Consider the following 57,671-nt stretch of genomic DNA (forward strand, 5'->3'; position numbering starts at 1 on the left):
AGCATCTGCAACCGGGTATTGGGCAGCGCCGCTTTCAACTGGCGCAGGCGCTCCCAGGGGTCTTCCTTGAGAAAACGCACGCAGGCGTCGAAGGTCGCGCCGCCCCAGACTTCCAGCGACCAGTAGCCGACGCGGTCGAGCTTCTCGCAGATCGGCAGCATATCCTCGGTGCGCATGCGGGTAGCCAGCAGCGACTGATGGGCGTCACGCAAGATGGTGTCGGTAACGGTGATTTTCTTCTGAGCAGTCATGGTTCGTTCCTCACAGTCCTGCGTGGGCGGCGATGGCGGCAGCGATGGCCAGGGCCAATTCGCCCGGCTTGCGTTTGATCGAGTAATTCAGCAGTTCCGGATGGTTGTCGACGAAGCTGGTGTTGAACTGCCCGCTGCGGAAATCCGGATTGGCGAGAATCTGCTGGTAATAGGTGGCAGTGGTCTTCACGCCCTGCACGCGCATGTCGTCCAGTGCGCGCGAACCGCGGGCCAGCGCCTCCTCCCAGGTCAGCGCCCAGACGATTAGCTTCAGGCACATGGAGTCGTAGTACGGCGGGATGGTGTAGCCGGTGTAGATCGCCGTATCGGTACGCACACCGGGGCCGCCGGGAGCGTAGTAACGGGTGATCTTGCCGAAGCAGGGCAGGAAATTGTTGCGAGGCTCCTCGGCGTTGATACGGAACTGCAGGGCGAAGCCGCGATACTGGATGTCTTCCTGCTTGACCGAAAGCGGTAGGCCCGAAGCGATACGGATCTGCTCGCGGACGATGTCGATACCGGTGATTTCCTCGGTGATGGTGTGCTCGACCTGCACGCGGGTGTTCATTTCCATGAAGTACACCTCGCCCTCGGCGAGCAGGAACTCCACGGTGCCGGCGTTCTCGTACCCCACCGCCCTGGCAGCACGTACCGCCAGGTCGCCGATATAGGCACGCTGCTCAGGAGTCAGCTGCGGGCTGGGGGCGATCTCGATGAGCTTCTGGTTACGGCGCTGGATCGAGCAATCGCGCTCGAACAGATGCACGGTGTTGCCGAAGGAATCGGCAAGGATCTGCGCCTCGATGTGCTTGGGCTCGACGATGCATTTCTCCAGAAACACGTCGGCCGAACCGAAGGCCTTGGTGGCCTCGGATATGACCCGCGGATAGGCCTGGGCCAATTCTTCGCGCGAGTTGCAGCGACGGATACCACGACCGCCACCGCCAGACGTCGCCTTGAGCATCACCGGATAGCCAATGCCGTCAGCCGCCGCCAGCGCTTCCTCAACATTCGCGACGTTGCCTTCGGTGCCTGGCGTGACCGGCACTCCAGCCTTGATCATGCTGCGCCGCGCTTCGGTCTTGTCGCCCATGCGGCGAATCACTTCGGCGCTCGGGCCGACGAAGCGGATGCCACGCTCGGCGCAGATTTCCGCCAGCTCGGCGTTTTCAGAGAGAAAGCCGTAGCCCGGATGCAGGGCGTCGCAGCCAGTTTCAACAGCAAGATTCACCAGCTTGCGCGGGTTCAGATAGCCCGCGAGCGGGTCCTCCCCGATGAAGTAGGCCTCGTCGGCGCGTTTGACGTGCAACGCATGGCGATCGGGCTCGGCGAACACCGCCACTGAGCGCACATTCATTTCAGCGCAGGCCCGCACGATGCGGACGGCTATTTCACCGCGGTTGGCGATCAGCAGCTTCTTGATCACGCTGTCATTCCCTCGGTCGATGAGCAGAAGGCCGCCATGAGGGGCCGCATATCGCCTGCACCAGTTGCAAGCCTCCAAACCCTACGCCGATGAGCACGATTACTGAAAATGAATAATAGTTTGACTGAGAATAAGTAGTTACTTATACCTGATCGCTATGGGCCAGCGGGCGGGGCGCAGAGCGCTTGCAAAGCACACGGCAATCACAAGATAAGGAGCGTCGAGTCGATGCGAAAAAGCATGATGCGCATCACCCTGCGCCAGTTGCAGGTTTTCCGCGCGGTTTGTGAAAGCCGCTCCTACAGCCGAGCAGCCGAAGAAATGGCCCTGACCCAGCCCGCCGTGAGCTTGCAGATTCGCCAGTTGGAGGAGCTGATCGGGCAGCCGCTGTTCGAATATCTGGGGAAAAAACTCTACCTGACCGCAGCGGCCGAAGCGTTGCAGCGCGCCAGCACGGACATCTTCGGGCGGCTCGACAGCCTGGATATGCAACTGTCCGACCTGCAGGGCTCGCTACAAGGTCAGCTCAATCTCGCAGTCGAGTCGAGCGCCAAGTACATCACGCCGCATCTGTTCGCCGCGTTCAAACGCAAGCATCCGGAGGTCAGCCTTGAACTGGTGGTGGTCAACCACGCGCAGGCGGTGAAGCGTCTGTCGATCAGCCGTGACGACCTGCTGATCATGTCGCAAGTGCCGACCGATATGGACTTGGAGTTCCTACCCTTTCTCGATAATCCGATCGTCGCAGTCGCGCCCGTGGACCATCCGTTATGCACAGCACCAGAGCTGAAGCTACAGGATCTCACCCGCTACCCTCTGCTGATCCGCGAACCCGGCTCAGGCACTCGCAAGGCCGCCGAGGATTATCTGCGGCAGAAACGTGCCCATTTCGCTCAGACGGTGCAGGTGGCATCGCTCGATGCGCTGCGTGAGAGCGTGGCGGCGGGACTTGGACTGGCGCTGATACCTCGCCACGCCGTGCATCTGGAGCTGGCGCACGGGTTGCTCCACGAGCTACCCGTACTGGAGTTGCCGCTCTATCGCAGCTGGTGCGTGGTTCACCCGCGCGGCAAGCGGCTGAGTCCCGTCGCCCAGGCGTTCTTCGCCTTCATCCGTGAAGAGCGTGCGCAGATCAGTGCGCTGGCTGCCCGCTTTGATGGCGCGCCGGCAGGCCGTCCAGCAGCGGGCTGATCATCAACAGGTCCGGATATTCCATCAACTGCGCATGCAGCTGGCGCTGTTCGTCGTAGCTCTCGATCGCGCGGCGGAAATGCATGCGACGCTCGTCCTGCACTTTGCGGCGGGCGCGGGCGTCAAGGTTGACGTAGGCATCACGTGGCTGAGACATGCTGTTCTCCCGGATAGTGAAGTACTGGGAGGCTCAGCATCGAAGTGTTGGGTGACGCTATGAGGTCAACAAGATGACGGAGTGATGACGGAGGACCGAGCGGTCACGTTGCGTCAATCCTCGTGGGTCTTCACCGATTTGGGCGACAGGCGCAGACTGCGAAGGCTGCGCTTCACGCTCTTGAGATGGTTGACCAGGCTAGGGCCGCGCGCCATGGCAACACCCATTGCCAGCACGTCGATCACCACCAGATGCGCAATACGCGAAGTCAGCGGCGTGTAGATCTCGGTGTCTTCCTGTACGTCGATGGCCAGATTAATGGTCGCCAACTCCGCCAGCGGCGTCTGGCTCGGGCAAAGGGTAATCAGCGTGGCGCCGGATTCGCGCACCACATTTGCCGTGATCAGCAAGTCCTTGGAACGGCCCGACTGGGAGATGCAGATCGCCACGTCGGTGGGCTTGAGCGTGACGGCGGACATCGCCTGCATATGGGGGTCGGAGTATGCCGCAGCGCTGAGCAGCAGGCGGAAGAACTTGTGCTGGGCATCGGTAGCTACTGCACCGGAGGCACCAAAACCATAGAACTCCACACGCTCGGCCACAGCCATGGCGGCGACCGCTCGCTCCAGCGCATCAGAATCGAGCTTCTCGCGCACTTCCATCAAGGTGTGCAGGGTGGTGTCGAAGATCTTCAGCGCGAAGTCAGTGACCGAATCATTTTCGCTGATCGCGAACTGGCCGAAGCTCGCCCCCGCGGCGAGACTCTGCGCCAGTTTCAGCTTGAGATCCTGAAAACCCAGGCAACCAATGGCGCGACAGAAACGCACGATGGTTGGCTCGCTGACGCCCACCACATGGGCCAGATCAGCCATCGAGCTGTGCATCACCGCTGCTGGGTCGAGGAGCACATGGTCGGCAACTTTCAGTTCCGACTTGCGTAGCGAACTTCTCGATTGGGCAATGTGTTGCAGCAGGTTCACGTGGCGGACTCGCTATGATCAAAACCTGGCAAGAATGGTCGAACGCTGCGGGTGCGCTCGCATCCGTCGTGCCGGCTGGGTTGTAGTGGACTTGTAGTTATACTACAAGCCTCGCAGTATCGCCCACCTACGTGCCGTTTAAAACGTAAGCGAGAAAGGCAAAACAAGGCAAAATCGGCCGAAGAAGCGGAATTACGTGCTTGTTCATCCGGCACGTGAATCGAGTCTGTCCACCTTATTGGAGTGACGCTGTGTCTATTTCCTGCGACATGCTGGTATTCGGCGGTACCGGCGATCTGGCACTACACAAACTCATCCCTGCGCTCTATTACCTGCACCGCGAGAAGCGGCTGCACGATGATGTCCGCATTCTTGCGATTGCCCGTCAGGACATCGACCTCGATGCGTACCTGACCCTGGCCGAGCGTCACATCCGCGCTCAGATAACGCCCTCGGACTTCGAGGCTGACATGTGGAAAGCGTTCAGCCAGCGCCTCGATTACTTCTCCATGGACGCCACCCAGCGCGGCGAGTTCGTCCGCCTTGCCCATCACCTGGGCCAGCCAGAAGGCCGCGTTCGTGTGCACTACCTGGCGACTGCGCCCAATCTGTTCGAGCCCATCGCGTCCAACCTCGAAAGTGCGGGACTTGCGGGAGAAGAAGCTCGCATCGTGCTGGAAAAGCCCATCGGCCATTCCCTGGAGTCGGCGCTCGAGATCAACGAGGCCATCGGCAACGTCTTCCCCGAATCACGCATCTATCGGATCGACCACTATCTGGGCAAGGAAACGGTGCAGAACCTCATGGCGCTGCGCTTTGCCAATGCCCTGTTCGAACCGATCTGGCGCAGTGGTCAGATCGATCACGTGCAGATCACGGTGGCCGAAACGCTGGGCGTTGAGGAGCGTGGCAGCTACTACGACCATGCTGGCGCCATGCGCGACATGCTGCAGAATCACCTGCTGCAGCTGCTGTGCCTTGTGGCGATGGAAGCGCCGGTACGTTTCGATGCCAAGTCCATCCGCGGCGAGAAGGTGAAGATTCTCGAAGCGCTCAAACCCATCACAGGTAACGATGTACAGGACAAGACCGTGCGTGGTCAGTACGTCGCCGGACAGATCGGCGGAAATGATGTCCAGGCCTACTACTTCGAAAAGGATGTCGATAACGACAGCGATACCGAAACCTTCGTCGCGGTGAAGGCCGAGATCGATAACTGGCGCTGGGCCGGCGTGCCCTTTTACCTGCGCACCGGCAAGCGTATGGCGAAGAAGCGTTCGGAAATCATCATCACCTTCAAGCAGGTGCCGCACATGCTCTTCACCAAGGGCGAGGTCAACCGCCTGGTGATCCGCCTGCAACCTGAAGAAAGCATCAGCCTGCAGTTGATGGCCAAGGCACCTGGCAAAGGCATGCAGCTGGAGCCGGTCGAGCTCGACTTGAACCTGGCCCACGCCTTCAGCAGCACACGGCGCTGGGAAGCCTATGAGCGTTTGTTGCTGGATGTGATCGAGGGTGATTCAACGCTGTTCATGCGCCGCGACGAAGTGGAGGCGGCCTGGAACTGGGTCGACCCCATCCTGCGCGGCTGGCAGAGCCATTACCGTAAACCGCGACCCTATCCGGCCGGAACGGACGGCCCGGATCAAGCTCATCAGCTGATCGAGCATCAGGGCCGCAAATGGTGGCGCTGAGCCATTTCTCAGGTTGATTTTCAACGGCCGGTATCCCGCTCCAGCCTCTGGGCTGGAGCGGATTAGTGCAACTAACGGCAACTACCGATATCGACCAACACGCAACTACCGCCTAACTTCGCGGCTTCACATGGAAATCTCATCGCCACAAAAATTTCACTCAGCATGACGAGGTCGTCATCTCCGCTGAACAAGTCATCCATATCTGGCCAAGATATCCGCAACACAACTCGTAAGTTCAGGCTGAGTATCTGCCCTCGATATCGCCCCATGTTCGCCCTAGTCCGCAGGCGTGAAAACCTGCGTATTTCCTTAGCATCAACGACCCACTGAAATCTCGATAAAATCCTTTTAATACAAGGGATTGTGTTGTCACAGCCACGCCATCTGACCAGACTCTCCTAACGCCCGCGTGACCAATGTTGAATGAGCTGATTCCTGGCTACCGATATGCACTGACTATCTGACCTGTATCCCGCCGAACGTCCGCTAGTTGTGGATTCGGATTTGAAAGTTCAACTTTCGCGATAAACGGCGAACTTCGAAGATATCAGTGGCGAACCAGCGCCCATGATCGGCAACTCGGGTTGAGATTAATTTTTTGATGTGTTTATTCTAGAAAAGGATTTCAATCAACAACCCCAAAGGATTTGTTTTGAGTGTTCCTACCGTAACGCTCCGTCGCCCAACCGACGGCGACGGTCATCCCCTCCATGAGCTGGTAGCACGTTGCCAACCTCTGGACATCAATTCGGTGTACTGCAACCTTCTGCAGTGCTCGGATTTCGCCGATACCTCCATCGCTGCCGTTAACGCAGACGACCAATTGGTAGGTTTCATTTCCGGATACTGCCCGCCTTCCCGCCCGGACACCTTGTTCGTCTGGCAGGTTGCGGTCGACGGCTCGATGCGCGGCCAGGGTCTGGCTTTGCGCATGCTGATGGCCCTTATCCAACGGGTCGCCACTGAGCAGGGCATCAGCTATCTGGAAACCACCATCTCGCCGGACAACGGGGCATCCCAGGCGCTGTTCAAGAAGGCTTTCGCCAAACTCGGAGCCGACTACAGCACCCGCACCCTGTTCGCTCGCGCCGAACATTTCGCCGGCAAGCACGAAGACGAAGTGCTCTACCGCGCCGGCCCGTTTGCCGCACCTAAATCAGAAGAAGAACTTGAGGAAAACGCATGAAAACTTTCGAACTGCACGAATCTGGCGTTCGCAGCTACTGCCGCTCCTTTCCAGTGGTCTTCAAGCAAGCCCGTGGCGCCGAACTGATTACCCGCGAAGGTAAGCATTACATCGACTTCCTCGCTGGCGCCGGCACGCTCAACTACGGCCATAACCATCCGGTGCTCAAGCAGGCGCTGCTCGATTACATCGAAGCTGACGGTATCACTCACGGTCTGGACATGTACTCCGAGGCGAAGGAGACCTTCCTGTCGACCTTCGACCGGCTGATCCTCAAGCCGCGCAACATGGACTACATCATGCAGTTCACCGGCCCGACCGGCACCAACGCGGTGGAAGCCGCGCTGAAGCTGGCGCGCAAGGTGACTGGCCGTAACAACGTCATCAGTTTCACCAACGGCTTTCACGGCTGCAGCATCGGTGCCCTGGCGGCGACCGGTAACAAGCACCATCGTGGCGCTGCCGGCGTCCCGCTGACCGATGTCAGCCGCATGCCTTACGCCAACTATTTCGGCGACAAGGTCAACACCATCGCGATGATGGACAAGCTGCTGACCGACCCGTCCAGCGGCATCGACAAGCCGGCTGCCGTGATCGTGGAAGTGGTCCAGGGCGAAGGCGGCCTCAACGCCGCCTCCGCCGAGTGGGTCCGCAAGCTGGAAAAACTCTGCCGCAAGCACGAGATGCTGTTGATCGTCGACGACATCCAGGCCGGCTGCGGCCGTACCGGCACCTTCTTCAGTTTCGAAGAGATGGGCATCAAGCCGGACATGATCACCCTGTCCAAGTCGCTGTCTGGCTACGGCTTGCCGTTTGCCATGGTGCTGCTGCGCAAGGAGCTGGACCAGTGGAAGCCGGGCGAGCACAACGGCACCTTCCGCGGCAATAACCACGCGTTCGTCACCGCGGCCGCTGCCATCGAGCACTTCTGGAAGGACAACGCATTCGCCGATAGCGTCAAGGCCAAGGGCAAGCGCATCGCCGACGGCATGAACAAGATCGTCCGCCGCTACGGCCCGGACTCTCTGTTCGTCAAAGGCCGCGGCATGATGATCGGCATCAGCTGCCCGGACGGAGACACCGCTGCGGCCATCTGCCGCCACGCATTCGAGAATGGTCTGGTCATCGAGACCAGCGGCGCCCATAGCGAAGTGGTCAAGTGTCTCTGCCCGCTGATCATAAGTGAAGAGCAGATCGACAAGGCCATGAGCATCCTGGACAAAGCGTTTGCCGCCGTGATGTCCGATCAGGCCGCCACCCAAGTTTCGTGAGGAGAGTTTGAGATGATCGTACGTACCCTGGCTGAATGCGAGCAGTCCAACCGCAAGATCACCACCGAGACCTGGGACAGCACGCGGATGCTGCTCAAGGACGACAAGATGGGCTTCTCGTTTCACATCACCACCATCTACGCCAACACCGAGACGCACATCCACTACCAGAACCATCTGGAGTCGGTGTACTGCATGAGCGGCAATGGTGAGATCGAAACCATCGCTGACGGCAAGATCTACAAGATCGAGCCGGGCACGCTGTACATCCTCGACAAGCACGACGAGCACCTGCTGCGCGGCGGCACCGAGGAAATGAAGCTGGCCTGCGTCTTCAATCCGCCGCTCAACGGCAAGGAAGTACACGACGAAAGCGGCGTTTATCCGCTGGAGGCTGAAACCGTCGTCTGAGGCGACAGAGTGGGACGAGCCCGCTCGTCTCACTGAACCGCAGGGCGGCCCGCATCGTCCTGCGACACCGATTCAAGGAGAAACTAACGTGAACCCCGTGCAAGCCGACCTGTACCCTTCGCGCCAGCACGACGAACCTAGCTGGCAAGAACGTCTGGATCCGGTTGTCTATCGCAATGACCTGACCAACGCCCCGATCGCACCGGACCAGCTCGAACGCTTCGAGCGTGATGGTTATCTGGTCATCCCCAACCTGTTCAGCGCCGAGGAAGTCGCGGTATTCCGCGAAGAGCTCGACCGCATGCGCCAGGACCCGGCCGTAGCCGAATCCGGCAAGACCATCAAGGAACCCGATAGCGGCGCGATCCGCTCGGTGTTCGCCATCCACCAGGACAACGAGCTGTTTGCCCGCGTCGCCTGCGACGAGCGCATTGCAGCTATCGCCAGCTTCATTCTGGGCGGCGACATCTATGTGCATCAGTCGCGAATGAACTTCAAACCCGGCTTTACCGGCAAGGAGTTCTACTGGCATTCGGATTTCGAGACCTGGCACATCGAAGATGGGCTGCCGCGCATGCGCACCCTGAGCTGCTCGATACTGCTGACCGACAACGAGCCGCACAACGGCCCGCTGATGCTGGTGCCGGGATCACACAAGCACTACATCCGCTGTGTGGGCGCAACCCCGGAGAACCACTACGAGAAATCACTGCGCAAGCAGGAGTTCGGCGTGCCAGACCATGACAGCCTGACCCGGCTAGCGGAACGCTATGGCATCGACACCGCCACCGGCCCGGCGGGCAGCGTGGTGTTCTTCGATTGCAACACGATGCACGGTTCGAACAGCAACATCACGCCCAGTGCGCGGAGCAACCTGTTCTACGTCTACAACCATGTAGATAATGCCGCGCAGGCCCCATTCTGTGGGCTTTCGCCACGCCCGGCCTTTGTTGCCGAACGCGAGAACTTCGAGCCGCTGCAGATCCAGCCACAACGATATCTCTGAAATTAGGTTAATCAGGCCCGCACGTGGGCCTGATCTTTGTTGGCGGCCAAAAGGCGGCCCAGGGATGAAAATTCACCCCCAAGACGGGAAGATGAATCGATGCATACCGTAGAAAAGATCGGCGGCACATCCATGAGCCGCTTCGATGAGCTGCTGAACAATATCTTTATCGGCGGACGCGAAGGCGACGCGCTCTACCAGCGCGTCTTCGTCGTGTCGGCCTACAGCGGCATGACCAATCTGCTGCTGGAACACAAGAAGACCGGCGAGCCCGGTGTCTACCAACGCTTTGCCGACGCCCGCAATGAGGGTGCCTGGCTCGACGCGCTGGAGACCGTCCGCCAGCGCATGGTCAACAAGAACATCGAGCTGTTCGCCAGCGACTTCGAGCTGCGCGCCGCCAACCAATTCATCAACTCGCGCATCGACGATGCCCGCGAGTGCATGAGCAGCCTGCAGCGCTTGTGCGCCTACGGCCACTTCCAGCTCGACGAGCACTTGATGAAAGTCCGCGAAATGCTCGCCTCCCTTGGCGAAGCGCACTCGGCATTCAACTCGGTACTGGCCCTCAAGCACCGTGGCGTCAACGCGAAGATGGTCGATCTCACCGGCTGGCACCGTGACGCGCCTCTGCCGTTCGAAGAGATGGTCCGCCACAGCTTCGAAGAGGTTGACCTCTCGCGCGAACTGGTGGTGGCCACCGGCTACACGCATTGCAGCGAAGGTCTGATGAACACCTTCGACCGCGGGTACAGCGAGATCACCTTCGCCCAGATCGCCGCCGCAACCGGCGCGCGCGAGGCAATCATCCACAAGGAATTCCACCTCTCCAGCGCCGACCCGAACCTCGTCGGGGCCGACAAGGTGGTGACCATAGGCCGCACCAACTATGACGTAGCGGATCAGCTGTCGAATCTCGGCATGGAGGCGATCCACCCCCGTGCGGCAAAGACGCTGCGCCGTGCCGGTATCGAATTGCGCATCAAGAATGCCTTCGAGCCCGATCATGCCGGTACGCTCATCAGCCAGGACTACAAGAGCGAACGACCCTGCGTGGAAATCATTGCCGGGCGCAAGGATGTCTTCGGCATAGAAGTGTTCGACCAAGACATGCTCGGCGACATCGGCTACGACATAGAGATCAGCAAGCTGCTCAAGCAGCTGCGCCTCTACGTGGTGAACAAGGACTCCGACGCCAACAGCATCACCTACTACGCCTCCGGCTCGCGCAAGCTGATCAACCGCGCCGCGCGGCTGATTGAGGAGAAGTACCCAGCGGCTGAAGTCACGGTGCACAACGTCGCCATCGTCTCGGCCATCGGCTCGGACCTCAAGGTCAAGGGCATACTCGCCAAGACCGTGGCCGCACTGGCCGGTGCCGGCATCAGCATCCAGGCCGTGCATCAGTCCATCCGCCAGGTGGAAATGCAGTGCGTGGTCAATGAAGAGGACTACGACGATGCGGTCGCGGCCCTGCACCGCGCGTTGATCGAGCCGGAAAATCACGGCGATGTGATCGCTGCGGCATAAGCCTGAGACTGCACCCTCGCACCGCCGGACCTAGCTCGCGCTAGGCCCGGCGGTCTGCTGTCTGCCACTCGTCAACCACAACGGGCTGCTTGCGCTGCCGGTACCAGGCCGAGAAGAACACCAGCGCCAGCAGCATCTCTGCAATATCGCCGCCGTAGAACATCAGCTGCGCCGCCCCCTCGATTTCTGCCAGGTCGTGCCCGGCATCCCTTGGAAACCCATAGGCGAACATCAGCTTGCCCAGCACCGTATGGGCGGCAATGGCAATGAAGAGCACGACCAAGCGAAGCCGCATGCCCGGCCGATGCGGCGCTGGGTCAGGGCCGGCGATAGACCAGCAGAACAGGTAGCCGGCCAGCACGAAATGCAGGTGCAGCCACAGGTGTATGCCCGGTTCGTGAAAACTCATCTGGTACAGCGGAGTGAGGTAGAGCAGGTAGAGCGCGCCGACGTTGAGCACAAGCGCTGTGACCGGGTGACTCAAGCAACGCACCGGCATGCTGGCCGCCACTGTCATGATGCGGCGCGCGGTGGTCACCGGCACGCTGCGTAGCAGCAAAGTGCCTGGCGCGCCGAGCATCAGCGCGATAGGCGCAAACATGCCGAGCAGCAGATGCTGAGCCATGTGCCCCCGCAGATCGATATGCCCCCACTCGACCACGGGCGGCGAAAAGGCGATGACCAGTAGCGCGCTGCCAAGGGTAAAGCTGGCGAGCCGCCAGCAATGCCAGACCTTGCGACGCTTGCGCTGCCACCGCACGGCAAGCACGTAGGCGAACCACAGGCTGAGGATCAGCATCACCAGCACGAAGGTGCCGGCCAATGTCAGCAGGCTCGCCTCATGGATCATTGGCTACCTCGCACGACGGTCTGCGTGTTGGCTTTGGCCCACTTCCACAGTGCAAAGCCGATCACCAATAGCAGGGCGCCGAATCCGTTCCAGGCCAGATCGTAGGGCAACAGGTTGTCGACATAACGCACCTGATGCAGGCGCAGGATCTTGTGGTCGACGATGCCATCGAACAGCTGAAATCCGCCCGCGCCGAGAAAAAAACCAGCCCAGGCGTGCAAACGCGACACGGCATTGCGGCGGGACAGCTGAGTGAACAGGTAGAAGCCGGCCGCCAGCATGAGCAGCTCGGCTGAATGCAGAAGCCCGTCGGACAGTAGGCCGATAGTGGGCGTGGAGCGGTCGAAGAAGTGATGCCAGGCGAGAATCTGATGGAAGACGATTTCATCGACCGCTGCCATCAGCCCGACCCCGAGAAAGAGCGTCGCGATCATGCTGCTTCTGGCATCGGTTGGAGTGGCGCTCACGAATACCTCCGCTTGCTGGGGGTTTGCAGGCGACACCCCTACCGGCCATCGCCATACACCTTATCTATAGGTGACTGGCGTGCCCCTCGGGAAGTTCGTCGAGGTCTTGATCTGGGCCGGCGAAAAGCGTCGGACGACTGATTAGAATCCGCACACTTTTTGTTGGTATCCAGAGCCACTGCACCATGACCCATTCGCGCACTGAACTGCTGTCCCCCGCCGGCACCCTGAAATCCATGCGTTACGCCTTTGCTTACGGGGCCGACGCGGTCTACGCCGGCCAGCCGCGCTACAGCCTGCGCGTGCGCAACAACGAGTTCGACCACGCCAACCTGCGCCTGGGCATCGACGAAGCCCACGCCCAAGGCAAGCAGTTCTACGTGGTGGTCAACATTGCGCCGCACAACGCCAAATTGCGTACGTTCATCAAGGATCTCGAGCCGGTAGTGGCGATGGGGCCGGACGCCCTGATCATGTCCGACCCAGGCCTGATCATGCTGGTGCGCCAGCACTTTCCCGAGATGACCATTCACCTGTCGGTGCAAGCCAATGCGGTGAACTGGGCGAGCGTCGAGTTCTGGCGTCAGCAGGGTCTGACCCGCGCCATTCTTTCGCGTGAACTGTCGCTGGAAGAAATCGCCGAGATCCGCGAACGGGTGCCGGGCATGGAGCTGGAAGTGTTTGTCCACGGCGCGCTGTGCATGGCCTATTCGGGGCGCTGCTTGCTGTCGGGCTACATCAACAAGCGCGATCCCAACCAGGGCTCCTGCACCAACGCCTGTCGCTGGGAATACAAGGCCCATGAGGGCAAGGAAAACGAGCTGGGCAACATCGTCCAGCAGTACCAGCCGATTCCGGTGCAGCAGCTCGGATCAGGCGGCACCCAGCCTACTCTTGGCGCCGGCGCGCCTACCGATCAGGTGTTCCTGCTCGAAGACAGCAGCCGCCCCGGCGAGCTGATGGAAGCCTTCGAAGACGAACACGGCACCTACATTATGAATTCCAAGGATCTGCGCGCCGTGCAGCATGTCGAGCGGCTGGTGAAGATGGGCGTGCATTCGCTGAAAATCGAGGGCCGCACCAAGTCCCACTATTACGTGGCGCGCACCGCGCAGGTCTATCGCAAAGCCATCGACGATGCCGTCGCTGGCCAGCCCTTCGACAAGTCACTGATGGACACCCTCGAATCCCTCGCGCATCGCGGCTACACCGAAGGCTTTCTGCGGCGGCACGTGCATGACGAGTACCAGAACTACGAGCGCGGTTTCTCGCTTTCGGATCGCCAGCAATTCGTCGGTGAAATGACCGGAGAGCGGCGCAACGGCCTGGCCGAGGTCATCGTCAAGAATCGCTTTGCCGTCGGCGATCGGCTGGAGCTGATGACGCCCCAGGGCAACCTCAACTTCCACCTGGACGCTCTGGAGAACAAGCGCGGCGAACGCACCGAGGTGGCTCCTGGCGACGGCCATGCACTCTACCTGCCAGTGCCGGAAACGGTCGACTTGCGCTACGCACTGGTAATGCGCGAGCTGGACGGCGGCACCACAACCCGCGGTTAGCCGCCAGTACGGCGCGCCGGCTCAAGACCCGCTCCGCCGCGAGGCGGGTTTCGCCGCGACCGACGTAGGGTGGCTTTAGCCCACCAGCAGTTGATGGCGAAAAGACAAGCGGTGGGCCGAAGCCCACCCTACAGGCCGCAAAAGGCCAGCCCGCACCCTCAGACCAAAAGCTTCACGAACTCGTCAACCGGCACAGGTCGGCTGATCAGGTAGCCCTGCATCTCGTCGCATCCATGGGCCTTGAGGAAATCCATCTGCGCCTGGGTCTCCACGCCCTCCGCCACCACTTTCAGCTCAAGGCTGTGAACCATCGCGATGATGGCGCGGACGATGGCCGAGTCTTCGCCGACCTGATCCAGTTCGGAGATGAAAGAGCGGTCGATCTTCACGAAATCCACCGGGAAGCGCTTGAGATAGCTGAGCGAGGAATAACCGGTGCCGAAATCGTCGATGGCGAGCTTCACGCCCAACGCGCGCAGTTGCCGACTGATATTGATTGCATTGTCGATGTCGTCCAGCAGCTGGCTTTCAGTCAGTTCCAGCTCGAGTCGATCGGCTGGCAAACCGGTTTCTTCCAGAACCTGGCGCACCAGGCTGACGAAGTTACCCTGCCGTAACTGCTTGACCGACAGGTTCACAGACACGCGAATCTCGGCCACCCCTTCGAGCTGCCACTGCCGCGCCTGCTTGCAGGCCTGGCGTAGCACGAACTCGCCCAGGGGAATGATCAGCCCGGTTTCCTCGGCCAGCGGGATGAAGAACCCCGGCGCGATCAGCCCTTTCTGTGGGTGACGCCACCGCACCAGCGCTTCGGCAGCATCCAGACGATCCTCGGCCACGTTCAGCCGCGGCTGATAGAAGACTTCCAGCTGGCCGTCCTCCAGCGCGCGACGCAGTTGATTTTCCATTTTGAGGTTGTCCAGGCTGGAAACCTGCAAGCGGTCGGTGAAGAACTGCAGGGTATTGCCGCCCAGGTGTTTGGCATGCTGCATTGCCATGTTCGCTTGTAACAGCAGCGTCGCGGCTTCCCGTGAGTTATCCGGCATCAGGCTGACGCCAATGGACGCACTGACAACCAGCTCCTGATCACCGATCAGGATGGGTTTTCTGAGTCGTGACAGCAGGTGGCTACCGCTATGCGCGAGGTTGGCGAGGCTGCCGTATCCCTCGAGCACGACCACGAACTCATCACCGGATAGCCGCGCGATTGTGTCGGCGTCCGACAGCGTCGTTGACAGCCGGCGGGAAACTTCGCGCAGCAGCTGGTCGGCGGCGTCATGGCCCAGGCTTTCGTTGAGGACCTTGAAACGGTCGAGATCGAGATAGAAGACCGCCAGCCCGCGGCTGCGACTGCGGCTGCGCTCACACGCCGCGTGCAGACGTTCTTTCAGCAGGGTGCGATTGGCAAGGCCGGTGAGCTCGTCGAAATGGGTGAGGTAGCGAAGGCGCTCTTCCACCTGCCGCCGGACGCTTAGGTCGGATACGAAAGCCACTACATTGCTGACGTTGCCCTGGCTGTCACGCACCACGCGCAGCTGGGCCCATTGCGGGTAAACCTCGCCGCTCTTGCGCGTTTCGATCAGTTCCCCTTCCCAACTGCCGTCGGTCACCAGGCGTGCACGGATGGCGGCATATTGCTGGCGGCTGTCCTCCGAACTGGCCAGGAGCGCGACGCTTTGGCCGATCAGCTCTTCGCGGGTATATCCGGACAATGTGCAGCACGCCTGATTGACGGCCAGAAGACGATACTCCGGGTCCATGATCGCCATCCCCTCGCCCGCCGCCTCGAACACCGTGGCAGCCAGCCGCAACTGCTCGGCCTGCCGGCGACTCTCGCTGATGTCCCTCCGGGTACCGATCATGCGCAGGGCGCGGCCATCGGCGCTGCGTTCGATGACGCGGCCACGGTCTTCGATCCACACCGAGTTGCCGTCATGCTGAAGTGCCCGGTATTGGACCGTGTAGGTTTCGGTCTCGCCCTTGAGGTGGGCGATCAGGTCCCGGCGAACACGCGGGCCATCCTCGGCGTGCAGCTCGGGGCGCTGTTGTTCGGCGAGCCGCAGCCGGTCGCTCTGACCGACCCCGAAGAGCACGTCCATCTTCGAGTGGTGCACCTCACCATTCACCAGATCCCAATCCCACATGCCCAGCTTGCTGGCTTCCATCGCCAGGGTAAGCCGGGTCTCGCTTTCCCGTAGTTCGGTGGCCGTCTTGGCCAGTTCGGCGGTACGCTGGTTTACCCGCTGTTCCAGCCCTTCGTATGCCTCGCGAAGCTGACTTTCTGCATGCCGCCGCTGTTCGATTTCTCGGGCCAGATTGCCGTTCAACTCGCTGGCTTCGCTGCGCATGCTCTCGAGACGACGGATCAATAACTGGTTGTGCTGGCGTTGTTGCAGACTGCTGGTCACCAGGCGATTGATCTGCCAGGCGATCATGCTCAGCGTGAACAACACAATCGAAGCCAGCACGCCCCAGCCCTGCAGCTGTGGCTCACCACTGCTGAGCAGTAGCACCGAGGCGGGTAGCAGAGCGGGAATGGCGAAGGTGCCGAAAGCGCGCATCGACACGCCGCAGGCCACACCGCTTGCGACAATGACCGAGGCAAGCGAGCCCAGCAGCACCGCCTCCTGGAGGAACGGTCCGCCCACGGCCAGTTCGGTGATGGCATAGCCGAACAATACGGCACTGAGGGTGCTTGTCAGCAGGAAGGTTGTCAGCCAGCGCGCGTTCGGCTGGTCTTCGGGGCTGGCCATCAGGAACTGGTGGGTCTGATGCAGCCGTAGCACGGCCAGCAGGAAGGTCAGGCTCGACCAGATCGCCAACTCAACCGATGATTCTTCGCTCCAGAGGACAGCGGGAAACACCACGCTGGTAAGCGCCATCAGCAGCACAGCCAGCCGCGAGCCCTGATACAGCAGGCGAGTGCGTTCCGTCCGTTGATCGGCCTCTGCGAGGCGCAACGCGGCGTGGTTCTCCACGGCCTTGGTCGCCGAGGGATGGGCTTGGGCGGAATCGATCATCGTTTTCTGTAATTGGTGTCTGGAACAGTACGAAGCACTGCAGCACCTCCGGATAATGGCACGTCGCTAGCGTCGGGTCATAGTCCGTCCGACCAAAGACTGCCATCGACAATACAGCGGTATAGACCGAGCGGATTTCCAAGGGCGTTGCCGCCCCCGTGATCGCTACCACTTACACTTTAGTCGGCTTGCTGAGGTCGAACTGAAGAGTCGCCGGCATTACTGGCCTCCGACCGTTGCACGAGCGGGTTGACGAGATTTCCGGCTAGAATGGCGCCCATGCACGACGATCTCTCCTCTCTCCTGAATTCTCTCAACGATGCCCAGCGTCAGGCCGTAGCCGCGCCACTGGGTCGTCAACTGGTTCTCGCTGGTGCCGGCTCGGGTAAAACCCGCGTGCTGGTGCACCGCATCGCCTGGCTGCATCAGGTCGAACGTGCATCCTTGCACTCGATTCTTTCAGTAACCTTTACCAACAAGGCTGCCGCCGAGATGCGCCATCGCATCGAGCAGCTGATGAAGGTCAACCCGCAGGGTATGTGGGTCGGCACCTTCCACGGGCTGGCACATCGGTTGCTGCGCGCCCACTGGCAGGAAGCGAAGCTGGCGCAGAACTTTCAGATTCTCGATTCCGACGACCAGCAGCGCCTGGTCAAACGCGTGATCCGCGAACTCGGCCTGGATGAGCAACGCTGGCCGGCGCGTCAGGCGCAATGGTGGATCAACGGACAGAAGGATGAGGGCCTGCGGCCCAGGCACATCCAGCCCAGCGGTGATCTGTTTCTAGCCACCATGCTGAGCATCTACCAGGCCTATGAAGATGCCTGTGCCCGCGCCGGCGTGATCGACTTCTCCGAGCTGCTGCTGCGCGCGCTGGATCTCTGGCGCGATAACCCGGGCCTGCTCGACCATTACCAGCGCCGCTTCCGCCACGTACTGGTGGACGAGTTTCAGGACACCAACGCCGTCCAGTACGCCTGGTTGCGTTTGCTGGCCAAGGGCGGCGACAGCTTGATGGTGGTGGGCGACGACGACCAGTCGATCTACGGCTGGCGCGGCGCCCGGGTGGAAAACCTGCACCAGTTCAGCGAAGACTTCCAGGACGCCGAAACCATCCGCCTGGAGCAAAACTATCGCTCCACCGCCTGCATCCTCAAGGCCGCAAACGCGCTGATCGCCAATAATCAGGGCCGCCTCGGCAAGGAGCTCTGGACCGACGGCTGCGACGGCGAACCCATCAGTCTGTATGCCGCGTTCAACGAGCACGACGAAGCGCGCTATGTGGTCGAAAGCATCGAGAGCGCCATCAAGAACGATGGGCTGGCGCGCAGCGAGATCGCCATTCTCTACCGCTCCAACGCCCAGTCCCGTGTACTCGAAGAAGCGCTGCTGCGTGAGCGCATTCCCTATCGGATCTACGGCGGCCAACGCTTCTTCGAGCGCGCCGAAATCAAGAACGCCATGGCCTACCTGCGCCTGATCCAGGCGCGGGACAACGATGCTGCACTGGAGCGAGTGATCAACGTCCCCGCCCGCGGCATCGGCGAAAAAACCGTGGAATGCCTGCGCCAGCTGGCCCGCCAGGAGGAGACTTCGATGTGGGCCGCGCTGCATCAGGCGGTCGGCACCAAGGTTGTCTCCGGCCGTGCGGCCAGCGCGCTGAATGGCTTCGTCGAGTTGATCGATACGCTGGCACTCAAGGTCGAAGGCATGCAGCTGCACAACATGGCGCAGCTGGTCATCGAACAATCCGGGCTGCTCGCTTACCACCGCGATGAAAAGGGCGAGAAGGCCCAGGCGCGGGTGGAAAACCTCGAGGAATTGGTCTCCGCCGCGCGTGCCTTCGACCACTACAGCGAAGAGGAAGAAGACGAGCAGACCCCGCTAGCGGCGTTCCTCGATCACGCCTCGCTGGAGGCCGGTGAGCAGCAGGCCGGTGATCATGAAGACAGCGTTCAATTGATGACCCTGCACAGCGCGAAGGGCCTGGAGTTCCCGCTGGTGTTCCTGGTTGGTATGGAGGAAGGCCTGTTCCCTCACAAGATGAGCCTCGAAGAACCCGGCCGTCTCGAGGAAGAACGCCGCCTGGCCTATGTCGGCATTACCCGCGCCATGCAGCAGTTGATCATTACTTATGCCGAAACCCGCCGGCTCTATGGCACCGAGACTTATAACAAGGTCTCGCGCTTCGTGCGCGAATTGCCACCGGCACTGGTCAGCGAAGTGCGCCTGAGCAACACGGTCAGCCGCAGCTTCAACACTCGTGGCATGGGCGGCGGTTCGTTGTTCGACGGTGCCAACGTGCCGGAAACGCCATTCAACCTCGGCCAACGAGTACGTCATTCCCTGTTCGGCGAAGGCACCATCCTCAACTTCGAGGGTTCCGGAGCTCAAGCGCGCGTGCAGGTGAACTTCGAAGACGAAGGGAGCAAGTGGTTGATGCTCAGTTATGCCAAACTGGAAGCGCTATGACGTTTACGTCAACTTATACCCATACTAATAAAATTCGCCAAAGGAACAGCCATTCATGAAACGCCGTCACTTGTTTGGTGCCGCTGCTGCCCTGCTTGCATCGCTCAGCCTCGCAGGCTGCAACGACGAAAAGAAAGTCGAATCCTCCGCCGAGCCCAAGGCGGCGGCCAGCGAAGCGCCCAAGACCTATAACTGGAAAATGGTCACCGCCTGGCCGAAGAACTATCCGGGCCTGGGCACCGCTGCCCAGCGTCTGGCCGACCGGGTCAACGCCATGAGTGACGGCCGCCTGACCATCAAGGTCTATGCCGGCGGCGAGCTGGTCCCTGCACTGGAGGTGTTCGATGCCGTCTCGCGCGGCACCGCAGAACTGGGTCATGGCGCGGCTTACTACTGGAAGGGCAAAGTGCCCACTGCACAGTTTTTCACTTCGGTGCCGTTCGGCCTGTCGACCAGCGAAATGAACGCCTGGCTGACCCGCGGCGGCGGCCAGGCATTCTGGGACGAAGCCTACGCACCCTACGGCGTCAAACCCATGGTAGTCGGCAATACCGGCATGCAGATGGGCGGCTGGTTCAACAAGGAAATCAATTCCCTGCAGGACCTCAAAGGCTTGAAGATCCGTACCCCGGGCCTGGGCGGCGAAGTGCTCACCCGTCTCGGCGCGACCACTGTCAACATGCCCGGCGGCGAAGTATTCACCGCCCTGCAGACGGGCGCTATCGATGCCACCGACTGGGTAAGCCCGTACAACGACCTGGCGTTCGGCCTGCACAAAGCCGCCAAGTACTACTACTACCCAGGCTGGCAGGAACCACAGGCCGTGCTGGAAATGTTGATCAACCAGAAAGCCCTCGACAGCCTGCCTGACGACCTGCGGGCGATTCTCACTGAGGCCGCCGGTGCAGCCAGTCGCGACATGGTCGATGACTATGTCTACAACAACGCCATGGCGCTCGATCAACTCAAGCAACAGGGCGCGCAGCTCAAACGCTTCCCCGATGAAGTACTGGCCGCGATGCGCGAGCAGTCCGACGTTGTGCTTGGCGAACTGGCTCAGCAGAGCGAGCTGAACGGCCGCATCTGGGCTTCGATGAAGGCCTTCCAGGAGCAAGTGACACCCATGCACGAGATCTCCGAGAAAGAGCTGTATAACTGGCGTTGAGCCCCTGCTCCCGTGCGCTTGCGATTACCCGCAAGCGCAACGGGGCAAAAGCCCGAAACACTCTGCAACTAGCGCGGCCGCATCGGGCCGTGCACCATCCGCTTCGTATCTTCGTCCAATTCAGGAATACCAAATGCAACGTGTGCTCAGCATTTTCATGGCGCTGTGTATCGGCCTGACCCTCAGCCTCGACGTCCACGCCAAGCGTTTCGGTGGCGGCAAGAGCTTTGGTTCGGCGCCCAGCCATCAGAGCCGCCAGGCGCCTCAGCAAACCCAGGCCGCACCCAACCAGGCCGGTCGTCAGACGCCGGCCGCTGCCAGCGGCGCTTCGCGTTGGCTTGGTCCGTTGGCTGGCCTCGCTGCCGGTGGCCTGCTCGCCTCCATGTTCATGGGCGACGGCTTCGAAGGCATCCAGTTCATGGATATCCTGATCTTCGGCGCCATTGCGTTTCTGCTGTTCCGCTTCCTGGCAGCCCGTCGCCGCCAGCAGCAGCCAGCCATGGCCGGACATGCTCCGATGCAGCGCGAAATGCCTGCGCAGCCTTCGATCTTCGGTGGCAGCTCCAGCGCGGTTGCTGCCGCTCCGGTGATCAACGCACCGGCCTGGTTCAACGAGCAGAACTTCGTATCTGCCGCCCGCGAACATTTCTTGTCGCTGCAGCAACACTGGGACGCCAACGAAATGGACAAGATCGGCGAATTCGTCACGCCGCAGCTGCACGAGTTCCTGATGCGCGAACGTGCCGAGATTGGCGATGCCTACCAGGCGACCTACATCGACAACCTGCAGATCCAGCTCGACGGCGTCGATGACCAGGCGGACAAGACCATTGCCACCCTGACCTTCGTTGGCGTATCCAAAAATTCGCGCTTCGACCAGGGCGAGCCTTTCAGCGAAAGCTGGCGCATGGAGCGTGCTCAGGGCGAGAACCAGCCTTGGCTCGTGGCGGGCATCCGCCAGAACGCCTGAGTGGCGCAGACGTAACTAAACCCGGGCTTGCCCGGGTTTTTCATATCCAGGGTGCTCGCAGGCCAACTGAACCCGACACGGGTTCGAGCGTCTATGTTGCTTGCGAAACACTAAAAAGAACGGAGTCCTGCGTGTCAGGCAACCTCGCCATAGGGTCCATCGCCATCAGCACGGCCCGCGCCCCAAGCTCCTTTCCGAATCCAAGCCGGTTCGCCAGGCATGAGTAGCGTTCGCCTGCCATCTGTAGATCGGCTGCTGCGTGCGCCGGCATGCGAACCCCTGCAGCGGCGCTACGGTCGCGAGGCCTTGCTCGGCACCCTGCGCGATCTGCTCGATGAATTGCGTGAACCAGCTCGACAGGGCCAACTGGCCGCACTGGAACTGTCCGAGGCGGTATTGGCCGGCCGCGCAGGCGAGCGGCTGGCCAATCAGCACCGCAGCCGCGTTCGCCGTGTGCTCAACCTGACCGGCACCGTGCTGCATACCAATCTCGGCCGCGCGCTGCTGCCCGAAGAAGCCATCGAGGCCATCAGCCAGGCGGCGCGCTACCCGATGAACCTCGAGTTCGATCTGGCCAGCGGCAAGCGAGGCGATCGCGATGACCTCATCGAAGGCCTGATCCGCGAACTGACCGGCGCAGAAGCCGTCACGGTGGTCAACAACAACGCCGCTGCGGTCCTGCTGGCACTGAACAGCCTGGGCGCCCGCAAGGAAGGGATCATTTCCCGCGGGGAGCTGATCGAAATTGGCGGCGCCTTCCGGATTCCCGACATCATGGCCCGCGCCGGGGTGAAGTTGCATGAGGTGGGCACCACCAACCGCACCCACGCCAAGGACTACCAAGCCGCGATCAACCCGCGCTCCGGCCTGCTGATGCGTGTGCACACCAGCAACTACAGCGTGCAGGGCTTCACTGCCAGCGTCGCCACTGCCGAGCTGGCATCCATCGCCCGAGCGCATGGCCTGCCGCTGCTCGAAGACCTCGGCAGTGGCAGCCTTGTCGACCTGTCGCGCTGGGGCCTGCCAAAGGAACCCACCGTGCAGGAAGCGCTGCGCGATGGCGCCGACATCGTGACCTTCAGCGGCGACAAGCTGCTTGGCGGGCCGCAGGCGGGTCTGATCGTCGGCAGCCGCGAGCTGATCCAGAAGATCAAGAAGAACCCGCTCAAGCGCGCCCTGCGCGTCGATAAACTCACCCTTGCCGCGCTGGAAGCCGTGCTCAATCTCTACCGTGATCCGGACCGCCTTAGCGAACGCCTCACGAGCCTGCGCCTGCTCAGCCGCCCGCAACATGACATTCGCGTCCAGGCCGAGCGTATCGCACCGACGCTAGCCACTGCCCTTGGCGATAGCTGGCAGGTGGTTGTCGCGGATGCGCTAGGCATGATCGGCAGCGGCGCCCAGCCGGTCGCACGCCTGCCCAGCGCCGCACTCTGCATTCGTCCACTGCAATCGCGGCGTCTGCGCGGGCGTAGTTTGCGGCAACTGGAAGAAGCGCTGCGCTGCCTTCCGATCCCGATTCTCGGCCGGATCGCCGACGACGCCCTCTGGCTCGATCTGCGCCAACTGGACGACGAACCGGCGCTGCTGGAGCAGCTGCCGCACCTGCAACAGGAGCTGGCGTCATGATCATCGGCACCGCCGGCCACATCGACCACGGCAAGACAGCCCTGCTCAAGGCACTCACCGGACAGGAAGGTGACCGCCGCCGCGAAGAGCGCCTGCGCGGCATCACCATCGACCTCGGCTATCTGTACGCCTCGCTCGGCGAATCGGATCTCACCGGATTCATCGACGTACCCGGCCACGAAAAATTCGTGCACAACATGCTCGCTGGCGCCTGCGGTATCGACTGCGTGCTTCTGGTGGTCGCCGCCGATGACAGCGTCATGCCGCAGACCCGCGAACACCTGGCGATCATCGAGCTGCTGGGCATTCGCCGCGCCGTAGTGGCCATGACCAAGATCGACCGGGTCGATGAGACGCGTATCGCCGAAGTGCACCTGCAGATCGAAGCGCTGCTGGACGCCGGACCGCTGGCTGGAGTGCCGATCCTGCCCGTCTCCAGCGTAACCGGCGAGGGCATCGACGCGCTCCGCTCCCTGTTGATCGAACAGGCCGACGACGTGCGCGCGCGCCAGCAAGACGGTCATTTCCGTCTTGCCATCGACCGCGCGTTCAGCGTGACCGGCTCAGGCGTGGTCGTGACCGGAACCGCCTTCGCAGGCCGGGTAGCGGTCGGCGACGAGCTGGTCCTGAGTCCTTCCGGCCGCACCGTGCGCGTACGCGGGCTGCATGCGCAGAATCAGAAAGCCCAGGAAGCACAGGCTGGTCAGCGCGTCGCCCTCAACCTCACCGGCGACCGCCTCTCGGTGGATGACATCAGCCGCGGCGATTGGCTGGTCACACCCGAGCTTCAAGCCGCCACCCGACGTATCGATATTGAATTCACCCTGCTGCCAAGCGAAACCCGAGAGCTGCGGCACTGGACGCCCGTACACATCCACCTCGGCGCTCAGGACGTCACCGGCCGCATTGCCCTGCTGGAAGGCGAATGCCTGGCGCCTGGCGGCCACGTACATGCGCAGCTGCTGCTCAACGCGCCGGCGCACGTCGTGCACGGTGATCGCGTGGTGTTACGCGACCAGTCCGCCAAACGCACCCTAGGTGGTGGCCGCGTGCTGGACCCCTTCGCGCCACCACGCAACCGCCACCGTCAGGCACGCCTGGCGGTACTGCGCGCATTGGCCGGCGACACACTGGAAGATATTCTGCCGGGCCTGCTGCCGAGCGCCATCAACGGCCTGGAGCCAGCCCTGCTGGAACGGCAATTCAATCGGCCGCGACATACTTGGCGGCTGCCCGACGAGGCACTGGAGATCAATACCCGTGTGGGCCCGCGGCTATTTGAGCGCGGCACCTGGGAATACCTCGAACAGAGCCTGGTCGCCGCCCTGCAGCGCTTCCATGAAACGCAACCGGACGAACTCGGCCCGGACCGCGACCGCCTGCGCCGCTATGCGCTGCCTCAGCTGGAACGCCCGATCTATCTCGCCGTGCTGGAAGCCGTGCTGGCCGCCGGCACCATAGAAGCCAGCGGCCCCTGGCTTCACCTGCCCGGCCATCGTGTTCGCCTGACCGAAGAAGAAGAAGCGCTGAAAACCCGGCTCTGGCCGCTACTTGAAGCGGCCCGCTTCGATCCGCCCTGGGTACGCGACCTGGCCAACGACCTGGATGTCGAGGAAGACCGCGTCCGGCACCTGTTACGCAAACTGTCGCGCATCGGCGAGTTGCAACAGGTCGTCAAGGACCTGTTCTACCCCGAGTCGACCATCCGCCAGCTCGCCAGCCAGGTGCTCGACATGGAACGCCAATCCGGCGTGATCCGAGCCGCCGCCTTCCGCGACCAGATTCAGCTCGGTCGCAAACGCAGCATCCAGCTGCTCGAACACTTCGACCGCATCGGCCTCACACGCCGTTTCGGCAACGAACGCAAGGTGCGACCCGACAGCGCCTTGGCCTCGGAGCCCGAGGTCAGGTAGGCTGCTCGCCACATCCAACCAGAGCCACCCCCAATCAGGGCCGATTCTGGAAGGCAATCGCACCCGGTGGTGCGGCCGGGCTTCAAATCCTGTTCTCGCCCTCGTTATCAATGGGTTACACCGGCAAATACTGGACTATGAGGCGGCCCCGCACGGACCGTTTCAGCAAATTTTGGACTTTATCAGTCCTTAGCTTCGACACTTTTTCGACAGTCATGTGACCGAAACGGTGCCACTGATTCTCGAGTCCCTTTCTTCGTCTCCATTGACTCCCATCATTGTCTCGGCAACGAAATTCTGAGATAAAGCGGTGGCATTATGCCACCAAAGAAGGGACTCTCATGAAGATCAAAAAACTAACAATTAAAAACTTCCGTGGCATCAGCCATGCTGAGATTGATATTGAAAGTTTCACCACTTTCATCGGTCCAAACAACGTCGGAAAGTCGACAATATTGCACGCTTTGCATATTTTGTTAGACAACAAAAAGCCCACTCTTGATGATTGGCCGAACAAAACCCCCTCTTCAGACGTGATGGAAATCATATGTCAGTTTGACGCGCTAGAGGATTGGGAAAAGAACAAGTCTGCGATATCAGGGCTACTTCATGAGGATAAACTTTATGTGAAGGTTAGCGCGACTTGGGCGAGCGAGAGCGAAAGTATATCTTCTGAATATAGCGTGTTCTGTACGAAAGACGATTTCCCATGGACAGGGATTAGTGATGCGCGCAAGTTAGATGAAGCAAAGGAATGCTTAGAAATCCTCGGAATAACAAAGGCAGACGAATTTAGGGCTCGCAGCTCCGAGCTAGAGCAATTATTTAAGCAAAAACATCCAGAAAAAGTTACGACCTCTACCGATTGGCAAGTGAAAAAGTTTGCAAATTCGTTACAACAAGCAGTGCCTCATGTCATGTACGTTCCGGCGTGTTTCAAGATTGAAGACGATATGAAGGCAACTGCGAGTACGCCGTTTTCATTTCTCTTCACGAATAAGCTGTTCCCTATAGTTAAAAACGATTTTTCTTATCGCGAGTACATTAGCAAAGCTAGTTATCTGCAGAAAAAACTGAAAGGCCAAGCTGATGACGGAACAATAATCGAAGGACTAGGCGAGGCGCTTGAGCAAGTATCCTCCACTCTTAACCAAGTTCTTGATTTCGACTCAAAAGTTAGGCTAGCAATTGGCGAAGTTGATATTGAGCCTTTATTTATGAAGGCTGCAACTTTCCTTATTGATGAAGAATTTGAATCTAGCTTGCAGTATCAAGGCAGCGGCGTTCAGCGCGCGCTGGCATTCGCTATGCTAGAAAGCAATGCGGGTCACGCCGCCGTGGTGGAAGGCGGAGAGCGATCTGTTGTGGTGCTATATGAGGAGCCTGAACTATACATTCACCCGCACTTAATGCGCCGGCTAAAATCAGCACTAGTTAAAAAGACTGATTCGCCAAAGTGGCAGGTCATTTGTTCTACTCACTCTCCATTTTTAATCTCACTTGCTGATAAACCCGAGTCGCTCAAGCTAATAAGAAAAAACCAAGACAACAAGCGCGTTATCCATCAACTCCCCGCCGGAATTTTTGAGAAGGGCGGAGACTATGACGAACGCTCACTACTTCGCGCAACACTTGATTTTCATCCTACTGTGTGTGAGAGCCTTTTCGCAAAGCGAGTGGTCCTTGTTGAAGGGGACACGGAGGTCGCCGTGTTTTCTATGGCAGAAGATTTACTCCAGAAATTTGGTTTAGACACCACCCTAGCCAAGGACACTACAGTGATCTCGGCAGGCGGAAAATGGACGATCCCAGCTATTTGTAAGGTGCTAAACACCCTTGGGATTGATTACCGGGTAATCCATGACGAAGATCGGCACGGCCATACAGATGAGGTCCTTGCCGAAAAAGCGCCCATCCATCCATTTAAGGCAAACGCTAAGATTTCAAGTGTTGCAACAGCTCAACGTGTATACGTTGTTTCAGATACTTTTGAACATGTTCTCTGGGAGACCGCCGCTGAAGAGGTGGCTAGCAGCAAAGACAAGCCATACAATTCTTGGCGGAGAGTAAAAAGATATCTCAGCGGTGAGCAGGTTCTAACTCAAAACTCCGAGGCGCGCCTTAAGGAAGTCTTACAGTTTGCTTTCTGCCCCTAGACTCAAAGGGGGGCCGCTCAGCGGCCCCTTTAATTCCTTAGGTTCAAATTAACGCTTGCCTTGCAGTTACGCCGCTGAATACTCCCCTCCCCACCGGGACAGAAATCGCTGATTCGCGAGTCTTTGCCTACAACAACAATTTCTTTTTGACGGGGCTGAATCGTAACGGCCGGCTCTGGGATTACCCGAGTAGCTGGAACGATATTGGTCGCGCCCTGGGGAACATAGTTTTTGTCGTTGAATACGGTTTGCTTGGGCGGTGGTTCTGCCGCAGCGGATTGAGGCCGGGCTGATTGCGGCTGAGGCGTTGCACCTCTCGCGGCTACTTCCTCTACTACCCTGTCCCAATCCTTGGTCGCTGCTGGTTCGGCTCGCGTAATCTCGGCTACCGGGGTTGGCTTGGGTTGGATGCGCTTTTCGGCAATGCGCTGCACGGTTCCCTGGAGGAACGCTGAGCCTGCCATCTGGAGAACCGCTAGCGTAATAACGGTGCCGATTAGGCCAGGGATCAGTTTCGCTAGCCTGCGCTTTTGCGTGGATGCCTTGTGATGTATTCCGGGGCGTCGTTCCAATCAGCCTTCATATCGTCCTTTCCCTGTCGTTCGGGCGTACCAGTGCGAACACGTCCTTTGGCTATCCGCGCCCGATCGTACTCCCTACCATCGAAATGGTCACACAGCTTCTAGGGATTAGAGTTAAGCGTTTCAATCCGTCTGCGCGAAGTCTTCAAGGTCGAGCAGTCTCTAGGGTCTAATGACGAGCCGCTCTAGTCCAAGCCATTTAAGCACCTCTGTTCGTCAGAGCTATGACAATTTGTTACCCTCCGTGAGCCTAAGACATGATGCTTACTAGCCCTTGGCCACAGCACCTCGGCAGTTGCCGAAAACTCTCCGCCAAGTTAGTGAATCCATCCCGCTCTAGAGGAAGGCAATCGCACCCGGTGGTGCGGCCGGGCTTCAAACCCGGTTGGGGGCGGCAGCCGTTCCCGGGTGGGTTCGACTCCCACTGCCTTCCGCCATTACCGCAACGGCATCCGCGATCGACCGAGCGGCCGAATCAAGGCTCATGCCGTCGCAACCACTCGCAAGCTACCTGTCCCATGGTTTTGGGTGTTCCGTCCTTTATCCAGCCCATGAAATCACGGTCGAACTTGAAAGCAGGCCCGCAAGCTTCGGTCATGAACCTGCGTACGTTTTGCGTGTTTCTATAGCTGGCGGTCACCATTGTTTCGTTTGTTATCTGATCGCTATGCCAGTCGAACTGGTTCATCGCATTGCCTCTTCGCTGTTTGCATGACCGGTCGTGTGGTTGAGATCAGCGGTAAACCAGCCAGGTTTAGCCCCCTGTCGAACCCTATCGGCGACCGCAGCAGCTCTAGCTCAGAGCATTTGCCGACACCTGAGATCTCACCGTTTTTGCGATCTTTTAGCTAAATCATCGCCATTGCCAAAAACCATCGTTCGATCGGCAGCAAACCCGGTTTACTGGTCTAGCCTGTTTCAGCACGCTTGGAAAAGGAGGATGCGCATGTTGACCACATTGCTTCCAGCCCTTCGAGACCTGGAGTTGCCGTTGCGCCTGCGGCTATGGGACGGCAAGGAGATTGATATCGGGCCTACGCCCAGTGTGACGCTGGAGATCAGAGACCCCGATCTGCTTTCGAAACTCACCAATCCCAGCCTGGCCCTGCTTGGCGGTGCCTATGTCGAGGGCAAGGTCGACTTGCATGGGCCGCTCGAAGAGGTGATCCGCATTGGCGACGAGATCACCCGCGCGCTGGGCGAGGGGCACGCCGCGGTGCCGGTGCGTGAGTCTCACGACAAGGCCACCGATGCCGAGGCAATTTCTTATCACTACGACCTGTCCAACGCCTTCTATCAGCTCTGGCTGGACCGGGACATGGTCTATTCCTGCGGCTATTTCGAGACCGGTACGGAAGACCTCGACCAGGCCCAGCAGGCCAAGCTGCGACACTTGTGCCGCAAGCTGCGCCTCAAACCCGGCGACCGTTTGCTGGACGTCGGTTGCGGTTGGGGTGGGCTGGCGCGATTTGCGGCCCGTGAGTACGGCGCGCAGGTGTTTGGCATTACGCTCAGTCGCGAACAGCTGAAGCTCGGGCGCGAGCGGGTTGCCGCCGAGGGGCTTGAGGATCAGGTGCGGCTGGAGCTGATGGATTACCGTGATCTCCCCACCGATGGGCAGTTCGACAAGGTGGTCAGCGTCGGTATGTTCGAGCATGTCGGGCACGCCAACATGCCGCTTTACTGCAAGCAGCTCTCGGAGGTGGTTCGGCCGGGTGGGCTGGTGCTCAACCACGGCATCACGTCGCGCTATATCGATGGCCGGCCCGTCGCCCACGGCGCTGGCGAATTCATCGACCGGTATGTTTTTCCCCATGGCGAGCTGCCGCATCTGGTGAAGATCGGTGCCTGCATCAGCGAATCGGGGCTTGAGATCGTCGACGTTGAGAGCCTGCGCTTGCATTACGCGCGCACCTTGCAGTTCTGGAGCGAACGGCTGGAGGCGAGGCTGGACGAGGCGCGGCAGATGGTCCCTGAGCGGGCGCTGCGGATCTGGCGGGTGTATCTGGCGGGCTGCGCTTATGGCTTTCGTCGTAACTGGATCAACCTGCATCAGATCCTGGCGAGCAAGCCGCTACCCGATGGCTCTCACGAACTGCCCTGGTCGCGAGCTGATGTCTATCGCTGAGTCAGGCTGAAAATGCGCGCCCTTTGCCGGGCGCGCAGCATCGGGATGTGCTCAGCGCAGCAACAGCAGGGGCGTGGTGGTCGAGCGGATCATGCTGGTGGTGGTGCTGCCCACCAGGAACTGGCGAATCCGTGAATGTCCGTAGGCACCCATCACCAGCAGGCCTATGTTGTGCTCGGCCTGATAGGCATGTAGCGCGGGCTCGACTTCACCCGAGCGGATCGCGATATGCACCTCGAAGCCCGCCGCTACCAAGGCATCGCGCGCGGATTCGAGCAGCGTGCGGCTGTCGCCGGTGTCGTCGCCGACCATCACCAGATGAATCGGGTGGCCTTTGAACAGCGGGCTGGAGGCCAGCATCTCGACACCCTTGCGCGTGGTGGCGCTGCCGTCGAAGGCGAGCATGACGCTGGTGGGCGCGATGAAGGTCGCCGGGGTGACGAGGATCGGCCGATGCAGCGTGCGGATCACGCTCTCCAGCTGGCTGCCGATGAGTTGCAGATCGGTGCCGCTGTCCTCGCCCTGTTTGCCGATCACCAGCAGACGTATATCGGCTTCCAGATCACGCAGGCTTTCGACCAGGTCACCGTGACGCTGTCGGACTTCCGGTTGTGCAACGCCCGCGCCGATGACGCGATGTTTGGCCGCGTCGAGCATCATTCGGCCTTCTTCGAGCGCCAGCTTGCTGCGTTTTTCATCCAGGGCGGCGAGTTCTTCGAGCAGGTACTCGCGGCTGCCGAGGCCGATGATTCCACTGAGGTTTCCGGTGGCCGGATACTGCTGCTGGTCGAGCACGTGCAACAGGGTCAGCGGGGCATCGAGCTGGCGACTTGCCCAGGCGGCGCAATCGCAGACGGCTGCGGCCTGAGGGGACCCGTCGATGCAAGCCATTACGTAGTTCATTTTTGTTCTCCTGGTCAGTGGCTCATCAGCTTCTCGATGGCTTCGGGCTTATCGTGAACTCCAAAACGGTCGACGATGGTCGCGCTGGCTTCGTTCAAGCCCAGCACCTCAACCTCGGTGCCTTCGCGGCGCAGTTTGACGACAACCTTGTCCAGCGCCGCCACAGCGGTGATATCCCAGAAATGCGCGTGAGTGAGATCGATTGTGATCCTGGCAAGGGCTTCCTTGAAGTCGAATGATGCAGTGAATTTGTCGGAAGAACTGAAGAACACCTGCCCCACCACGCGGTAGGTGCGGTGATTGCCTTCGGCGTCCAGCTCCGAGCCGATATGCAGGTAGTGCCCGACCTTGTTGGCAAAGAATATTGCCGCCAGCAGCACGCCCGCGAGCACACCGAAGGCGAGGTTATGGGTGAAGACTACGACCACGACGGTAACCACCATGACAATGTTGGTGGAGAGAGGGTACCGCTTAAGGTTGCGCAGCGAGTCCCAGCTGAAGGTGCCGATGGACACCATGATCATCACGGCCACCAGTGCTGCCATGGGGATCTGGCCAACCCAGTCGCTGAGGAAGACCACCATCAGCAGCAGCACGACACCGGCGATCAGAGTCGACAGCCGGGTGCGGCCGCCGGATTTCACGTTGATCACCGACTGGCCGATCATCGCGCAGCCGGCCATGCCGCCGAACAGCCCGGAGACGATGTTGGCGACGCCCTGCCCTTTGCACTCGCGGTTCTTGTCGCTGCCGGTGTCGGTCAGGTCATCGACGATGGTTGCGGTCATCAGCGATTCCAGCAGGCCGACCACAGCCAGCGCGGCCGAGTACGGGAAGATGATCGCCAGGGTTTCAAGGTTCAGCGGCACTTCCGGCCAGAGGAAGATCGGCAGGGTGTCCGGCAGATCGCCCATGTCAGCCACGGTGCGGATGTCCAGGCCGAGGTAGATGGCCACGGCGGTGAGCGTCAGGATGCATACCAGCGGTGATGGAATGATCCGGCCGATCTTCGGTACGTAGGGGAACAGGTAAATGATGCCCAGCCCCGCGGCGGTCATGGCATAGACGTGCCAGGTGACGTTAGTCAGCTCTGGCAGCTGCGCCATGAAGATGAGAATCGCCAGTGCGTTGACGAAACCTGTGACCACCGAACGCGAGACGAAGCGCATGAGCGAGCCGAGGCGCAGGTAGCCGGCGCCGATCTGCAACACGCCGCACAGCAATGTGGCCGCAAGCAGGTACTGCAAACCGTGTTCGCGCACCAGCGTCACCATCAGCAGCGCCATGGCGCCGGTGGCTGCGGAGATCATGCCCGGACGGCCGCCTACGAAGGCGATCACCACTGCGATACAAAAGGAGGCATACAGGCCCACGCGCGGATCGACGCCGGCAATGATCGAGAAGGCGATCGCTTCCGGAATCAGTGCCAGGGCCACGACTAGACCGGCGAGCACGTCGCCCCGGATGTTGCAGAACCAGTTTTGTTTGATCGAGTGAAGCATTGTGGTTTCCAAAGCAAAGGCATCGCCGGCCCACCAGAAAACGGCGGCAGGTGAATGCAAGGCTAGTGTGTTTCAGATGAATCCGTACCACTCAGGCAGACGGAGCGCAGCCAGGCCCGACCTCGGCCATCACAGGCGGTCGTGGATCAAAGCGGGGGGCGTTGCGCTACGGCGGAGTGGGCAGCCAGGACATGGTCAGCTCATAGGGATTCGAAGGGGTGAGGCGATCACCGAGGCCGCGGAGGATAGCGCACCAGCCGGTCAGTCCGCGACTGATGGCGCTCTGGACAGCAGCCAGGGCGTGAACCCTGTCAGATGTTCGGGCCACTGATCAGGCCGAGCTCAAGCGTCATCGACACGCCAATTGTTACTACGACTATTGCCAAAACTCGTCGAGATTGGTGAAGCCCCACTGGGACGGGTCTTCACGACCTGATATGCGGTCAGTTACGCCCCGCTGTGAAAGATCCAGATCGGTCTGCTGTAGCGGTGTCCTGGTTTTCGTAGAAAAGAACACGCGTACCAAAGGCTCGGTGAGTTTTTCCGGGTGCTGATCAATCACTACGGCTAGTCGCCCCGATTCCAGGCGCACCAGCGAACCAAGCGGATAGATGCCAACCGAGCGAACGAATGCGTGAAACACTCGTGTGTCGAAATGCCCGTTCCACTGGGCCATGCGAGCAATCGATTCAGCCGGGTTCCAGGCCTTCTTGTAAGGGCGGTTGGAGGTGATGGCGTCATAGACGTCACAGACTGCCCCCATCCGGGCGAACAGGCTGATCTCTTCACCTTTCAGCCGATGGGGGTAACCCGTGCCGTCGAACTTCTCGTGGTGATGAAGGCAGACGTCCAGAACAGAGTCTGGAATAGACCCAGCCGCAACTAGCAGCCCATGCCCGCGCTCGGGATGGCTACGCATCACTGCGAACTCTTCATCTGTCAGGCTTCCAGCCTTGTTCAGCACGCTCGCGGGCATCGACATTTTGCCAATATCGTGCAACAGCCCGGACAACCCAGCGTCAAGCACGGTGGACTCATCGAGTTCGAGCTGTCGTGCGAGCGAAACCATCAGCGCGCACACTGCTACCGAATGCATGTAGGTGTACTCATCCTTGTGCTTCAAGCGAGCCAGCCCGACCAGAGCCGAACCATTACGGGCCAGTGAGTCACTGATGTCAGAGACCAGGGGCATGCATCCTTCTACCTCGATAGCCTTGCCGAGGCGTGCTTCGTTGAACAACGCGTTGATTGCCTTTTTGGAGCGGCTGAGCAAACGGGCTGCTCGTTGCATCTCGTCACGCGCACTGCAGCGAATGACGCTTGCATCACACGCTGCTCGCGGCCCATCTGATGGCAGAGCAGGAGGTGCATTGGCGATCAAGGATTCTGGAACGTCGAGTCCCTTGCTGACATCGATCCATACGGCGCTCAGGCCGCTGCGGTGCAGCCTCGCCAGATCGTCTGCTTCTTCGATGATGAATTTGCTTTTCCAGAATGGGTGCGACAGCCAACTGCCTTCAAAAGAGTGGATATACATACCAGCACAGACGGCATCGACTGAAATCTTCTTCAGCATGGCTGACCTCGCAACGGAAGTGCAGAAAGCGATCAAGATGCAGTCCGTGCATAGAGGCGAAGTAGTCCAAAAAACTCGTGGCTCCGCCAGGGATGACCATGCAGTCATAATGCCACCAACTCTTCAGCCTCTACATCCTACGTTAGATGTATAGCTTTCCAAGGCCGGTTCAACCTGGCTTACCATGCGAGCTCATCGCCCGAGCCGACCATGTCATCACTGCACAGTCGTTACCGCGTCACCCTTGTCGTTGCCCTGATCCTGCTTGGGCTTTTGCTGAGCATGTACTGGGCCGGCCGCATTGCCGAACAGCGCGCCTGGGACGAACGTAGCCAGGAAGCTCGAGGGCAATTGCAGCTCTATGCCCAGGCCATTCATACCCAGGTGCAGCGGTTCCGCTCGGTGCCTGCGCTACTGGCATTGGATAGCGATATCCAGAACCTGCTCGGCAACCCGGACGACAAGGCGCTCCGCGATCGTCTCAACCTGCGCCTGGAGGAACAGAATCAGGCGGCAGGCTCGTCGGTGCTGTACCTGCTCGACCGCCACGGCGAGACCCTGGCCGCCAGCAACTGGCGCGACTGGAGCAGCTTTGTCGGCAACAACTACGCCTTCCGCCCCTACTTTCTGGACGCCGTAGCAAACGACACGGGGCGCTATTTCGCCGTGGGCGTGACCACCGGCATTCCCGGCTACTTCCTCTCTAGCTCGGTCAAGAACAACGCTGGCGAGGTGATCGGCGTGTTGGTGGTCAAGCTGGAACTGGAAGACATGCAGCGCGAGTGGGTCGGGCAGTCCGGCATTCTGCTGATCTCCGACTCGCTGGATATCGTCATCCTGACCAACCGGCCAGCGTGGCGCTTCCGCTACCTGCGCCCTCTGAGCGATCAGGTGCGCGAGCGGTTGGTGGCGGCGCGCCGGTACGCCGAACAGAACCTGCAGCCGTTGCCGAGCGATAGCCTGCAGCGGCTCGCGGCCGATAGCGAGCGACGCCAGGTCGAGGGCCCTGATGGGCGTCGCGTCTATTTATGGCAGCAGCTGCAGATGCCCGAAGAGGACTGGACGCTGCACCTGTTGCAGGAGCCCCAGCAGATCGCCGAGAGCGTGCGCAGCTATCGTCTGGCGGCGGCCGGTGTGTGGATGACGCTGGCTTTTCTGCTGCTGTTTCTGGCCCAGCGGCGCAAGACCCGACGGATCGAACAACGCAACCGCAGTGAGCTGGAGCGGCTGGTCGAAGAGCGCACCCGCGAGCTGCACACCGCTCAGGACGAATTGGTACACGCGGCCCGCATGGCCGCGCTGGGGCAGATGTCCGCGGCGCTCGCCCACGAGATCAACCAGCCTTTGACGGCCTTGCGCATGCAGCTGGCCAGCCAGCGCTTGCTGCTCGACAGCGGCCGCACCGAGGCCGTGAAGGAGGGCATCGGCCAGGTCGAAGGGCTGGTCGAACGCATGGCCGCCCTGACCAGCCACTTGAAGACCTTCGCACGCAAGAGCCCCGCCGGGCTGCGCCAGCGCCTGAGTTTGGCGGAGGTGTTGGAGCAGGCCCTTCAGCTGCTGGCACCGCGGATTCGCAGCGAAGCGGTCGAGGTGATCTGCGAGGTCCAACCGCAGGCATGGGTCAGCGGTGACGCCATTCGCCTGGAGCAGGTGCTGATCAACCTGCTGACCAATGCACTCGACGCCATGCAGGGCACTCCGGTGCGCCAACTGCGCATCAGCTGCGAGCAATCGCACAACGGCTGGAGGCTGCGAGTCGCCGATAGCGGCGGTGGCATCGCGACAGAACATCTGGAGCAGGTATTCGAGCCGTTCTTCACCACCAAGCCGGTAGGTCAAGGATTGGGCCTCGGGCTTGCGGTTTCCTACGGCATCGTTCGCGATCTCGGCGGTACGCTGGAGGCACATAATGACGACCATGGCGCCGTGTTCGAGCTGCATTTGCCAGCGGCCGAATCGATTGCCGACGCGTAGACTGGCGACTCGCAACGGGGAGTGAGACATGAGCGGTCAGGTGATCTTCATCGATGACGAGGCGGCGATCCGCCAGGCTGTGCAACAGTGGCTGGAGCTGTCCGGCTACAGCGTGCGCACCTGTGCCAGCGCCAACGAGGCGCTGGGGATCATCGACCGGGACTTCTCCGGCGTGCTGATCAGCGATGTGCGCATGCCCGACCTGGACGGCCTCGGCCTGCTGGAGCGGCTGGTGGCGCTGGACCCGGAGCTGCCGGTCATCATGGTCACCGGCCACGGCGACGTACCCATGGCAGTGCAGGCGCTGCGCCAGGGCGCCTATGACTTCATCGAAAAGCCCTTCACCCCCGAACGCTTGCTCGACAGCGTGCGCCGCGCTCAGGACAAGCGCCGGCTGGTCTGCGAAAACCGTCAGCTGCGCGAACAGTTCACCCGCAAGGGGCGCATCGAATCGATGCTGCTGGGTGTTTCGCGCGGCATGGAAACCCTCCGCCGCCAGGTGCTGGAGCTGGCCGGCACCAACGTCAACGTGCTGATCCGCGGCGACACCGGCAGCGGCAAGGAACAGGTCGCCCGCTGCCTGCACGACTTCAGCCCGCGCGCGCGCAACCCCTTCGTCGCGCTGAATTGCGCGGCCATTCCGGAGACCATCTTCGAAAGCGAACTCTTCGGCCATGAAAGCGGTGCCTTCACAGGCGCCCAGGGCAAGCGCATCGGCCGTATCGAGCACGCACACGGTGGCACTCTGTTTCTCGACGAAATCGAAAGCATGCCGCTGGCACAGCAGGTCAAGTTGCTACGCGTGCTGCAGGAAAAGACTCTGGAGCGACTGGGCTCGAACCGCAGCATCGAGGTCGATCTGCGAGTAATCAGCGCAGCCAAGCCGGACTTGCTCGAAGAGGTCCGCGGCGGACGCTTTCGCGAGGATCTGCTGTACCGGCTGAACGTCGCCGAACTGCACATCCCGCCGCTGCGCTCGCGCCGTGAAGATATCCCGCTGCTGTTCGATCATTTCGCCACGCAAGCCGCGCAGCGCCATGGTCGCGACCCGGTTCCCGCCAGCCCGACTGAACTGGCCCAGCTGCTCAGTCACGACTGGCCGGGCAACGTGCGCGAGCTGATCAACGCCGCAGAGCGTCATGCCCTGGGTCTTACGCCGCCAACCGCCAGTACCCCAGCCGCCACCGCGGGCGCCTCCCTGGCCGAGCAGATGGAGGCCTTCGAAGCGCAATGCCTGCACAGTGCCCTGCAGCAGCACAAAGGCAACATCAGCGAAGTCATGGCACAGCTGCAGCTGCCCCGCCGCACCCTCAACGAAAAGATGCAACGCCACGGCCTCAGCCGCAGCGACTACCTGCCGGCCGGTGCGACTGATAGTTGATATCCGCTCGCAGACCGGGCGAGAGCAGAACGTGGCGGGGCGGGCCTAGCCCGATCAAGAAGCGCTAACTCCGGCATCCAACCCCCATCCGGTAGGAGCCAGCTTGCTGGCGATCTGTTCGGTACACCGCGGAGGCCTGGATCGCCAGCAAGCTGGCTCCTACCAAGCGTGGTGCGCGGCTCGACACTGAGCTGGGGCGCAAGCATATTGCGTCCGCTAGAGCGGTGGTCGTAGACAGCCGCCGATATGCATCAGACGGCGCCGGCACCGCTTCCCCTGTAGGAGCCAGCTTGCTGGCGATCGCTTCGGCACCGCGGAGGCCTGCATCGCCAGCAAGCTGGCTCCTACCAAGCGTGGTGCGCGGCTCGCCACTGAGCTGGGGCGCAAGCATATTGCGTCCGCTAGCGCGGTGGTCGTAGACAGCCGCCGATATGCATGAGACGGCGCAGCACCGCTTCCTCTGTAGGAGCCAGCTTGCTGGCGATCGCTTCGGCACCGCGGAGGCCTGAATCGCCAGCAAGCTGGGTCCTACAGAATAATTTCTCAACGATGCTTCAATCGGCACCGTTCAGCTCGTCCAGCCGCTGCTGCAAGAAGCGTTTTTCAGGCTCCAGCTGCGCCAGTGCCAAGGCGGCTCGGTAGGCGTCGCGTGCTTCGGGCAGGCGACCAAGGCGTCGGCAGAAATCTGCGCGGGCGGAGTGCAGCAGGTGATAGTTGCGCAGCTCGCCGCGATCCAGCAGTTCGTCGATCAACTCCAGCCCTGCCTCTGCACCGTCGCGCATGGCCAGCGCCACGGCACGGTTCAGCTCGATTACCGGAGATGGATTGATGCGCAGCAGCAGCTCGTAAAGCCCGACGATCTGGGACCAGTCCGTCTGCGCGGCGCTCGGCGCCTCGGCATGCACGGCGACGATGGCAGCCTGCAGTGTATATGGACCGATGCGCCGCGAAGCCAGCGCCCGTTGCACCAGGGCAGCGCCTTCGGCGATCTGCTCCGGGTTCCAGCGACTGCGGTCCTGTTCATCGAGCCGCACGAGGTCGCCGGCATCATCGGTCCGCGCGGCACGGCGGGAATCGTGGAGCAGCATCAGGGCCAACAGCCCCATCAACTCGGGATCCGGCAACAAGCCGAGCAGCAGCCGGGCCAGGCGGATGGCCTCGCCACTCAGATCGGCACGGATCAGTTCACTGCCGCAAGAAGCGGAGTAGCCTTCGTTGAACACCAGGTAGATGACTCGCAGCACGCTATCGAGCCGGGCCGGAAGTTCATCGCGCGTCGGTACACGATAGGGGATCGCCGCGTCGCGAATTTTCTGTTTGGCGCGCACGATGCGCTGCGCGACGGTGCTTGGGGATGCCAGAAAGGCGCGAGCGATTTCTTCGGTCTTGAGGTCGCAGACCTCGCGTAGTGTCAGCGCTACCTGCGCATCGGCAGGCAGTGCCGGGTGACAGCAGGTGAAGATAAGCCGCAAGCGGTCGTCTTCCAGATCGTCGCGTTCCCATTCGGGTTCAGCCTGATTGTCGAGCTCATCAGCCAGCAGACTCAGCGAGGCATCGAAGCGCGCCCGCCGGCGCAGACCATCGATGGCCTTGAAGCGTCCGGCAGAAACCAGCCAAGCGCGGGGGTTGGCCGGTAAACCATCGCGCGGCCACTGCTGCACGGCCGCCATGAAGGCGTCGTGCAAAGCCTCCTCGGCCAGGTCGAAGTCGCCCAGCAAGCGGATCAGGGTCGCGAGCACGCGTCTGGACTGGGTGCGGTAGATCCGCTCGATCTCGGCTCTCGTCGGCGCCCCCGAGCTTGGGTCGCCGGGTGGCGAGCCGTCCCGTTCTTGCATCGCTTAGCGATCAGGCAGTTGGCGCAACGGGCGCACCTCGATGCTACCCAGCTGTGCCGGTGGAATCTTCGCAGCCAGGCGCACGGCCTCGTCCAGATCCTGCGCTTCGAGCATGTAAAAGCCGGCCAGCTGCTCGCGGGTTTCGGCGAACGGGCCATCGACCACCGATACCGAGCCCTCGCGGACGCGCACCGTTTTGGCCGTACGCACCGACTGCAGCGGCTCGCCAGCCAGGAAGTGTCCGCTTTCGCGCAGGCGCTCGCCGTTGGCAATGCACTGCTCGACCAGCGCAGCCCATTGTTCGTCAGTCATGTCATCCACGCGTCGTTCGTCGTAGTAGATGAGGCAGAGGTATTTCATTTCAGTCTCCGTTGAGCTCGTCGGCTGCCGTCCAGGCAGCCGCGAGAAGGACAACCCGGCGCTAGCCCGTGGCGCCGGCCTGGGTATCGGGCTCAAGGTCGAAGCCGACCTGCCCGCTGGCCATGTCGAAGGGCATCGAGAAATGCTCGTGCACGACCTTCCAGTCGCCACTGCGACGACTCCAGCAACGGCTGCCACGCATCCAGCCGGACTGCAGCTCGCCCTTCTCGTTGGTCCCACCGCAATGGCTCAGAAAATGACTATAGGCCAGGTCTCCGCTGACGTGGACCTGCAGGTCGCTGATCTCGAAATAGCCCTCGCCTTCGCAGAATTCGAAGCAACTCTGCCAATGTCGACGATAGACCTCGGCGCCTTTGAATTGCAGTGCGCCGACCGCATCGAAAGCAACCACGTCTTCGGCGTACTGGCTCATGATCCGGTCGAGTTGCTTGGCTACGGTTGCTTTCTCGAACTCGGCGGTCAGCTCGCGGATACGGGCTTCGCCTTGCTGGTTTTCGCTTGCAGAACTCATGTTTCACCTCTTGCTTGGTAAGCAGCTGAGCCGGAGCGAGCACCTCTTGCCGCTCCGATGGTTGGCTCGCATGGCGGTCTTCAGGGCGGGTCCCGCGAACGCAACGGCCACACCTCCGCGCAGCCCAGCCGGACAGGCGGAATCCGTGACGCCAGCTGGATGGCATCGTTGAGATCGATGGCCTCGAACAGGTAGATGGCGGCAGGCTGCTCGCGCCCTGCGGCGACCGGGCCGTCGCGCAGCAGGACTGCGTCGTCTTGCACCCGCAGGGTGGAAGTGCTGAGCGCCGGCTGCAATGACTCGCCGACAATCAGTCGACCGCTGCGCTCGAGCTGGTCGCGGTACTGACCGCACTCGGCATCCAGAGCGAGTTGCGCGCCACGCGGCAGGCACGCCAGGGCGTACTCGTCCACATAGACCAGACACAGATAACGCATCGCTGCATTCCTCGACGGAGCGGGCTGTTACCTGCTAGTCGAGCGAGCAAGGGTGCAATCGACAGGATGCGAAATTTATTGTGCGACAGCAGCCAGGCGCACCACGGCGCCCTGCTTCTCATCAGGGCAGAACCGGCAGACTTTACGGCTCGGCATGCAATATGGAATCCCCGGCCAGTGAGTGCTAACTGCGCATGGGATGCGCTAGGCAACAGCGCCCGGCGTACCTGCGATAAGCCGATATTTCGGAATTCGTAATCCAAGAACAGTCACAACCACTCGGCGAATGATAGTGCAACTTAGGTTGCGAATTATTCGCATTGAAATATCATACCGGCCCTCAGATGGCATGCCGTTTCGTCGGCCTCTGCTCCTTGTCCCACATACTGCTCATGCCGGCCAGGTCTCCCATGCCTACTCTTCGCTCCGCTCGCAAAGCCGCACTGCTGCCCGTTTGCCTTGCCGCCAGTTTCGCTGGCTCGCCCCTTATGGCTCAGGAACAAACCGATGCGCAGCCGCAAGGTGCTGCAGCCGAGCCGGTTGAGCTGCAATCGGTGGAGATCACCGCCAGCGCCGACGCCTCGGCCGACGGCCTGACCCAACCCTATGCCGGTGAGCAGGTAGCGCGCGGCGGGCGAGTCGGCATCCTCGGCAACCGTGATTACATGGAGACCCCGTTCACCTCGACTTCCTACACCTCGCAGCTGATCCAGGATCAGCAAGCGCGGAGCGTTTCCGACGTGCTGCAAAACGACCCATCGGTGCGGGTAGCGCGCGGCTTCGGTAACTTCCAAGAGGTGTACGTAGTTCGCGGCTTCCCAGTGTATTCCGACGACATTTCCTATAACGGCCTTTACGGCCTGCTGCCGCGCCAGTACGTGGCCGCCGAGTTCATCGAGCGCGTGGAAGTTTTTCGCGGAGCGAACACCTTTCTAAACGGCGCAGCGCCAGGAGGCAGTGGCATCGGCGGGGCGATCAATATTCTGCCCAAGCGCGCACCTAACGAGCCGCTAACGCGCCTTACTGTCGGCGCCGAGAATGGTGGCCAAGCGATGACTCACGCCGACATTGCCCGCCGCTTCGGCGAAGAGGAGCGCTTCGGCGTTCGCTTGAACGCTGCCAAGCGCGCGGGCGAGACCACGGTCGAGGACGAAGATCGCACCCTTGATATGTTTGCGCTCGGTCTTGACTACCAGGGCGATAATTTCCGTCTCTCCGGCGACATCGGTCACCAGTATCACTTCATTGACCAGCCGCGGCCGAACGTTACACCCAGCGGCGGCGTACCCAGCGCGCCGGATGCCGATGACAATTTCGCTCAACCTTGGACCTATTCGAAGGAGAAGCAGACCTTCGGCACCTTCCGCGCCGAATACGATTTTTCCGAGGCCGTGACCGGCTGGCTGGCAGCGGGCATACGTGAAGGCGAAGAGCAGAACCGGCTGGCCAATCCGACCGCTACTGCTTCGGGCGCCACCTCCGCCTACCGCTTCGACAACATCCGCGAGGAAGAGGTGTTCACGAGCGAGGTAGGGGTTCGGGCGCGCACCTCTACGGGCCCTGTATCCCACGAACTGGTGATGTCGGCGGCGATGTTCGATATCGAGGCTCGCAATGCTTATGCATTCTCGAGCTTCGCCGGTTTCGCAGGTGACCTGAACAATCCCTACGATGCAGCCATGCCCGCGGCCGATGCCCTTATAGGCGGCTCGATGTCCGATCCCCATGTGACCGAGCGTACCCATACGCAAAGCCTGGCGATTGCCGACACGCTCGGTTTCATGGACGACCGCCTGTTGGTCACCCTCGGCGCTCGCCGCCAGGGCATCGAAGCCAAGACCTATGATTACAACAGTGGCAACCGCCTGTCCTCTTACAACCGCTACAAGACCAGCCCGGTTGCCGGCGTGGTGTATCAGCTGTCCGATGAGCTGTCGGTCTACGCCAACTACATTGAAGGCTTGGTTAAAGGCGACATCGCGCCGGCCAATAGCGGCGGCGCAGCAATCAGCAATCCCGGCGCCGCTCTGCAGCCCTACGTCTCTGAGCAGACCGAAGTAGGCATCAAGTACGACGGTGGCAACCTGGGCGGAAGCCTGGCGCTGTTCACCACTGACCGGCCATTCAGCACTACGGAAAACGCTGTGTTCACAGACGGTGGCGAACAGCGCAATCGCGGCATCGAGCTGTCTGTATTCGGCGAGCCGACCTACGGCGTGCGACTGCTCGGCGGTCTGACCCTACTCGATGCCGAGCTGACTAGCACCCAGGATGGCACCAATGAAGGCAACCGCGCGATCGGTGTGCCACGCACCCAAGCCAATGTAGGCGGCGAATGGGATGTGCCTGGACTCGAAGGACTGACACTGACCAGCCGGGTGATCTATACCGGCCGGCAGTACGCCGATGATGCTAATGATCTGGAAGTGCCCGCCTGGACCCGCTTCGACCTAGGCGCCCGCTACCGCATGGTCGTCGAGGACCGTGACGTGACGCTTCGCGCCCGTTTGGATAACGTCACCGGCCGCGACTACTGGGCTTCTGCCGGTGGTTACGCCGATCGGGGTTACCTCGTCCTCGGCGCTCCACGCACGCTCTCGGTCAGCGCCACGGTCGACTTCTGATGCAGGCAATCACCCTGCGGCGGTGGGGCTGGGTCCACAAGTGGTCCAGCCTCATCTCTACGCTGTTCATTCTGATGCTGTGCTTGACCGGCCTACCGCTGGTGTTTTCGCATGAGATCGAGCACTTGGCTGGCGACGAGATCGAGGCGCCGGCGATGCCCGAAGGCACGCCGCGCGCTCCGGCGGATCAGGTCGCCGCCAAGGCGGTCGAGGCCTATCCGGGGCTGGTGCCGCTGTATTTCTTCGCTGAAGAGGACGATCCGGACGTCTGGTACGTCAAGCTCGATACCCGGGTCGATACTGACGAAAGTGAATCGACGCTGATCCTGTCCGATGCCCGTACGGCCGAGGTGCTCGGCGCGCCGAACTTCGACGAAGGTTTCATGAGCGTGATGTACCGCTTGCATGTCGACCTCTATGCGGGGCTCGCGGGCAAGCTGTTTCTAGGCTTCATGGGCCTGTTGCTGATGGTGGCGATCGTCTCAGGCGTGGTGCTCTACGCGCCCTTCATGCGCAAGCTGCGTTTCGGCGAAGTGCGCCAGGAACGCACCACCCGCACGCGCTGGCTGGACCTGCACAACCTGCTCGGCATCGTCACCCTGGTATGGGCGCTGGCGGTTGGCTTCACCGGGGTGATCAATACCTGGGCTGACCTGATCTTCCAGGCGTGGCAAGCTGAGCAGGTCGCGGCGCTTCAGGCCGGCAAAACGCGGGTGCTTCTGTCTGCCGATGCCAGCGATGCACCGGCCGCTGACGGCTCGCTGCAGACCGCGGTCGACCGCGTGCTGACCGCTGCGCCGGGCATGGCGGTAGCGATGATCGCCTACCCCGGCACCCTGCGCGCCACGCCTGAGCATGTTGCGGTAATCCTGCGCGGCGACACTCCGCTGACCTCACGCCTGACTCAAGCACTGCTGGTAGATCCCGCCAATGGCGAAGTGCTCGAAGCTGGCGCCCGTCCCTGGTACGTCACGGCTCTGCAGCTGTCCGAACCGTTGCACTTCGGTGATTACGGCGGTCTTCCGCTGAAGATCCTCTGGGGGCTGCTGGATATTCTCACCATCATCGTGCTCGGCAGCGGCCTGTACCTGTGGCTCAAGCGCGGCGCGTCCGAGGTGCGCTCATGATGCGCATCTGGTTATGGCCGGTGCTGATTGGCGTGGTGTCCACGTTCGGGCTGGTCGCCGGGCTGGTGTCCGAAGGCGCGGGCGATTGGCTGAGCTGGCTGGCCCTGGCGGCGCCCATCGCTATAGGCCTGCATGGGTTGTCACGTAGCGGCGCACGCCGACCGCAGCGCAACGGCGTTGTTACAGCTGCAGGATCTCGGCGAGCTGATCGAAGCTGAACGGCTTGGGCAAGGAGCGCGCGGTCAGTTCGGTCTCGATCACGCCATCACCCGAGACAAACACCACGCGCAGCCGGGGCTGTGCCTGTAGCGCCAGCGCGGCGAACTCACGACCGGACATGCCCGGCAGGTTGGCGTCGACCAGCAGATAGTCGAAGTGCGCATGCTCCAGGGCGCCGACGGCCTCTTCGGCAGTGGGGAAGCCAACCGCGACGATGCCCAGCTCTTCGAGCATTTCACAGGTCAGCGAGAGCAGTTGCAGCTGGTCCTCGACCACCAGCGCGGTGCGTCGGGACAGCTCTTCGCCCTCCCCTTTAGCACCAGGCAGCATGAGCTGCTCACGCTGACCCAGCAGCTGGCGGATCTTGCGCGCCAGGTCTTCCTGACGATAAGGCTTGCTCAGCAACTCGACCCCGGCATCCAGCTTGCCACCGTGAACGATGGCGTTGCGGGTGTAGCCGGAGGTGAACAGCACGGCAATGTCGGGCAACAGCAGCTTGGCCTGGCGCACCAGCTCGGTGCTGCTGAGCTTGCCGGGCATTACCACGTCCGTGAACAGCAGGTCGATCGCCATGCCGCTTTGCAGGATGCTCAATGCGCTCTGGGCATCGTTGGCTCTCAGCACGCGATAGCCGAGGCCGGACAAGAGTTCGATGACGGTCGCCTGCACCGCCAGATCGTCCTCGACCACCAGAATCGTTTCGCTGCCGCCCACCGCCGGCCCCACTGGCAGGGATACGGCGACCACCTCAGGCTGGTCGGTACGCGGCAGGTAGAGCTTGACCGTGGTACCGCTGCCCAGCTCGCTGTAGAGCCGGATATGGCCGCCGCTCTGTTTGGCGAAACCATAGGCCATGCTCAGGCCCAGGCCGGTGCCCTCGCCTTCGGGCTTGGTGGTGTAGAAGGGCTCGAATGCACGCTCGGCCGTCTGCTCGGTCATTCCGGTGCCGGTGTCCGATACTGCCAGCATCACGTACTGTCCGGGTTCGACGTCGACCTGGGTGCGCGCGTAGAACTCGTCGAGCATGGCATTGCTCAGTTCAAGGGTCAGCTTGCCGCCATCGACCATGGCATCGCGGGCGTTGATTGCCAGGTTCAGCAGCACGTTTTCCAACTGGTTGGGATCGACCATGGTGGTCCAGAGCCCGCCGGCCACCACGGTTTCTATTTCCACCATCTCGCCGAGCGCCTGGCGCAGCAACTCGTCCATGTTGCGCAGCAAGCGGCCCAGATTCGTGGGCATTGGCCGCAGTGGTTGCCGGCGCGCGAAGGCGAGCAGCTCGGCCGCAAGCTTGGCCCCACGATCAACGGCCTGTGCCGCGGCATCCAGGCGGTTCGCGGGGACCTGCGCCTGAGTCAGCATCGGGCGTAATAGCTGAAGGTTGCCGGCAATCACCTGCAGCACGTTGTTGAAGTCATGGGCCACGCCACCGGTAAGCTTGCCGATGGCTTCGAGCTTCTGCGACTGATACAGCGCGTGGCGGCTCTGCTCGAGTTCGCGGGTTCGTTCGCTGACCAGTTGCAGCAGATTGTCCTGCGACTGCTGCAGCGCCTGCTGGGCATGGATCTGCTGCGTGACGTCATGCCCCTGGCAGAAGATGCCGGTGAGCTGCCCATGCTCGGCCAGCACAGGCTGGAAGATGAAATCGACGAAGCGCCGCTCGGTCTGTTCATCCTTGCGACGACTGACAAGCACCGGCGTGCTGCGACCGACATAGGGCCGCCGGGTGACATAGACCTGCTGCAGCAGCAGCTCCAGATCCTGACCTTCGATCTGTGGGAAGGTCTGGATCGCCGGCCTGCCGACTACGTCTCGCTGCCCGACGAGCTGATGAAATGCCCGGTTGGCGATCTCCACGATGTGCTCGGCGCCGTGAGTGACGACGATGAAGCCCGGCGCCTGGTCGAACAGCCGATGCAGGTGCTGGCGCTCCTCGGTCAGCGCCCGGCCCCGTTCGGCGGCGGCACGACGCTCCACGGCCAGCGCGGTGATGTCACGGATGTTCAGCGACACCCCGATGATCTGCTGTTCGCCATCGCGCACCGCCGACGCCATCAGCTCAAGCGTCAGCTCGGTCCCATCGACCGTACAGCAGTGTTCGAGCGAGAGCGGGCCGGCGCCTTGAAGCACGCGCTCCATCTCGGCGTGCAAGGATTGCGACCAGAACGGAAGCTGCCGCGCACTGAGCCTGACCGCATCGCGTATGGGCAACTGAAACAGCTCCTTGGCTCCGGCGCTCCAGTAAAGCACCGCCAGGCTTGCGTCGAGCCCCACGATGGCATCCGGCGCAGCATCGATGAAATGGTGGAGGTAATAGTCGGCATCCAGCCGGCGGCGCGCACGGCCTGTTTGCAAACCGTGCGGTGCGCTGATGGTGGCGTTGGCCTGATCCAGAGTGGTGCGCAGCCGCAGGCGCCGCCGGGTCGCTGCGAGTGCTTGAAGGATGTCTCGCTCGAGCAGCGAGGGCTCCACCTCGACGATCGACCAGTGCGACCCAATGAGCAGCGCAATACCCAGATCGCGACGCAATCGCTCCAGCTCTCCGATCCGGCAGAGAAACATCAGCTCACAGTGCCGCCAATGCGCACGTATGGCCCTGGCGACTGCCAGCGGTCGAACGACATCCGGCGCCAGCAGCAATAGCGCGGGTTCGACCAAAGCGTTCAGCGCCGCAGCCGAACCGGGAAGTACGGGATCGCGCACAACCTGTAGCTCAAGTCCGCGATCCGCAGCGATGCGCTGCAGCAGCGTTAAGGGCTCACCGCCTTCGATGCCGGGCGCATCCTCGGTAGTGATCAGAACAATCGAATCGACATTCACGGGCAGGATCAAAGGAGCGGCAGGCCGAGCAGACTGCGCCCGGTCCACTGTTTCAGCAAATCGGTGGTCGGGCTCATGACATGGGCCGCGCGCGCATCACGCAGTATTTGCGCGATACGGCTGTTGTCTCGGTAAGCGGCGCCGCCACAGATGGTCATCGCCTCGTTGGCCAGCCACACCGCCGTTTCACCAGCATCCGCCTTGCAGGAGAGAATCCACGGAAGCGCGTCCGGATGTCCTGTGTCGCCGCGACGTCCGGCCTCGCGGATCAGGGCACGGGTCTTCTGGACCGCCGTCCACATTTCGGCATAGCGCACCTGCAGGCTCTCCACATCCCGTAACGATTCGCCGGAATGGCTGTAGCGGCGGGCGCGAAGATGTTCGCCGGCAGCGTCCAGCGCAGCCTGAGCGAGGCCGAGGTAGGTGCCGGCCATAGCCATCAGAAAGAACGGCGCGACCACTTCGAAGACGTACCAGACCTGATCGCCCTTCTCGCCCAGCAGGTTCTCCTGGGGAACACGGGTCTGGTCCAGGCGCATCGGGCGCGAAGAGTTGCCGCGCATGCCGAAGCCCTTCCAGTGGTCGAGCCAGGTCACGCCCTCAGCATCCCGATCGACGATGACGCAGCTGAAATCACCCGAATCACCCTCGCTGCGAGCAACAGTCGAGACAACGTAGGAATCGGCCTGCCCACCATTGGTCACGAACTGCTTGGTGCCGCTGATGACAAAACCGTCGCTCTCGACGTCGAGCGTCGTTTCGGGCAGGTAGAAATGCGCCCCCGAGCCATGCTCGGAAAGTGCCAACGTGGTGATGTGTCGCCCTTCAGCGATCTCCCGCAGATACCGCTCCTGCTGGAAGCCGGTAGCCTTAGCCGCGATCACCGCGGTACCGACGCAATGCATGCCGAAGCACAGCGCCGATGAGGGACAAGCCCCGGCAATGGTTTCGGTAATCACGCTCAAACCGAGCAGGCCCTGGCCGTGTCCGCCAAAGGCTTCCGGCACCGTCAATCCCAACAGACCGGCTTCTCCCAACGCTTTCATGGAATGCGCAGGCCATTGGCTGGTCTCATCGACAAGCGAGGCCTGGGGCGCTATCCGAGTTTCGACCAGCGCAGCGGTAATTTCCTGCAGCGATCTGAGCCGAGCGGGTAAGAGGTGTTCCATGTCGAGCTGCCACGCTAATGAACGGTGAGAAAAATGACGCTGACGCGGTGCATCCGTCTTGATGGTAGACAGACAGATGACGGGATGCGGCAGTTCGACGCAGTGTAAGCCCTATTTACCCGGGCATGGGGACTCTGCGTTCGAACCGGCTCAAGACCCAGCGGCAAAACAAGACACCAGTCCACGGAGCAACCAGGCCATGCGCCATCTATTGCGATTTCGCCACGGCATCGCCGCGGCCCTTTTGACACTCAGCACCTCGGGAGCAGCAGCACCCATGTATCAAGTACTGATCGGCAGCTACACCAGCGAAGGCGACAGCGAAGGCATCTACCGGATGCAGTTCGATGCCGAGCGTGGCTACCTCGAACCCCAGCCACTTCAGGTGATGCGAACCCACAACCCGTCCTGGCTGACGCTGGACCTCACCCGTAACCGGCTCTATGCGGCCAACGAGAACGGTCCCGGCCATCCTGACCCTGTGGGGCGCGTCAGTGCCTTCATGATCGCCGCGGCCAGCGGCAAGCTTTCAGCGCTGGCCCAGCAGATCACCCTCGGCGATGAGCCCACGCATCTGACCATGAGCCGCGATGGCCGCTACCTGTTCGTTTCCAACTACGGCTCCAGATCCAACCCTGGCGGCAGCCTGGCCGTCGTTCCGCTGGCCAAGGACGGCACGCTGTCAGCGGTGACCCAGATCGCCACGCACAAGGCCAGCGAGAAACACCCCGAGCGCCAGCAGTCGGCCCATGTGCATTCGGCGGTGATGTCGCCTGATGGCAAGACGCTGTTCGTCAGCGATCTGGGTGCGGACAAGATTTTCGTTTACCGCTACGACCCGGCCAATGCCGAGCGCCCTTTGTCACCCGCGGAGCCTGCGGCCATCAGCCTGCCGGACGGCAGCGGCCCACGCCATCTGGCCTTCAGCCCGGACGGGCGCCAGGCCTACGCAACGCTGGAGCTGAGTGCTCAGGTAGCCCGTTTCGATCATGTCGATGGCACCCTGGTCCAGCGCCAGCTGGTGGATCTGGCCGCCGCCGGCGACACCAGCCAGCATTCGCCGGGCGCGATACATCCCTCAGCGGACGGTCGCTTTCTCTATGTCAGCGATCGCGCTGAAAAGAACCGCATCCTGGTTTACGCCATCGAGGAAAACGACAACCTGCGCGAGATCCAGGATCGCGCCAGCGAAGGTCGCGAGCCTCGTGAGTTCGCCATCGACCCGAGCGGGCGCTTCATGCTGATCGCCAACCAGAAGAGTGACGCGCTGGTGGTGCTGGAGCGCGACCCGGAGAGCGGTCTGCTGGGTGAAACCCTGCAAAGCCTGCCCATGGGGCAGCCGTCGGATGTGAAATTCATTGACCGCACCGGGCCGTAGATCTGACCCGGCACGCAAATGATCAGGAGAGCAGGCTGACCACTGCGAAACGGCTGATGGTCGCCTGAGCCACCACGGTCTGGGTGACCGCGGCGTAGCTGGAGGGGCTGCGCTGCATCAGGGTGAATACCGAGTGCGAAAAATCCATGGCCCACTGTTTCTCGTCGGCGTGGGCCTGACGCGCCAGGAATTCGCGAATTTCCTTCTGCCGATTGCTCAGCTGCTCGCGCAGTGAGGTGACCTTGTCGAGCCCGGCCACCACCGAATCGAGCAAGCGACGCAGCTCGCGGAAGGAGTCCAGCTGCAGCTCTTCAGGGAAGCTCAGCAGTTGATCTTCGTGGCTCTGCACGCGCACGTACTTGCCCTTGTCGAACAGCTTGCCCTCACCCTGTACCGCCAACTGATCCTTGAGTTTCTGCCAGTCGGCCTCGCGTGCCGAGAATTTCAACTCGCCGTTCTGATCCAGCTCTGCGCGAATCCCGGCCTGGCCGAGGCTGCCGTTGAAGCGACGCAGGATCTGTTCGTCGCTCATCTCGTCGTCGAGCACCACAGCGACCGGCTCGGCCAGTTGTCGGCCACCGCTGAACAGCAGGGTTTCACGCCCCGACTGGCGAATATTCTCCAGCGACTCCAGCCCCTGCAGACTGAAGCGGCTGCGTACCGGCTCGGTGAGGCGCAGCTTGAGAGTGGCGTCCAGTGAATTGCCAGAGCGCTGGCTGCGTTCCTTGAGCAGCTCACCCACCTGCTGCACCGACTGGCGAATGCTGTCCTCGCCATCAGGCTGCGGCGTGCTGATCTGCCGGCTGAGGCTGAGCTTGAGTTGCGACAGGCGGGTCTGCAGATCGCCAAGGTAGCTGTCGGCGGACTGCATGGACGAAAGCTGCTGATTGAGCTGCAGACTGAAGCTGGTGCTCTTGCTGGTGGTCGTCTCGGTATGCGTTGTCTCAGCCGGCGCACCTGCACGCAGCGACGCAGGCGCCTCCCGCAACAGGGCCTCGCGGCGCTCTTGCGGGTTGATTGCGGAAACAGCGGGGAGCTGCTTGCCAATCTTCATTCACGCTACCTCGGTCAGAGCATGCCGAACAGCGACAGCCCGTTGATCTTCAAATAGGTTTTCTGCGTTGCCTGCAGCGACAGCTGATAATTGTTCAGGTCGATGCTGGCCGTCGCGTAATCGAGTTGCGACAGCTGGCCCTCGATCTTCTTGTTCACCAGCGAAACGTCCTCGTTGCTGTTCGAAAGCAACGTCAGGGTGTTCTGCCGCCCGCCCAGCTCCGAGACCGCACCCAGCAGGTCGCCGTGGGTCTTGTCGAGGCTGTTCAGGGTCTCGGTGATGCTGGCCTGCACCGCCGGATCGTTCGCATCGAGTGCCGGGTCGGCGAGCAGTTTCACCAGTGCGTTGAGCTCGTTGAGCATGCCGACGCCAGCGCCAAAGACCTGCGCGGCGGTGACATTCTCCTCGACGAGCACGCCATTGGCGACTGCCGCCTGGCGGTATTGGTCGTTGCCGGTCAGCTGGTAGCTCTGGGTCGCGGCGTCGAAGGTAATTGCGGGCCGGTCACTGAGCGTACCGGAGAACAGGTAACGGCCTTCTTCGTCGCGCACGTTGGCAAAGCTGAGGATGGTTCGCTCCAGATTGCCCATTTCATTGGCGATGGCCGCCAGGTCTGCGCTGGTGTTGCTGCCATTGGCCGCCCACAACAGCAGATCGCGCACGTTGAGCATGGTGTCCGAGGCGGCCTTGAGGTTGGCCTCCTGCTTGGACAGGTTGCCGGACACGTTGGCGATGTTGGTGCGGTACTGAGTCAGTGTGGCTTCTTCGCGCTGGATGCGCAGCACGCGAACCGCAGAAATCGGGTCGTCGGAGGGCAACAGCATGCGTTCGCCAGTGGCCATCTGCTGCATCAGCTTGCCGAGCTTTTCGGAGCTGGTATTCATCGAGCCGTGCATCATTGCAGTGATCTGGGCGTTGGAGATGCGCATGGTGTGTTTTCTCGTCAGTCGAGTCGGCGTGCGCCGGCTCAGAACATCGCCAGTACGGCGTTGAACAGATCGTTGGACGTGCTGATGACCTTCATGTTGGCCTGATAGGCCTGCTCGTAGGCCATCAGGTTGACTGCTTCCTCGTCCAGGTTAACCGCGCTGACACTGTCACGCTGGGCCTGGGCTTGCGCCGCAACGGTAGTCGTTGCGCCGAGGTCGGCCTGATTCTGCCGGCTCGCACTGGCAACACGACCGACCAGACCGGCGTAGGCGTCGTTGAGCGGCACGGTGTTGCCAGCAACCTGAATGCCGGCTGATTTCAGTTCGAGCAGCGAGAGCAGCACCTTGTTGTTGCCCACCTCGCCCGGAGCGGAAGATAACGCCAGCTCCGATGCACCCATGGCGTTCACCGAAAGCATGCCGCTGGTGCTGCCGGGGGTATAGGCAAAGAGCGGCTGGCCTGGATTGCCGTTGAGGTCGAAACCACCTGAAAGGATGTCGTTGACCATCTTGGCCACGGCCGAGGCCATGTCGTGCAGGTCCTTCTGGGCCGGGCGCAATGCGCCGTACTCCGTGTCGTAGAGACCACCGAGCGAACCGCCCAGCCCCTGCTGGTTCAATGGGAAGGTGGTCTTGGCGAAGACCAGGGTCATCTGCTGCTCGCCAGCCAGATTGGCGTCGACCTTCAGCTGACCGGCCGTTACGCCGGCCACCAGCGGCTGGCCATTGGCCAAGGACACGCTGAGAGTGCCGTCGGACGACTCCTGCACGCGAATACCGACGTATTGGCTGAGGTCTTTGACCAGGTTTTCCCGGTAATCGCGCAGAGCCGAGGTATCGCGACCGGATGATTCCATCTCGCGGATCTGGGCGTTGAGTTCGGCGATGTTGCCGGACAGCCCGTTGATCTCGCTGGTCATCGCCACTCGCTGGCCCTGCAGGGCGTTGAGCTGGGTGCCGATGTTGCTGTTCAGCCCGTTGAAACGCTGCGCCAGCTGCTTGGCCTCGCCAATTATCTGCTGGCGCAATGCGATGGATTCGGGGGTCGAGCTGGCTTCACTGAGGGCTGCGAAGAAGTTGTCCAGGCCAACGCTGACACTCGAGCCTTCGCTGTCGATCAGCCCTTCGAGCGCGGTCAGGTACTGCTGATTGGTATTGAAGTAGCTCTTGTCGGTAGTGGCGCGCCAGAGCTGCTGATTCTGAAAGTCGTTGGACAAGCGACGGATGCTGCTGACCTGCACGCCACCGCCGATGCTGACGGACGTCTGCCCACCCAGCGACTTGAGGTCCGGCGTCAGACGACTGAAGCCCGGCGTGTTGACGTTGGCGATGTTCTGCCCGGTCGCCGACAGGGCGATCTGCGAGGCGCGAACGCCGCTGTAGCCAATTTGACCAAGAATACTCACGACTGGACTTCCTTCGACTCGATCCGGATCGGTTGCGCGAACGCCACTGAAAGGCGGGCGCCCGCGCTAACACTGCGCTGTGTAGAAAGAGCGACCGAATCGCCGACGGAATTAAGCGATGACGGCGCAACCGGCGGAACGGCCTGCAGCTGCGCACGCGGTTCGGCCAGCTGCGACGAGGCTGCGCTCAGGTCATTGAGGATGTTGCGGGTGTAGTTACGAGTCTCCGCAAAGGGGATCTTCTGCACCCAGGCGCCCGTGCCGATCTCGCCCTTGCGCGGATCACCATGGGTTTTCAGCCACTCGTCCACCCGACCGGGGCCGGCGTTATACGCAGCCAGCGCAAGGGCCTGATGGCCGTCGTAGCGGTCGAGCATCTTGTTCAGGTAGGCGCTGCCGAGGCGCTTGTTGTATTCGGCATCGGTGGTCAGGCGCGCTTCGCTGAACGGCAGGCCCAATTCGGCGGCCATGTCACGCGCCGTGCCCGGCATCAGCTGCATCAGGCCGCGGGCACCTTTGGGTGATACCGCGGCGATGTTGCCGCTGGATTCATGCTTGATGACGCTGTCGACCAGCGACTTGAACCCGGCCTTGCCGCTTTCCCAGGCGCTGTCCAGCGCCTCGACGCCGCGCTGCCAGGTGCCACGCAGCGCGTGCAGCCCGCCACCCTGGATGCCACTGCCGGAATGTCCAGCCAGAGCGGTTGGGACCGGAGCGGTATTCGCCGCCCCGCCACCGAGCTGCTGCACCAGCATGTTGGCGATCCCGGTCTGGCGCTTGCCGGCCAGGGTGTCAGCCAGGACTTCGTCGTAGAAATCACGCATGGTATCGAGCTCGCGGCTGCGCATGGGGTTGCCTGCGCCGAGCACGTCCCCGGCCTTGCGCATCTGCTTGAGGATCTGCTGCAGGAACATCGCCTCGAACTGCTCGGCGACGACCTCCAGTTGCTGGCGCCGCGCCGCGGTCGGACCGTCGGCGCGGTTGCGCATGGAAGCGAGGTGTTGCGGGAGGGATACGATGCTCATGCGCCAAAACCTATTCAGAATCTGCTGCGGGACCGGCCTGCTGCTGGGCGGCCGGTTACCGGGCCCTTGTTACATCACGATCAGTTCAGCGTTGAGCGCGCCGGCACGCTCCAGCGACTGCAGGATGCTCATCACGTCGTCAGGCGTGGCGCCGAGACTGTTGATGGTATTTATGATGCTTTCCAGGCTGGCGCCTTCGGGCCACTTGAACATGGCCTTGCGGTCCTGCTCGATGGCGACGTCCGACTGCGGGGTGACCACGGTCTCGCCGCGAGCCAAGGGGTTTGGCTGGCTCACCTGGGGACGCTCGCTGATGGTCACCGTCAGGCTGCCGTGGGCGACCGCCGCCGCTTTCACACGTACGCCCTGGCCCACCACCACGGTCCCGGTGCGGCTGTTGAACACCACCTTCGGCCGGCTACGACCCTCTTCCACTTCCAGGCGTTCGAGCATGGCCATGAAGCTCATGCGCTGGGTGCTGGTGACCGGTGCGCGGATCGACACCTTGGTGGCGTTCAGTGCGGTAGCGGTGCCGGGGCCGAAGTAGGCATCGACGGCGTCGACTACGCGGGTGACGGTCTGAAAACTTGGCTGCCGGACGTTGAGCATCACTTCGGCGCGCTCGGTGAAGTCGCTCGGGATCATCCGCTCGACCGTCGCACCATTGGGAATCAGGCCGCTGTTGGAGGTGTTGATGGCGACTTTGGAGCCGCTGGCGCCTTCTGCGTTGACGCCACCGACGATCACCGCGCCTTGCGCCAGAGCGTAGATTTCCCCATCGACACCCTGCAGCGGGGTCATCAGCAGTTGCCCGCCGCGCAGGCTCTTGGCGTCGCCCAGCGAGGACACGGTAACATCGACGGTTTGCCCGGCGCTGTAGGACGGCGGCACGGTTGCGGTGATGGTCACCGCGGCGACGTTCTTCAGTTTCGGGTCAACGTTCGGCGGCATGTTCACCCCGAACTGCTTGATCATGTTCGCCACCGACTGGCTGGTGAACTTGACCCCGTTCTTGTCGCCGGTGCCGTCAAGGCCCACGACCAGACCGTAGCCAATCAGCTGGTTGCCACGGATACCTTCGACATCCACCAGATCCATCAGCGGCACGGCCTGAGCCGGCAACTGCCACAGTGCGACAGCGGCGAGGAACAGCTTGAGGGATCGCATCGGGCTAATCATCTGAAGGGCTACCACTTAAAGAGGAAACAGCGGCGAGGTGAAGAAGCGCGTCAGCCAGCCGGCTGAATTGCTGTCATTGAGCACGCCGCGCCCGGCATAGGAAATCTTTGCATTGGCCACGCTTTGCGATGACACCTGGTTGTAGCGGTTGATGTCGTCGATACGCACCAGCCCGGTCAGGCGGATGTATTCATCGCCCTGATTCAGGCGCAGGGCCTTCTCGCCCTTGATCTGCAAGGTGCCGTTGGGCAGTACGCGATGCACGCTGACGGCAATGGAGCCGCGCAGGGTGTTCTGCTGTGAACTCTTGGCCGAGCCCTTGAAATCACGCTCGCCAGAGGCCGAGGTTTCGACGTCCGGGTAGGCCTTGCCGAGAATGGTCGGCACGCCGATACCGATACTCGATTCCTTGCCGAAGCTGGTGCCGGCGCTCTTGCTCGACTGCGTGGACTCGTCCAGCACCACGGTGAGAATGTCGCCGACCCGCACCGCGCGCTTGTCGCTTATCAGCGAGCCGGTATAACCGGAGCGGAACAGGCCGCCACCGGTGGTCGGCGGCAGGCTGTAGTCCAGCTCCAGCGGCTCGTACTCGCTGGACGGCTCTTCCGGCAACATCTCGTTGAAGCTGGCGCAGCCGCCAAGTAAGAGCAGCGCAAGAAGCAGGGTCGGCGTACGCATCATCGGTCTCAGACGGTCTGGTTGAGGAACTGCTGCATGCCGCTGGCGGCATCGAGCACCTTGGCGTTGGCCTCGTAGGCACGCTGGATGGCGATCATCGCCACCATGGCCTCGACCACCTGCACATTCGAGCCTTCGAGCACGCCCTGCTTGAGCTGGCCCAGGCCCTCTTCGCCCGGCACGCCTTCGACGGCTTCGCCGCTAGCGACGCTTTCGCGGTAGAGGTTGCCGCCCAGGGCTTCCAGGCCGCCTGGATTGGTGAAGTTGACCAGGGTGATCTGGCCCAGCTCGGACGGCAGGGTGTCACCAGCCAGCACCGCGGTGACGGTGCCATCAGAACCCACGGTAAAGCCGGTGCTGCCCTGCGGCACTTCGATGGCTGGCGCCAGGGGCAGACCCTGAGCATTGACCATCACGCCTTCGGCGTTGAGCTGGAACTGGCCATTTTCGGTATAGAGGATGTCGCCGTTAGGCGCCTCGACCTGGAAAAAGCCGCGGCCGACGATGGCCAGATCCATCGGTTGGCCGGTGGTCTGGATGCTGCCTTCGGTGAATACCTTCTGGGTACCGGCAACACGCACGCCGCTACCCAACTGGATGCCGGACGGTACGGTGTTGACCTCATCAGCCTGGGCGCCGGGCTGCTTTTCGATGCTGTAGAACAGATCCTCGAAGACGGCGCGGTCGGCCTTGAAGCCGTTGGTGTTGACGTTGGCCAGGTTGTTGGCGACGGTCGCCATGGCGGTGTCTTGAGCGGCCAGGCCGGTCTTGCTGACCCAAAGTGCGGAATTCATGCGTTATCTCCCGATCAGCTGCCGCGGATCATTCGGTTGCCGGCGTCGGAAAGGTCCTCGGCGGCTTTCATCATCTTTACCTGGGTTTCGAACAGGCGGTTCAGACTCATGGTCGAGGCCAGCTCGTCGATCGCCGAGACATTGCTCGATTCGAGAAAGCCACTGGCCAGGCGCACGTCTTCATTGGGTGCAGCGGGCTCGCCATTACGCGTGACCAGCAGACCGGCCTCGTTTTTCATCAGGTCTGCCGCCGGTACGTCGACGAGGCGGATGCGATCGACCTGGGCCATCAGGTAATCCCCTGGCGCCATGATCGACACGGTGCCGTCATTACCGATCTCAACCCGCCCGTGTTCAGGGAGCTGGATCGGACCGCCCTCACCCATGACAGCGCGACCATTGAGGGTCAGCCGCCCTTCGGCATCGATCTGCATGCTGCCCTGGCGGGTATAGGCCTCGCGTTCGCCGTCCTGCAGGACGATCAGGCCGGTGCCCTTGACCGCGAAATCCAGCTCACGGCCGGTGGACATCAGCGGGCCGGCAGCGAGACTCACGCCGTTGTTCTGGACCACCGCCATGTGGCGGCTGTCGTAGCCATGGCCTTCCACTGCCACCGCCTGCGCACGCTCGAGGTCGGCGCGAAAGCCCGGTGTGTTGACGTTGGCGAGGTTGTTGGAGCGCACCTGCAACGACATCATCGTGCGGCTGGCTGCGGTCATCGCCGTGTATCCCAAACGATCCATGGATCAGCCT

General features: G+C 61.6%; 47 protein-coding genes and 1 tRNA gene (2 of these 48 cut by a window edge). 22 read left to right on the forward strand and 26 right to left on the reverse strand.

From position 1 onward, the window contains the following. Together oadA and EA797_RS20180 are read right to left on the reverse strand one after the other, a co-directional pair. Positions 1–251, reverse strand: partial view of a sodium-extruding oxaloacetate decarboxylase subunit alpha gene (gene oadA / locus EA797_RS20175; protein ID WP_122168540.1) — the start only. It extends 1,567 nt beyond the left edge of the window; only the first 251 of its 1,818 coding nucleotides appear in the window; its start codon is at positions 249–251; the stop codon falls past the left edge of the window. A 10-nt stretch (positions 252–261) separates the two neighbouring features. Then, complete coding sequence (locus EA797_RS20180) at positions 262–1,677, reverse strand: acetyl-CoA carboxylase biotin carboxylase subunit (protein WP_122168542.1); 1,416 nt, start codon at positions 1,675–1,677, stop codon at positions 262–264. A 228-nt stretch (positions 1,678–1,905) separates the two neighbouring features. Between EA797_RS20180 and EA797_RS20185 the strand changes: the two genes are divergently transcribed. Then, positions 1,906–2,868: a LysR family transcriptional regulator gene (locus EA797_RS20185; protein ID WP_122168544.1), complete on the forward strand. Its 963-nt coding sequence runs from the start codon at positions 1,906–1,908 to the stop codon at positions 2,866–2,868. Here the strand turns inward: EA797_RS20185 and EA797_RS20190 are convergent. Next, on the reverse strand, positions 2,810–3,025 hold the full coding sequence (locus EA797_RS20190) for a PA3496 family putative envelope integrity protein (RefSeq protein ID WP_122168546.1): 216 nt from the start codon (positions 3,023–3,025) through the stop codon (positions 2,810–2,812). The genes EA797_RS20185 and EA797_RS20190 overlap by 59 nt on opposite strands. Positions 3,026–3,138: 113 nt before the next feature. Further along, positions 3,139–4,005 (reverse strand): transcriptional regulator HexR, encoded by an 867-nt coding sequence (gene hexR / locus EA797_RS20195; protein WP_122168548.1) that lies wholly within the window; start codon positions 4,003–4,005, stop codon positions 3,139–3,141. 251 nt (positions 4,006–4,256) lie between these two features. Here hexR and zwf point away from each other — a divergent pair, with 251 nt between their 5' ends. The 6 genes from zwf to EA797_RS20225 all read left to right on the forward strand — a co-directional run bounded on the left by zwf (position 4,257) and on the right by EA797_RS20225 (position 11,106). Next, a complete protein-coding gene (gene zwf, locus EA797_RS20200; RefSeq protein ID WP_122168550.1) occupies positions 4,257–5,699 on the forward strand; it encodes a glucose-6-phosphate dehydrogenase in 1,443 nt (480 codons plus the stop codon). Positions 5,700–6,354: 655 nt separating this feature from the next. After that, positions 6,355–6,888: a diaminobutyrate acetyltransferase gene (gene ectA, locus EA797_RS20205; RefSeq protein WP_122168551.1), complete on the forward strand. Its 534-nt coding sequence runs from the start codon at positions 6,355–6,357 to the stop codon at positions 6,886–6,888. Beyond that, positions 6,885–8,159, forward strand: a complete 1,275-nt coding sequence (ectB, locus tag EA797_RS20210; RefSeq protein WP_122168553.1) for a diaminobutyrate--2-oxoglutarate transaminase — start codon at positions 6,885–6,887, stop codon at positions 8,157–8,159. The genes ectA and ectB overlap by 4 nt, the downstream gene beginning before the upstream one ends. Before the next feature lie 12 nt (positions 8,160–8,171). Beyond that, positions 8,172–8,570 carry an ectoine synthase gene (locus tag EA797_RS20215; RefSeq protein ID WP_122168555.1) on the forward strand — a complete coding sequence of 133 codons (399 nt, stop codon included), beginning with the start codon at positions 8,172–8,174 and terminating at the stop codon, positions 8,568–8,570. Positions 8,571–8,667: 97 nt separating this feature from the next. Continuing rightward, on the forward strand, positions 8,668–9,576 hold the full coding sequence (gene thpD, locus EA797_RS20220; protein WP_122168637.1) for an ectoine hydroxylase: 909 nt from the start codon (positions 8,668–8,670) through the stop codon (positions 9,574–9,576). Positions 9,577–9,675: 99 nt separating this feature from the next. Continuing rightward, positions 9,676–11,106: an aspartate kinase gene (locus EA797_RS20225; RefSeq protein WP_122168557.1), complete on the forward strand. Its 1,431-nt coding sequence runs from the start codon at positions 9,676–9,678 to the stop codon at positions 11,104–11,106. A 40-nt stretch (positions 11,107–11,146) separates the two neighbouring features. Here EA797_RS20225 and EA797_RS20230 read toward each other — a convergent pair whose 3' ends face one another. Continuing rightward, positions 11,147–11,956: a cytochrome c oxidase assembly protein gene (locus EA797_RS20230; protein ID WP_122168559.1), complete on the reverse strand. Its 810-nt coding sequence runs from the start codon at positions 11,954–11,956 to the stop codon at positions 11,147–11,149. Further along, the gene (locus tag EA797_RS20235) at positions 11,953–12,423 is read right to left on the reverse strand and encodes a DUF2243 domain-containing protein (RefSeq protein WP_244214174.1); all 471 of its coding nucleotides are present in this window, start codon (positions 12,421–12,423) and stop codon (positions 11,953–11,955) included. The genes EA797_RS20230 and EA797_RS20235 overlap by 4 nt, the downstream gene beginning before the upstream one ends. A 185-nt stretch (positions 12,424–12,608) precedes the next feature. On the opposite strand from EA797_RS20235, the gene trhP reads away from it, so the two are divergent. Beyond that, positions 12,609–13,982, forward strand: coding sequence for a prephenate-dependent tRNA uridine(34) hydroxylase TrhP (gene trhP / locus EA797_RS20240; protein WP_122168563.1), 1,374 nt, complete (start codon positions 12,609–12,611; stop codon positions 13,980–13,982). Between the two features lie 158 nt (positions 13,983–14,140). On the opposite strand, the gene EA797_RS20245 is transcribed toward trhP, so the two are convergent. Continuing rightward, positions 14,141–17,002 carry a putative bifunctional diguanylate cyclase/phosphodiesterase gene (locus EA797_RS20245; RefSeq protein ID WP_122168564.1) on the reverse strand — a complete coding sequence of 954 codons (2,862 nt, stop codon included), beginning with the start codon at positions 17,000–17,002 and terminating at the stop codon, positions 14,141–14,143. A gap of 279 nt (positions 17,003–17,281) precedes the next feature. On the opposite strand from EA797_RS20245, the gene uvrD reads away from it, so the two are divergent. The 7 genes from uvrD to EA797_RS20285 all read left to right on the forward strand — a co-directional run bounded on the left by uvrD (position 17,282) and on the right by EA797_RS20285 (position 28,325). Continuing rightward, positions 17,282–19,474 (forward strand): DNA helicase II, encoded by a 2,193-nt coding sequence (uvrD, locus tag EA797_RS20250; protein WP_122168566.1) that lies wholly within the window; start codon positions 17,282–17,284, stop codon positions 19,472–19,474. 55 nt (positions 19,475–19,529) lie between these two features. Then, positions 19,530–20,639, forward strand: a complete 1,110-nt coding sequence (locus tag EA797_RS20255; RefSeq protein WP_122168568.1) for a TRAP transporter substrate-binding protein — start codon at positions 19,530–19,532, stop codon at positions 20,637–20,639. A gap of 133 nt (positions 20,640–20,772) precedes the next feature. Further along, positions 20,773–21,609, forward strand: a complete 837-nt coding sequence (locus EA797_RS20260; protein ID WP_122168570.1) for a Tim44 domain-containing protein — start codon at positions 20,773–20,775, stop codon at positions 21,607–21,609. A gap of 219 nt (positions 21,610–21,828) precedes the next feature. Continuing rightward, positions 21,829–23,238, forward strand: a complete 1,410-nt coding sequence (gene selA / locus EA797_RS20265; protein ID WP_122168572.1) for an L-seryl-tRNA(Sec) selenium transferase — start codon at positions 21,829–21,831, stop codon at positions 23,236–23,238. Beyond that, positions 23,235–25,151, forward strand: a complete 1,917-nt coding sequence (gene selB / locus EA797_RS20270; protein ID WP_122168574.1) for a selenocysteine-specific translation elongation factor — start codon at positions 23,235–23,237, stop codon at positions 25,149–25,151. Before selA ends, selB begins: the two co-directional genes overlap by 4 nt. 341 nt (positions 25,152–25,492) lie before the next feature. Then, a complete protein-coding gene (locus tag EA797_RS20275) occupies positions 25,493–27,307 on the forward strand; it encodes an ATP-dependent nuclease (RefSeq protein ID WP_122168576.1) in 1,815 nt (604 codons plus the stop codon). Positions 27,308–28,229: 922 nt separating this feature from the next. Further along, positions 28,230–28,325, forward strand: a tRNA-Sec gene (locus EA797_RS20285). A 38-nt stretch (positions 28,326–28,363) separates the two neighbouring features. Here EA797_RS20285 and EA797_RS20290 read toward each other — a convergent pair. Then, positions 28,364–28,576 (reverse strand): DUF6434 domain-containing protein, encoded by a 213-nt coding sequence (locus EA797_RS20290; RefSeq protein ID WP_122168578.1) that lies wholly within the window; start codon positions 28,574–28,576, stop codon positions 28,364–28,366. A 258-nt stretch (positions 28,577–28,834) separates the two neighbouring features. Between EA797_RS20290 and cfaB the strand changes: the two genes are divergently transcribed. Beyond that, entirely contained in the window at positions 28,835–30,016 is a 1,182-nt protein-coding gene (gene cfaB, locus EA797_RS20295; protein WP_122168580.1) for a C17 cyclopropane fatty acid synthase CfaB, read from the forward strand. Between the two features lie 51 nt (positions 30,017–30,067). Here cfaB and EA797_RS20300 read toward each other — a convergent pair whose 3' ends face one another. From EA797_RS20300 to EA797_RS20310, 3 genes are all read right to left on the reverse strand, one after another. Continuing rightward, positions 30,068–30,919, reverse strand: coding sequence for a universal stress protein (locus EA797_RS20300; RefSeq protein ID WP_122168582.1), 852 nt, complete (start codon positions 30,917–30,919; stop codon positions 30,068–30,070). Between the two features lie 14 nt (positions 30,920–30,933). Beyond that, positions 30,934–32,421, reverse strand: coding sequence for a SulP family inorganic anion transporter (locus EA797_RS20305; RefSeq protein ID WP_122168584.1), 1,488 nt, complete (start codon positions 32,419–32,421; stop codon positions 30,934–30,936). Between the two features lie 376 nt (positions 32,422–32,797). After that, a complete protein-coding gene (locus EA797_RS20310) occupies positions 32,798–33,997 on the reverse strand; it encodes an HD-GYP domain-containing protein (protein ID WP_122168586.1) in 1,200 nt (399 codons plus the stop codon). Between the two features lie 210 nt (positions 33,998–34,207). Here EA797_RS20310 and EA797_RS20315 point away from each other — a divergent pair, with 210 nt between their 5' ends. Further along, positions 34,208–35,971, forward strand: a complete 1,764-nt coding sequence (locus EA797_RS20315) for a sensor histidine kinase (RefSeq protein WP_122168588.1) — start codon at positions 34,208–34,210, stop codon at positions 35,969–35,971. A gap of 28 nt (positions 35,972–35,999) precedes the next feature. Then, positions 36,000–37,352: a sigma-54-dependent transcriptional regulator gene (locus tag EA797_RS20320; protein ID WP_122168590.1), complete on the forward strand. Its 1,353-nt coding sequence runs from the start codon at positions 36,000–36,002 to the stop codon at positions 37,350–37,352. Between the two features lie 554 nt (positions 37,353–37,906). Here the strand turns inward: EA797_RS20320 and EA797_RS20325 are convergent. The 4 genes from EA797_RS20325 to EA797_RS20340 all read right to left on the reverse strand — a co-directional run bounded on the left by EA797_RS20325 (position 37,907) and on the right by EA797_RS20340 (position 40,516). Continuing rightward, entirely contained in the window at positions 37,907–39,187 is a 1,281-nt protein-coding gene (locus tag EA797_RS20325) for an RNA polymerase sigma factor (RefSeq protein WP_122168591.1), read from the reverse strand. 3 nt (positions 39,188–39,190) lie between these two features. Beyond that, entirely contained in the window at positions 39,191–39,547 is a 357-nt protein-coding gene (locus EA797_RS20330; protein WP_122168593.1) for a YciI family protein, read from the reverse strand. Between the two features lie 61 nt (positions 39,548–39,608). Further along, positions 39,609–40,079: a YybH family protein gene (locus EA797_RS20335; protein ID WP_122168595.1), complete on the reverse strand. Its 471-nt coding sequence runs from the start codon at positions 40,077–40,079 to the stop codon at positions 39,609–39,611. 80 nt (positions 40,080–40,159) lie between these two features. Beyond that, the gene (locus EA797_RS20340; RefSeq protein WP_122168597.1) at positions 40,160–40,516 is read right to left on the reverse strand and encodes a YciI family protein; all 357 of its coding nucleotides are present in this window, start codon (positions 40,514–40,516) and stop codon (positions 40,160–40,162) included. 410 nt (positions 40,517–40,926) lie between these two features. Between EA797_RS20340 and EA797_RS20345 the strand changes: the two genes are divergently transcribed. The 3 genes from EA797_RS20345 to EA797_RS20355 are packed head-to-tail and all read left to right on the forward strand — an operon-like array spanning position 40,927 to position 44,485. Then, positions 40,927–43,140 (forward strand): TonB-dependent receptor, encoded by a 2,214-nt coding sequence (locus EA797_RS20345; protein WP_122168599.1) that lies wholly within the window; start codon positions 40,927–40,929, stop codon positions 43,138–43,140. Next, positions 43,140–44,267: a PepSY-associated TM helix domain-containing protein gene (locus EA797_RS20350; protein ID WP_122168601.1), complete on the forward strand. Its 1,128-nt coding sequence runs from the start codon at positions 43,140–43,142 to the stop codon at positions 44,265–44,267. Before EA797_RS20345 ends, EA797_RS20350 begins: the two co-directional genes overlap by 1 nt. Then, complete coding sequence (locus tag EA797_RS20355; protein ID WP_122168603.1) at positions 44,264–44,485, forward strand: hypothetical protein; 222 nt, start codon at positions 44,264–44,266, stop codon at positions 44,483–44,485. The genes EA797_RS20350 and EA797_RS20355 overlap by 4 nt, the downstream gene beginning before the upstream one ends. Here EA797_RS20355 and EA797_RS20360 read toward each other — a convergent pair. Both EA797_RS20360 and EA797_RS20365 read right to left on the reverse strand, forming a co-directional pair. Beyond that, positions 44,448–47,258, reverse strand: coding sequence for a response regulator (locus tag EA797_RS20360; RefSeq protein ID WP_425275595.1), 2,811 nt, complete (start codon positions 47,256–47,258; stop codon positions 44,448–44,450). The genes EA797_RS20355 and EA797_RS20360 overlap by 38 nt on opposite strands. Before the next feature lie 56 nt (positions 47,259–47,314). Continuing rightward, a complete protein-coding gene (locus tag EA797_RS20365; RefSeq protein WP_122168605.1) occupies positions 47,315–48,475 on the reverse strand; it encodes an acyl-CoA dehydrogenase family protein in 1,161 nt (386 codons plus the stop codon). Between the two features lie 199 nt (positions 48,476–48,674). On the opposite strand from EA797_RS20365, the gene EA797_RS20370 reads away from it, so the two are divergent. Beyond that, a complete protein-coding gene (locus EA797_RS20370; RefSeq protein ID WP_122168607.1) occupies positions 48,675–49,853 on the forward strand; it encodes a lactonase family protein in 1,179 nt (392 codons plus the stop codon). A 22-nt stretch (positions 49,854–49,875) separates the two neighbouring features. On the opposite strand, the gene EA797_RS20375 is transcribed toward EA797_RS20370, so the two are convergent. The 9 genes from EA797_RS20375 to flgE form a co-directional block, all read right to left on the reverse strand. Next, positions 49,876–50,907 (reverse strand): hypothetical protein, encoded by a 1,032-nt coding sequence (locus tag EA797_RS20375; RefSeq protein WP_122168609.1) that lies wholly within the window; start codon positions 50,905–50,907, stop codon positions 49,876–49,878. Between the two features lie 14 nt (positions 50,908–50,921). After that, positions 50,922–51,836 carry a flagellar hook-associated protein FlgL gene (flgL, locus tag EA797_RS20380; RefSeq protein ID WP_122168611.1) on the reverse strand — a complete coding sequence of 305 codons (915 nt, stop codon included), beginning with the start codon at positions 51,834–51,836 and terminating at the stop codon, positions 50,922–50,924. A gap of 38 nt (positions 51,837–51,874) precedes the next feature. Further along, on the reverse strand, positions 51,875–53,242 hold the full coding sequence (flgK, locus tag EA797_RS20385) for a flagellar hook-associated protein FlgK (protein WP_122168613.1): 1,368 nt from the start codon (positions 53,240–53,242) through the stop codon (positions 51,875–51,877). Then, positions 53,239–54,267, reverse strand: coding sequence for a lytic transglycosylase domain-containing protein (locus EA797_RS20390; protein WP_122168615.1), 1,029 nt, complete (start codon positions 54,265–54,267; stop codon positions 53,239–53,241). Before EA797_RS20390 ends, flgK begins: the two co-directional genes overlap by 4 nt. A gap of 69 nt (positions 54,268–54,336) precedes the next feature. Continuing rightward, positions 54,337–55,434, reverse strand: a complete 1,098-nt coding sequence (locus tag EA797_RS20395) for a flagellar basal body P-ring protein FlgI (RefSeq protein ID WP_122168617.1) — start codon at positions 55,432–55,434, stop codon at positions 54,337–54,339. A gap of 27 nt (positions 55,435–55,461) precedes the next feature. Further along, positions 55,462–56,124, reverse strand: coding sequence for a flagellar basal body L-ring protein FlgH (flgH, locus tag EA797_RS20400; protein ID WP_208644472.1), 663 nt, complete (start codon positions 56,122–56,124; stop codon positions 55,462–55,464). Between the two features lie 8 nt (positions 56,125–56,132). Continuing rightward, the gene (flgG, locus tag EA797_RS20405; protein ID WP_122168620.1) at positions 56,133–56,918 is read right to left on the reverse strand and encodes a flagellar basal-body rod protein FlgG; all 786 of its coding nucleotides are present in this window, start codon (positions 56,916–56,918) and stop codon (positions 56,133–56,135) included. Between the two features lie 14 nt (positions 56,919–56,932). Then, complete coding sequence (gene flgF / locus EA797_RS20410; protein WP_122168621.1) at positions 56,933–57,661, reverse strand: flagellar basal-body rod protein FlgF; 729 nt, start codon at positions 57,659–57,661, stop codon at positions 56,933–56,935. A 9-nt stretch (positions 57,662–57,670) separates the two neighbouring features. Then, position 57,671, reverse strand: a 1-nt sliver of a protein-coding gene (gene flgE, locus EA797_RS20415; RefSeq protein WP_122168623.1) for a flagellar hook protein FlgE. The gene runs 1,187 nt beyond the window's last position; just 1 of its 1,188 coding nucleotides falls inside the window; the start codon falls outside the window, past its right edge; only part of the stop codon is in view: it crosses the right edge, with 1 base visible at position 57,671.

The sequence above is a fragment of the Stutzerimonas zhaodongensis genome (genome assembly GCF_003696365.1).
GTDB classification, from domain to species: Bacteria; Pseudomonadota; Gammaproteobacteria; order Pseudomonadales; family Pseudomonadaceae; genus Stutzerimonas; species Stutzerimonas zhaodongensis.

What these genes read in the sequence shown, in the direction of transcription:
- EA797_RS20355 (WP_122168603.1), top strand. Translation starts at nt 44,264, where the DNA reads ATGATGCGCATCTGGTTATGGCCGGTGCTGATTGGCGTGGTGTCCACG.
- selA (WP_122168572.1), top strand. Translation starts at nt 21,829, where the DNA reads ATGAGTAGCGTTCGCCTGCCATCTGTAGATCGGCTGCTGCGTGCGCCG.
- EA797_RS20275 (WP_122168576.1), top strand. Translation starts at nt 25,493, where the DNA reads ATGAAGATCAAAAAACTAACAATTAAAAACTTCCGTGGCATCAGCCAT.
- cfaB (WP_122168580.1), top strand. Translation starts at nt 28,835, where the DNA reads ATGTTGACCACATTGCTTCCAGCCCTTCGAGACCTGGAGTTGCCGTTG.
- flgF (WP_122168621.1), bottom strand. Translation starts at nt 57,661, where the DNA reads ATGGATCGTTTGGGATACACGGCGATGACCGCAGCCAGCCGCACGATG.
- EA797_RS20340 (WP_122168597.1), bottom strand. Translation starts at nt 40,516, where the DNA reads ATGCGTTATCTGTGTCTGGTCTATGTGGACGAGTACGCCCTGGCGTGC.
- selB (WP_122168574.1), top strand. Translation starts at nt 23,235, where the DNA reads ATGATCATCGGCACCGCCGGCCACATCGACCACGGCAAGACAGCCCTG.
- flgG (WP_122168620.1), bottom strand. Translation starts at nt 56,918, where the DNA reads ATGAATTCCGCACTTTGGGTCAGCAAGACCGGCCTGGCCGCTCAAGAC.
- EA797_RS20225 (WP_122168557.1), top strand. Translation starts at nt 9,676, where the DNA reads ATGCATACCGTAGAAAAGATCGGCGGCACATCCATGAGCCGCTTCGAT.
- flgH (WP_208644472.1), bottom strand. Translation starts at nt 56,124, where the DNA reads ATGCGTACGCCGACCCTGCTTCTTGCGCTGCTCTTACTTGGCGGCTGC.
- EA797_RS20230 (WP_122168559.1), bottom strand. Translation starts at nt 11,956, where the DNA reads ATGATCCATGAGGCGAGCCTGCTGACATTGGCCGGCACCTTCGTGCTG.
- EA797_RS20305 (WP_122168584.1), bottom strand. Translation starts at nt 32,421, where the DNA reads ATGCTTCACTCGATCAAACAAAACTGGTTCTGCAACATCCGGGGCGAC.
- EA797_RS20215 (WP_122168555.1), top strand. Translation starts at nt 8,172, where the DNA reads ATGATCGTACGTACCCTGGCTGAATGCGAGCAGTCCAACCGCAAGATC.
- EA797_RS20375 (WP_122168609.1), bottom strand. Translation starts at nt 50,907, where the DNA reads ATGAAGATTGGCAAGCAGCTCCCCGCTGTTTCCGCAATCAACCCGCAA.
- trhP (WP_122168563.1), top strand. Translation starts at nt 12,609, where the DNA reads ATGACCCATTCGCGCACTGAACTGCTGTCCCCCGCCGGCACCCTGAAA.
- EA797_RS20190 (WP_122168546.1), bottom strand. Translation starts at nt 3,025, where the DNA reads ATGTCTCAGCCACGTGATGCCTACGTCAACCTTGACGCCCGCGCCCGC.
- EA797_RS20395 (WP_122168617.1), bottom strand. Translation starts at nt 55,434, where the DNA reads ATGCGATCCCTCAAGCTGTTCCTCGCCGCTGTCGCACTGTGGCAGTTG.
- uvrD (WP_122168566.1), top strand. Translation starts at nt 17,282, where the DNA reads ATGCACGACGATCTCTCCTCTCTCCTGAATTCTCTCAACGATGCCCAG.
- EA797_RS20260 (WP_122168570.1), top strand. Translation starts at nt 20,773, where the DNA reads ATGCAACGTGTGCTCAGCATTTTCATGGCGCTGTGTATCGGCCTGACC.
- EA797_RS20365 (WP_122168605.1), bottom strand. Translation starts at nt 48,475, where the DNA reads ATGGAACACCTCTTACCCGCTCGGCTCAGATCGCTGCAGGAAATTACC.
- EA797_RS20290 (WP_122168578.1), bottom strand. Translation starts at nt 28,576, where the DNA reads ATGAACCAGTTCGACTGGCATAGCGATCAGATAACAAACGAAACAATG.
- EA797_RS20325 (WP_122168591.1), bottom strand. Translation starts at nt 39,187, where the DNA reads ATGCAAGAACGGGACGGCTCGCCACCCGGCGACCCAAGCTCGGGGGCG.
- EA797_RS20330 (WP_122168593.1), bottom strand. Translation starts at nt 39,547, where the DNA reads ATGAAATACCTCTGCCTCATCTACTACGACGAACGACGCGTGGATGAC.
- EA797_RS20370 (WP_122168607.1), top strand. Translation starts at nt 48,675, where the DNA reads ATGCGCCATCTATTGCGATTTCGCCACGGCATCGCCGCGGCCCTTTTG.
- flgL (WP_122168611.1), bottom strand. Translation starts at nt 51,836, where the DNA reads ATGCGCATCTCCAACGCCCAGATCACTGCAATGATGCACGGCTCGATG.
- EA797_RS20300 (WP_122168582.1), bottom strand. Translation starts at nt 30,919, where the DNA reads ATGAACTACGTAATGGCTTGCATCGACGGGTCCCCTCAGGCCGCAGCC.
- EA797_RS20390 (WP_122168615.1), bottom strand. Translation starts at nt 54,267, where the DNA reads ATGAGCATCGTATCCCTCCCGCAACACCTCGCTTCCATGCGCAACCGC.
- EA797_RS20335 (WP_122168595.1), bottom strand. Translation starts at nt 40,079, where the DNA reads ATGAGTTCTGCAAGCGAAAACCAGCAAGGCGAAGCCCGTATCCGCGAG.
- EA797_RS20345 (WP_122168599.1), top strand. Translation starts at nt 40,927, where the DNA reads ATGCCTACTCTTCGCTCCGCTCGCAAAGCCGCACTGCTGCCCGTTTGC.
- EA797_RS20315 (WP_122168588.1), top strand. Translation starts at nt 34,208, where the DNA reads ATGTCATCACTGCACAGTCGTTACCGCGTCACCCTTGTCGTTGCCCTG.
- EA797_RS20310 (WP_122168586.1), bottom strand. Translation starts at nt 33,997, where the DNA reads ATGCTGAAGAAGATTTCAGTCGATGCCGTCTGTGCTGGTATGTATATC.
- EA797_RS20320 (WP_122168590.1), top strand. Translation starts at nt 36,000, where the DNA reads ATGAGCGGTCAGGTGATCTTCATCGATGACGAGGCGGCGATCCGCCAG.
- ectB (WP_122168553.1), top strand. Translation starts at nt 6,885, where the DNA reads ATGAAAACTTTCGAACTGCACGAATCTGGCGTTCGCAGCTACTGCCGC.
- EA797_RS20255 (WP_122168568.1), top strand. Translation starts at nt 19,530, where the DNA reads ATGAAACGCCGTCACTTGTTTGGTGCCGCTGCTGCCCTGCTTGCATCG.
- EA797_RS20245 (WP_122168564.1), bottom strand. Translation starts at nt 17,002, where the DNA reads ATGATCGATTCCGCCCAAGCCCATCCCTCGGCGACCAAGGCCGTGGAG.
- EA797_RS20350 (WP_122168601.1), top strand. Translation starts at nt 43,140, where the DNA reads ATGCAGGCAATCACCCTGCGGCGGTGGGGCTGGGTCCACAAGTGGTCC.
- EA797_RS20185 (WP_122168544.1), top strand. Translation starts at nt 1,906, where the DNA reads ATGCGAAAAAGCATGATGCGCATCACCCTGCGCCAGTTGCAGGTTTTC.